General features: G+C 65.5%; 53 protein-coding genes and 1 pseudogene (2 of these 54 cut by a window edge). 22 read left to right on the forward strand and 32 right to left on the reverse strand.

Going from position 1 to position 55691, the window contains the following annotated elements:
* Positions 1-10: the 3' end of a hypothetical protein gene (locus R4823_RS01695; RefSeq protein WP_243724512.1), read on the forward strand. 164 nt of this gene lie to the left of the window's left edge; the window shows 10 of its 174 coding nt (coding positions 165-174); its start codon lies off the left edge, out of view; it ends in the stop codon at positions 8-10.
* A 19-nt stretch (positions 11-29) separates the two neighbouring features.
* Here the strand turns inward: R4823_RS01695 and R4823_RS01700 are convergent, their stop codons facing one another.
* Positions 30-497: a nucleoside deaminase gene (locus R4823_RS01700; protein ID WP_087838472.1), complete on the reverse strand. Its 468-nt coding sequence runs from the start codon at positions 495-497 to the stop codon at positions 30-32.
* Between the two features lie 119 nt (positions 498-616).
* Between R4823_RS01700 and cynR the strand changes: the two genes are divergently transcribed.
* The 3 genes from cynR to R4823_RS01715 all read left to right on the forward strand — a co-directional run bounded on the left by cynR (position 617) and on the right by R4823_RS01715 (position 2642).
* Entirely contained in the window at positions 617-1519 is a 903-nt protein-coding gene (gene cynR / locus R4823_RS01705; RefSeq protein WP_087838471.1) for a transcriptional regulator CynR, read from the forward strand.
* Positions 1520-1609: 90 nt separating this feature from the next.
* Positions 1610-2206: a PadR family transcriptional regulator gene (locus R4823_RS01710; protein WP_087838470.1), complete on the forward strand. Its 597-nt coding sequence runs from the start codon at positions 1610-1612 to the stop codon at positions 2204-2206.
* Position 2207: 1 nt separating this feature from the next.
* Positions 2208-2642, forward strand: coding sequence for a Fur family transcriptional regulator (locus R4823_RS01715; RefSeq protein ID WP_338617138.1), 435 nt, complete (start codon positions 2208-2210; stop codon positions 2640-2642).
* A gap of 3 nt (positions 2643-2645) precedes the next feature.
* Here R4823_RS01715 and R4823_RS01720 read toward each other — a convergent pair whose 3' ends face one another.
* A complete protein-coding gene (locus tag R4823_RS01720; RefSeq protein WP_338617140.1) occupies positions 2646-3569 on the reverse strand; it encodes a tripartite tricarboxylate transporter substrate binding protein in 924 nt (307 codons plus the stop codon).
* A gap of 165 nt (positions 3570-3734) precedes the next feature.
* Between R4823_RS01720 and R4823_RS01725 the strand changes: the two genes are divergently transcribed.
* Positions 3735-4646 (forward strand): LysR family transcriptional regulator, encoded by a 912-nt coding sequence (locus R4823_RS01725; protein WP_132979760.1) that lies wholly within the window; start codon positions 3735-3737, stop codon positions 4644-4646.
* Between the two features lie 10 nt (positions 4647-4656).
* Here R4823_RS01725 and R4823_RS01730 read toward each other — a convergent pair whose 3' ends face one another.
* The 5 genes from R4823_RS01730 to R4823_RS01750 all read right to left on the reverse strand — a co-directional run bounded on the left by R4823_RS01730 (position 4657) and on the right by R4823_RS01750 (position 10547).
* On the reverse strand, positions 4657-5622 hold the full coding sequence (locus R4823_RS01730) for a tripartite tricarboxylate transporter substrate binding protein (protein WP_338617143.1): 966 nt from the start codon (positions 5620-5622) through the stop codon (positions 4657-4659).
* Between the two features lie 35 nt (positions 5623-5657).
* Positions 5658-7361 (reverse strand): thiamine pyrophosphate-requiring protein, encoded by a 1704-nt coding sequence (locus tag R4823_RS01735; protein WP_338617145.1) that lies wholly within the window; start codon positions 7359-7361, stop codon positions 5658-5660.
* Between the two features lie 34 nt (positions 7362-7395).
* Positions 7396-8391, reverse strand: coding sequence for a protocatechuate 3,4-dioxygenase (locus R4823_RS01740; RefSeq protein WP_207958628.1), 996 nt, complete (start codon positions 8389-8391; stop codon positions 7396-7398).
* 114 nt (positions 8392-8505) lie between these two features.
* On the reverse strand, positions 8506-8952 hold the full coding sequence (locus R4823_RS01745; protein ID WP_132979763.1) for a MarR family transcriptional regulator: 447 nt from the start codon (positions 8950-8952) through the stop codon (positions 8506-8508).
* A complete protein-coding gene (locus tag R4823_RS01750) occupies positions 8949-10547 on the reverse strand; it encodes an MDR family MFS transporter (protein WP_279814325.1) in 1599 nt (532 codons plus the stop codon). Before R4823_RS01750 ends, R4823_RS01745 begins: the two co-directional genes overlap by 4 nt.
* 147 nt (positions 10548-10694) lie before the next feature.
* Between R4823_RS01750 and R4823_RS01755 the strand changes: the two genes are divergently transcribed.
* The 3 genes from R4823_RS01755 to R4823_RS01765 all read left to right on the forward strand — a co-directional run bounded on the left by R4823_RS01755 (position 10695) and on the right by R4823_RS01765 (position 12916).
* Positions 10695-11483 carry an EcsC family protein gene (locus R4823_RS01755; RefSeq protein ID WP_087838466.1) on the forward strand — a complete coding sequence of 263 codons (789 nt, stop codon included), beginning with the start codon at positions 10695-10697 and terminating at the stop codon, positions 11481-11483.
* Between the two features lie 136 nt (positions 11484-11619).
* Positions 11620-12234, forward strand: coding sequence for a DUF937 domain-containing protein (locus tag R4823_RS01760; RefSeq protein ID WP_338617147.1), 615 nt, complete (start codon positions 11620-11622; stop codon positions 12232-12234).
* Position 12235: 1 nt separating this feature from the next.
* A complete protein-coding gene (locus R4823_RS01765; RefSeq protein ID WP_338617148.1) occupies positions 12236-12916 on the forward strand; it encodes an isochorismatase family cysteine hydrolase in 681 nt (226 codons plus the stop codon).
* On the opposite strand, the gene R4823_RS01770 is transcribed toward R4823_RS01765, so the two are convergent.
* Positions 12888-13667, reverse strand: coding sequence for a phosphatase PAP2 family protein (locus R4823_RS01770; protein ID WP_176400706.1), 780 nt, complete (start codon positions 13665-13667; stop codon positions 12888-12890). The two genes, R4823_RS01765 and R4823_RS01770, sit on opposite strands and share 29 nt — an antisense overlap.
* A gap of 139 nt (positions 13668-13806) precedes the next feature.
* On the opposite strand from R4823_RS01770, the gene R4823_RS01775 reads away from it, so the two are divergent.
* The gene (locus R4823_RS01775; RefSeq protein WP_338617149.1) at positions 13807-14463 is read left to right on the forward strand and encodes a tripartite tricarboxylate transporter substrate binding protein; all 657 of its coding nucleotides are present in this window, start codon (positions 13807-13809) and stop codon (positions 14461-14463) included.
* Positions 14464-14552: 89 nt separating this feature from the next.
* Here R4823_RS01775 and R4823_RS01780 read toward each other — a convergent pair whose 3' ends face one another.
* Both R4823_RS01780 and R4823_RS01785 read right to left on the reverse strand, forming a co-directional pair.
* Positions 14553-15863, reverse strand: coding sequence for a hypothetical protein (locus R4823_RS01780; RefSeq protein WP_279814350.1), 1311 nt, complete (start codon positions 15861-15863; stop codon positions 14553-14555).
* Positions 15856-16362, reverse strand: a complete 507-nt coding sequence (locus R4823_RS01785) for a hypothetical protein (RefSeq protein ID WP_087838460.1) — start codon at positions 16360-16362, stop codon at positions 15856-15858. The genes R4823_RS01780 and R4823_RS01785 overlap by 8 nt, the downstream gene beginning before the upstream one ends.
* 224 nt (positions 16363-16586) lie before the next feature.
* Between R4823_RS01785 and R4823_RS01790 the strand changes: the two genes are divergently transcribed.
* Both R4823_RS01790 and R4823_RS01795 read left to right on the forward strand, forming a co-directional pair.
* On the forward strand, positions 16587-17615 hold the full coding sequence (locus R4823_RS01790) for a porin (protein WP_338617151.1): 1029 nt from the start codon (positions 16587-16589) through the stop codon (positions 17613-17615).
* Between the two features lie 77 nt (positions 17616-17692).
* Complete coding sequence (locus R4823_RS01795) at positions 17693-18622, forward strand: DUF808 domain-containing protein (RefSeq protein ID WP_087838458.1); 930 nt, start codon at positions 17693-17695, stop codon at positions 18620-18622.
* A 1-nt stretch (position 18623) separates the two neighbouring features.
* Here R4823_RS01795 and R4823_RS01800 read toward each other — a convergent pair whose 3' ends face one another.
* Positions 18624-19679, reverse strand: a complete 1056-nt coding sequence (locus tag R4823_RS01800; RefSeq protein WP_087838457.1) for a DUF5924 family protein — start codon at positions 19677-19679, stop codon at positions 18624-18626.
* Positions 19680-19831: 152 nt separating this feature from the next.
* On the opposite strand from R4823_RS01800, the gene R4823_RS01805 reads away from it, so the two are divergent.
* The gene (locus tag R4823_RS01805; protein ID WP_338617153.1) at positions 19832-22330 is read left to right on the forward strand and encodes a membrane-bound PQQ-dependent dehydrogenase, glucose/quinate/shikimate family; all 2499 of its coding nucleotides are present in this window, start codon (positions 19832-19834) and stop codon (positions 22328-22330) included.
* 11 nt (positions 22331-22341) lie between these two features.
* Here the strand turns inward: R4823_RS01805 and R4823_RS01810 are convergent, their stop codons facing one another.
* Entirely contained in the window at positions 22342-22764 is a 423-nt protein-coding gene (locus R4823_RS01810; RefSeq protein WP_087838455.1) for a VOC family protein, read from the reverse strand.
* A gap of 100 nt (positions 22765-22864) precedes the next feature.
* Here R4823_RS01810 and R4823_RS01815 point away from each other — a divergent pair, with 100 nt between their 5' ends.
* Positions 22865-23509 (forward strand): TetR/AcrR family transcriptional regulator, encoded by a 645-nt coding sequence (locus tag R4823_RS01815; protein WP_132979775.1) that lies wholly within the window; start codon positions 22865-22867, stop codon positions 23507-23509.
* A 10-nt stretch (positions 23510-23519) separates the two neighbouring features.
* Here R4823_RS01815 and R4823_RS01820 read toward each other — a convergent pair whose 3' ends face one another.
* Both R4823_RS01820 and sigJ read right to left on the reverse strand, forming a co-directional pair.
* The gene (locus tag R4823_RS01820; protein WP_132979776.1) at positions 23520-24002 is read right to left on the reverse strand and encodes an LEA type 2 family protein; all 483 of its coding nucleotides are present in this window, start codon (positions 24000-24002) and stop codon (positions 23520-23522) included.
* 98 nt (positions 24003-24100) lie between these two features.
* Complete coding sequence (sigJ, locus tag R4823_RS01825) at positions 24101-24985, reverse strand: RNA polymerase sigma factor SigJ (protein ID WP_338617154.1); 885 nt, start codon at positions 24983-24985, stop codon at positions 24101-24103.
* A gap of 223 nt (positions 24986-25208) precedes the next feature.
* On the opposite strand from sigJ, the gene R4823_RS01830 reads away from it, so the two are divergent.
* A complete protein-coding gene (locus R4823_RS01830) occupies positions 25209-26417 on the forward strand; it encodes an FAD-dependent monooxygenase (protein WP_338617155.1) in 1209 nt (402 codons plus the stop codon).
* 11 nt (positions 26418-26428) lie between these two features.
* Positions 26429-27928 (forward strand): aldehyde dehydrogenase, encoded by a 1500-nt coding sequence (locus tag R4823_RS01835; RefSeq protein WP_338617156.1) that lies wholly within the window; start codon positions 26429-26431, stop codon positions 27926-27928.
* Positions 27929-28101: 173 nt separating this feature from the next.
* Here the strand turns inward: R4823_RS01835 and R4823_RS01840 are convergent, their stop codons facing one another.
* From R4823_RS01840 to R4823_RS01910, 15 genes and pseudogenes are all read right to left on the reverse strand, one after another.
* Positions 28102-28818 (reverse strand): Fic family protein, encoded by a 717-nt coding sequence (locus R4823_RS01840; RefSeq protein ID WP_207958632.1) that lies wholly within the window; start codon positions 28816-28818, stop codon positions 28102-28104.
* Positions 28815-29621, reverse strand: coding sequence for an ATP-binding protein (locus R4823_RS01845; RefSeq protein ID WP_338617158.1), 807 nt, complete (start codon positions 29619-29621; stop codon positions 28815-28817). The genes R4823_RS01840 and R4823_RS01845 overlap by 4 nt, the downstream gene beginning before the upstream one ends.
* 9 nt (positions 29622-29630) lie before the next feature.
* On the reverse strand, positions 29631-30488 hold the full coding sequence (locus tag R4823_RS01850; protein WP_132979777.1) for a hypothetical protein: 858 nt from the start codon (positions 30486-30488) through the stop codon (positions 29631-29633).
* Positions 30485-32275, reverse strand: a complete 1791-nt coding sequence (locus R4823_RS01855) for an AAA family ATPase (protein WP_338617161.1) — start codon at positions 32273-32275, stop codon at positions 30485-30487. Before R4823_RS01855 ends, R4823_RS01850 begins: the two co-directional genes overlap by 4 nt.
* A 1-nt stretch (position 32276) precedes the next feature.
* Positions 32277-34250: a restriction endonuclease subunit S gene (locus tag R4823_RS01860; protein ID WP_132979780.1), complete on the reverse strand. Its 1974-nt coding sequence runs from the start codon at positions 34248-34250 to the stop codon at positions 32277-32279.
* Positions 34250-36028 carry an N-6 DNA methylase gene (locus R4823_RS01865; protein ID WP_132979781.1) on the reverse strand — a complete coding sequence of 593 codons (1779 nt, stop codon included), beginning with the start codon at positions 36026-36028 and terminating at the stop codon, positions 34250-34252. The genes R4823_RS01860 and R4823_RS01865 overlap by 1 nt, the downstream gene beginning before the upstream one ends.
* 35 nt (positions 36029-36063) lie before the next feature.
* Positions 36064-38520 (reverse strand): DEAD/DEAH box helicase family protein, encoded by a 2457-nt coding sequence (locus R4823_RS01870; RefSeq protein ID WP_132979782.1) that lies wholly within the window; start codon positions 38518-38520, stop codon positions 36064-36066.
* 9 nt (positions 38521-38529) lie between these two features.
* A complete protein-coding gene (locus R4823_RS01875; RefSeq protein WP_132979783.1) occupies positions 38530-38748 on the reverse strand; it encodes a helix-turn-helix domain-containing protein in 219 nt (72 codons plus the stop codon).
* 549 nt (positions 38749-39297) lie between these two features.
* A pseudogene (locus R4823_RS01880) lies at positions 39298-39540 on the reverse strand (S26 family signal peptidase); the annotation flags it as partial.
* Positions 39541-39585: 45 nt separating this feature from the next.
* A complete protein-coding gene (locus R4823_RS01885) occupies positions 39586-42099 on the reverse strand; it encodes a S8 family peptidase (protein WP_338617164.1) in 2514 nt (837 codons plus the stop codon).
* Positions 42077-43108 carry an ATP-binding protein gene (locus R4823_RS01890; protein ID WP_132979784.1) on the reverse strand — a complete coding sequence of 344 codons (1032 nt, stop codon included), beginning with the start codon at positions 43106-43108 and terminating at the stop codon, positions 42077-42079. The genes R4823_RS01885 and R4823_RS01890 overlap by 23 nt, the downstream gene beginning before the upstream one ends.
* A complete protein-coding gene (locus R4823_RS01895; protein WP_132979785.1) occupies positions 43101-43418 on the reverse strand; it encodes a helix-turn-helix transcriptional regulator in 318 nt (105 codons plus the stop codon). Before R4823_RS01895 ends, R4823_RS01890 begins: the two co-directional genes overlap by 8 nt.
* Before the next feature lie 244 nt (positions 43419-43662).
* Complete coding sequence (locus R4823_RS01900; protein WP_132979786.1) at positions 43663-44880, reverse strand: site-specific integrase; 1218 nt, start codon at positions 44878-44880, stop codon at positions 43663-43665.
* A gap of 302 nt (positions 44881-45182) precedes the next feature.
* Positions 45183-45941 carry an aspartate/glutamate racemase family protein gene (locus R4823_RS01905; protein ID WP_087838450.1) on the reverse strand — a complete coding sequence of 253 codons (759 nt, stop codon included), beginning with the start codon at positions 45939-45941 and terminating at the stop codon, positions 45183-45185.
* Between the two features lie 7 nt (positions 45942-45948).
* On the reverse strand, positions 45949-46959 hold the full coding sequence (locus tag R4823_RS01910) for a tripartite tricarboxylate transporter substrate binding protein (RefSeq protein ID WP_087838449.1): 1011 nt from the start codon (positions 46957-46959) through the stop codon (positions 45949-45951).
* A gap of 110 nt (positions 46960-47069) precedes the next feature.
* Between R4823_RS01910 and R4823_RS01915 the strand changes: the two genes are divergently transcribed.
* The 6 genes from R4823_RS01915 (at position 47070) to R4823_RS01940 (ending at position 51899) form a co-directional block, all read left to right on the forward strand.
* Positions 47070-47855, forward strand: coding sequence for a GntR family transcriptional regulator (locus tag R4823_RS01915; protein ID WP_338617168.1), 786 nt, complete (start codon positions 47070-47072; stop codon positions 47853-47855).
* Positions 47856-47979: 124 nt separating this feature from the next.
* Positions 47980-49257 carry a 3-isopropylmalate dehydratase large subunit gene (locus R4823_RS01920; protein WP_338617169.1) on the forward strand — a complete coding sequence of 426 codons (1278 nt, stop codon included), beginning with the start codon at positions 47980-47982 and terminating at the stop codon, positions 49255-49257.
* A complete protein-coding gene (locus R4823_RS01925; RefSeq protein ID WP_338617170.1) occupies positions 49254-49784 on the forward strand; it encodes a 3-isopropylmalate dehydratase in 531 nt (176 codons plus the stop codon). The genes R4823_RS01920 and R4823_RS01925 overlap by 4 nt, the downstream gene beginning before the upstream one ends.
* Positions 49781-50401, forward strand: a complete 621-nt coding sequence (locus R4823_RS01930) for an isochorismatase family cysteine hydrolase (protein ID WP_087838445.1) — start codon at positions 49781-49783, stop codon at positions 50399-50401. Before R4823_RS01925 ends, R4823_RS01930 begins: the two co-directional genes overlap by 4 nt.
* 13 nt (positions 50402-50414) lie before the next feature.
* Entirely contained in the window at positions 50415-51278 is an 864-nt protein-coding gene (locus R4823_RS01935) for an isocitrate lyase/phosphoenolpyruvate mutase family protein (RefSeq protein WP_087838444.1), read from the forward strand.
* Between the two features lie 114 nt (positions 51279-51392).
* Positions 51393-51899, forward strand: a complete 507-nt coding sequence (locus R4823_RS01940; protein ID WP_087838500.1) for a PRC-barrel domain-containing protein — start codon at positions 51393-51395, stop codon at positions 51897-51899.
* Positions 51900-51918: 19 nt separating this feature from the next.
* On the opposite strand, the gene R4823_RS01945 is transcribed toward R4823_RS01940, so the two are convergent.
* From R4823_RS01945 to R4823_RS01955, 3 genes are all read right to left on the reverse strand, one after another.
* Positions 51919-53523, reverse strand: a complete 1605-nt coding sequence (locus R4823_RS01945; protein WP_338617173.1) for a hypothetical protein — start codon at positions 53521-53523, stop codon at positions 51919-51921.
* 175 nt (positions 53524-53698) lie between these two features.
* Positions 53699-54751, reverse strand: coding sequence for an adenosine deaminase (locus R4823_RS01950; RefSeq protein ID WP_132979792.1), 1053 nt, complete (start codon positions 54749-54751; stop codon positions 53699-53701).
* An 11-nt stretch (positions 54752-54762) separates the two neighbouring features.
* Positions 54763-55119, reverse strand: a complete 357-nt coding sequence (locus R4823_RS01955) for a nucleotide pyrophosphohydrolase (protein WP_254914580.1) — start codon at positions 55117-55119, stop codon at positions 54763-54765.
* Between the two features lie 121 nt (positions 55120-55240).
* On the opposite strand from R4823_RS01955, the gene R4823_RS01960 reads away from it, so the two are divergent.
* Positions 55241-55691, forward strand: the 5' portion of a protein-coding gene (locus tag R4823_RS01960) for an AraC family transcriptional regulator (protein ID WP_087838440.1). The gene runs 413 nt beyond the window's last position; the window shows 451 of its 864 coding nt (coding positions 1-451); the start codon lies at positions 55241-55243; the stop codon falls past the right edge of the window.

Consider the following 55691-nt stretch of genomic DNA (forward strand, 5'->3'; position numbering starts at 1 on the left):
CCAGGCCTGACGGCCCGGCGCGATATCCGTCAGGCGCGCTCGCTGATCGCGGCGCGCCACGATTCATACAACTGCGGCGCGGGCGAGATCGGATAGTGGACGATGTGGATGGACTGCTCGGACAGGGGCAGGGCCAACTCGCGGTACACGGGCGCGGACGACAGTCCATAGGGTTCGGCGTCGTCGTTCGAGTAGGCGTAGAAGACCTCGCGCATGCCGGTCATGTGGATCGCCGCCAGACACATCGGGCAAGGCTGCGCGCTGGCATACACCACGCACCCGTCCAGCCGCGGCGAGCCCAGCGCGCGGCAGGCCGCGCGGATGGCCGACAGCTCGGCATGGGCGGTGGGGTCGGCGCACGACAGTATCTGGTTGACGCCGGTGCCGATGACCGAACCGTTCCTGACGATGACCGCGCCGAAGGGACGGCCGCCGCATTCCGCGTTCTTGCGGGCGAGATCGACCGCCATGCGCAGGAAATGCTCGGGCATGTTCATGTTGTTGTCTCCCTATGAGGACGGACCGGTGGCAGGACATCGATCTTACGTGACGCCACCAATAAGGTAAAAGACGGATTTATTATCTTTTCGATAATTTCCTCTTATAAGGTCCGTCCATGCTGCTCCGCCCCATCCATTACTTCCTGGCCGTGGCCGAGCACCGCAGCTTCACGCGTGCCGCCGCGGCGCTGCATGTCTCGCAGCCGGCGCTGTCGCAGCAGATACGGCAGCTGGAAGAGATGCTGGAGGCGCAACTGTTCGACCGCACGGGGCGCGCGACGCGCCTCACGGATGCGGGCCACGTCTATTTCAAGCATGCCCGCAAGGCCCTGCAGGACCTGGAAGAAGGCCGGCGCGCGATCCACGACGTGGGCGACCTGAGCCGGGGATCGCTGCGCCTGGCGGTCACGCCCACCTTCGCCTCGTATCTGGTCGGGCCGCTGGTCGAGCGCTTCCACGCCCGCCACCCCAACGTCTCGCTGATCCTGCGCGAGATGCCGCAGGAGCGCATCGAGGCGTTGTTGGCGGACGACGAGTACGACGTGGGCATAGGATTCGAGGAAGTGCGCTCGCCCGAGATCGCATCGCAGCGGCTGCTGGTGGAGACGCTGGCGCTGGTGGTCGGCAGCCGGCATCCCCTGGCCGGAAGGCGGCGGATGGCGCTGAAGGCGCTGGACGCCGAATCCCTGGTGCTGTTGACCGCCGAGTTCGCGACGCGCGAGCAGATCGACCGCTATTGCCGCCGGCACGGCCTGCGTCCCCGTGTCCTGATGGAGGCCAACTCGCTGGGCGCGGTCATCGAGATCGTGCGGCGCACTTCGCTGTCGACCTTGCTGCCGGCCACCATCGCCAGCGGCCGGGACGGCCTCGCCTCCATAGCGCTCACGCCGTCGCTGCTGGAAAGAACCGCGGTGCTGATGCAAAGGCGCGGCGCCTACCAGACGGCGGCGGCGCGCGAATTCGTCCGGCTCGCGCTGGAACACGGTGATGAAGGCGGGGGCGGGCGCAAGCGTGGCTAGACGGCCTCATGGGGGCTTGCATATCGAAAAGAACGCCTATACGATACACACAAACGATATATCGTTTAACTGTATCGAAGGAGTATTCTCATGTTTCACCCTCATAGAATGTGGGCCGCCTGGCCCGCGTGGATGGCGGGCCGGGGCGGCCATCGCGGCCGCGACCCGTTCGACATGGATGGCCGCGGCCGCGGTGGTTTCGGCGATGGCGGCCGCGGTTTCGGCCGGGCCGGACGCGTCTTCGGGCCGGGCGACCTGAGGCTGGTGCTGCTGGCGCTGATCGCCGAACGTCCCAGCTCGGGCTATGAATTGATCAAGGAACTCGAACAGCGCTTCGGCGGCGTCTACGCGCCCAGCCCCGGCTCGGTCTACCCGACCCTGACGCTGCTGGAAGAGCAGGGACACATCCGCGCCGCCGGCATGGAAGGCGCCAAGCGGTCGTTCGAGATCACCGGAGAAGGCCGCGCCTTCCTGCAGGAAAACCGGCCCATGGTCGACGCGGTGCTGAACCGCATGAACATCACCGCCCAGTCGATGTCCGGCCGCGCCATGCCGGGCTCGGTGCACCAGGCCATGCACACGCTGCGCGCGGCGCTGGCCTTCCATTCGCGCGGCTGGGACGAGGCCGAGACGCGGCGCGTGCTGGACGTCCTGGAGAAGGCCGCCCGGGACATCAGCGGGGGTTAGGATGAAGCCCACCCTGGCGCCACGAAGCCCGGTCGCGTCACGGCCGCCTGCGCTGGCCGGGATGCGGGCCACCAAGGGCCGGCAGGCGGTGCTTGCCGCGCTGGACGAGGCCTCCGACCACCCCACGGCGGAAGACCTGCTGATGCGCGCCCGCAAGACGGATCCGGCCCTGAGCCTGTCTTCCGTCTATCGCATCCTGAAGGAATTCCACGTTCGCGGCATGGTCCGCCGCCACGTGTTCACCCAGGGGCGGGCCGTCTGGGAACTGGCGCAGCGCGCCCTGCACGCGCACTTGATCGATGTCCATACGGGCGAGATCGTCGAGCTGCCCGGGGCCGATCTGGTGCGCATGTACGAGGCGGCGGCTGAGACGCTCGGCTACCGCCTGCGGGATGTCAGGCTGGAACTGTACGGCGAGCGCATCGACCGCGGCTAGGGCCTATTCCGGCCGTATCTGCATTTTTCGAAGCACCTCGCCCCACATCCGGTGTTCGGCGGCGGCCTTGCGGCGCAGGTCGTCGACGGTGCCCGGCGTGGGCACGACGCCGTGGCGAGCCAGGGCGCCACCCACCTCGGCCTGGCCGATGGCCTCGTTCAGCAGGGCGTTGTAGCGCGCCAGCGCATCGGGCGGCGTGCCGCGCGGCGCCCACAAGGCAAACCAGGGTTCGACGTCGAACCCCGCCAGCCCCTGGTCGTGCAGCGAGGAAATGTCCGGGTACAGCGGAAAGGGCGTCCTGCTGGTGGCGCCCAGGATGCGCAGGTCGCCGCTACGCGCGTGGTCGGCGGCGATCTGTATGGGCACGATCATGGTACGGATTTCGCCGCGCAGCAGGTCCGCCATCGCCCCGGCCGAACCCTTGTAGAACACGGGGCTCAACCGGATGCCCGCCATGGCCTGGATCATGGCCATGCACAGATGATGATGGGTGGCCAGGCCCGGCGCCGCGTATTCCATGCCGGGGTGCTCGGCGGCGTAGGCCAGGAAGTCGCGCACGTTTTCGACCGGTACGCTCCGGTGCACCACCAGCGCGTGGTTGCCGTAGCCTTCGATGCCGACCGGTTCCAGGTCGGCCAGCACGTCGAACGGCAGGTTCTTGTAGAAGTAGGGCAGCGCCAGGGTGTTCGAGACGTTGTTCAGCAGCGTGAGGCCGTCGGGGGCGGACTTGGCCGCCGCGTCCATGCCGAGCATGCCCGAGGCGCCTTCGCGGTTCTCCACCAGGAAGGGGCGGCCCGCTAGCAATGCCAGCCCGGGCGCGATGGCGCGGGCCAGCAGGTCGTTGGTGGTGCCCGCGGTTTGCGGGACCAGGATCCTGGCGGGCCGGCCGGTGCCGGCGCCTTCGGCCGTCGATGCGTGCGATGCCATGGCTTGTGCGCCTGTCGAGTCATGCCCCGTCGTCGATGCGGCATCCGCGTCGGCCGGAGGGATCGTCACGTTCGCGGCTGGGGGCGGTTGCTATTATAGTGGTCGCCTATGCCCGGCACGGCGGCACCAGGATCCGCCCAAGGAACCCCATCGCAGGCACAGCCCATGCCCATGAGCCTCAGGCAGTTGAGAATCTTCGTTGCCGTTGCCAAGACTGGCAGCACCATGGGCGCGGCCTCGGAAATCGCCCTGTCCCAGTCGGCCGTCAGCGCGGCGCTGAGCGAGCTCGAAGGCCTGCTGCATACGCGTCTGTTCGACCGGGTGGGCAAGCGCCTGATCCTGAACGACAACGGTCGCGCCCTGCTGGCCGAGGCCACGGCGCTGCTGGACAACGCCCAGCAGATCGAACGCGGTTTCTTCGACAAGCGCGGGCACGCGGCGGCCACCCTCAAGCTCGGATGCAGCACCACCATCGGCAACTACGTTCTGCCGGGGTTGCTGGCGCGCTACCGGCTGCGCGCGCCGCATACGCCCATCGAGGTCACTATCGCCAACACCGCGCAGGTGTCGGCGGCCGTGGCGGCCTTCGACGTCGACATGGGTCTGATCGAAGGGCCGTGCCAGGATGCCGACATCCAGCCGATCCCCTGGCTGCTGGACGAAATGGTGATCGTATGTTCTGCACGGCATCCGCTGGCGTCCGAGTGGCACACGCGCCGCATCACCCGCGAGCAGTTGCGCGAATCGCGCTGGTTGTTGCGCGAGCGCGGTTCGGGCAGCAGGTTGGCGGTGGAGCAGGCGCTGCTGCCCTATCTGCACCAGCTCAACATGGACATCGAGCTGGGCAGCACGGAAGCGATCAAGTACGCGGCCGCCGAAGGGCTGTGGCTGGCCTGCCTGTCGCGCTGCGCGGTGAAGGACATGGTGGCCGCCGGCCAGTTGAGCATACTGGACACCGATCTGCCGCCGCTCACGCGCCGCTTCTATCTCATCCACCACAAGAAGAAATTCCTGTCGGATAACCTCAAGGATTTTCTCGAACACTGTCGCGGCGACCCGGTCATTCAGGGCGCGTGAACGGGCTGTTTCAATCGACGCGCACGCCGGCGTCCTTGACTACCTTCTTCCACTTGGGCGACTCGGAGGCGATCAGCGCGGCGAATGCCTCGGGCGTGCTGCCCACCGCTTCTACCCCTTGCTCGGCCAGCTTCTTCTTTACATCCGGAGCCTGGACGACCTTGGCCAATGCGGTGCTCAGCCTGTGGACGATCCCGGGCGGCGTGCCCGCGGTCGTCATGATGCCGAACCAGGGGGTGACGTCGAAGCCGGGCACGCCCGACTCCGCTACCGTGGGCACGTCGGGCAGCATGGGGGAGCGCTGGGCCGCCGGCATCGCGAGCGCCTTGAGCTTGCCGGCCCGGATGTGGGGCAGGGCCACGGCCATCTGCAGGAACATCAGCGAAACCTGCCCGCCCAGCAGATCGGTCGTGGCGGGGCCCACGCCCTTGTAGGGCACGTGCAGCAGGTCCACGCCCAGGTCGGATTCCAGCATTTCCATGGCCAGGTGCGCGCCGCTGCCGTTGCCCGGCGATGCATAGGCGATCTTGCCCGGCGTCTTGCGGGCGGCGTCGAGCAGTTCGCGGAAGTTGCCGACCGGCAGGGACGGGTGGGCCACCAGCACCATGGGCGACCACACCAATTGGCTGACGGGTGCGAAATCGCGGTCGGGGTCATAGGGCAGCTTGTCGTAGAGCGCGCTGCGCAGGGTGACGTCGCGGCCGGTGACGAAGAGGGTGTAGCCGTCGGGCGCAGCGCGCGCGACGAAGTTCTCGGCTATGGTGCTGCCGCCGCCGCCCTTGTTCTCGACGATGACCTGCCAGCCTTCGTTTTCGCCCAGCTTCTGGCTGGCCAGGCGCGCCAGGATGTCGGTGAAGCCGCCGGGCGGATGCGGGACGATGAGGCGTATCGGCTGGTTCGGGTAGGCCGGTGCCTGCGCCAGCGCAGGAGCCGCGCATCCGGCGATCAGCATGGCGATCAGGGATCTCGTGAACATGGTGCTCTCCTCCTCGTCTTGTATGAAGGCGGCCTTCAATGGGTCGCCGAAAGGGACGTACGGACCTCCACCAGCGCCTGCCGGCGTTCGTTGCGGATGACGTCGATCGCGCGTTCGAGCGCGCCGGCAAGCCGGGCGCCGTCCTCCACTACTTCCACGTGGGCGCGGCTGGCGGCCGCCACCATCGAATAGGACGGCGACGGTTCGAGCGACGTGAGCGGCATGACCGCTGCCCGCGCCGCATGACCGTCCCCATGTACGCCCAGCGTGGATCGGCGCACGGCGTTCCACATGCCGTTGTTCTTGACGATGGTCAGGATGGGCAGCGCCTGCGCCTCGGCGATCTGGTGGCAGGCGACGGGGTTGGCGAACACGTAGGAGCCGTCGCCCACGCACGCCACCACGAGCCGGTCGCGGTCGGCGAGCTGCGCGCCCAGGGCGGCAGGCATGCCCCAGCCCAGCGCGCCGGAATAAGGCGTGAAGAAATAGCGGTTGGGGCCCTTGAGGTCCATGTAGTCCGGCACGGTGCCGAGTTCGCTGAAGCAGAGGCCGTCGTCGCCAAGCACGTCGGACACGCAGGCGGAAATGTAGGCGCCCGAGACGGGCTTGCCGCCGCCGCGCAAGGCCTCCTCGCGCGCGTGCCGCCGGCGCTGTTCGGACAGTTGCGCGTAGTGCGCGCGGCGCCGCTCGACATCGCCCGTCGGTGGCGGCAGGGCCGCCAACAGGGCATCCAGCCCGGCGGCGGTATCGCAGCAGATCGCGAGATCGGTCTGGAAACTGCGCACGGGCTGCCGTCCCACCAGCGGATCGGGGCCCAGGTGCGCGATCCGCTTGCCGGGGCCCGGACGATGCAGCCGCTCCACCCAGGGCGTGGACGCGTCGACGACCAGGATGACGTCGGCCGCCTCGAGCTGGTCGCCAGCCGAATGGCCCAGCATCATGGGATGGGACGAGGGCATGACGTTGCGTACCGGCATGATCTCGATAACGGGAATGGCGTGGGCCTGAGCCAGCCGGGCCAGTGATGTCCCCACCTTGCCGGCCGGATCACCGCGTTCGGCCACGATCAGCGGATGGCGGGCCCGCGCCAGCCATTGCGCGAGTTCGTCGATGGCGGCCGGATCCGGGTAAGAGGCCGAGGGACGGGCTACCGGGAACGGTTCGAAGCGCACGCCCGGCGGCAGGGGGGCGAGCAGCGGTTCGCGCGGGAAGCCCAGGAAAACCGGTCCGCGCGGTTCCGCCATTGCCAGCGCGGCCGCCCGTGACACCAATCCGCATGCCTGTTCGGGATAACGCAGCTCGTATTCCCACTTGACCAGTTCGCGCACCATGGCGTGCTGGTCGTACAGCTCCTGCCCGTACTGCACGGGGGTCAGCCGCGCGCCGTCGCGTCCATGCTCGGTCAGCGGCGTGCGCCCGGCCAGCAGGAACACCGGCACGTTATCGCTGTGGGCGTTCAGCAGGCCGCACAGCGCATTGGCCATGCCCACGTTCACGTGGACCATCACGGCCTGCATGCGGCCGCTGGCCAGGTAATGGCCGTGCGCCATTCCCATGGCCACGGTCTCGTGCATGCAGGTGATGGGCTCGGGCATGGCGTCGCCCAGCCGGGGGTTGGCCAGAGCCTCGATGATGGGGGCGAAGTCGTTGCCGGCATTGGCGAACAGGTAGTCGATGCCGCTGGCCTTCAAGGCCATCAGCAGGGCTTCGGCCGCCGTCGTGTTCTGCTCGATCCGCATGCTGGCTCCTGTCGGGTGGGGATGGCCCGTGGTGTCAATCCTGTTTCCAGACCGCGAAGGCCATGCCGCATCCCGTTCCCGCGGGGGTCCGATAACAGGGTTCGTAGGCCTGCCAGGCGAAGCGCAGGTGTTCGGCCGCGCCCGCCGTGGTGATCCAGTTACGGATTTCGGACGAGCCCGAGTTCAGGCGAGCCGGATCGATGCTGGTCAGCGCGGCCGCGTCTTTCTCGGCACAAGCGCGCAACACCAGGCGGTCCAGATCCTCGTCCACCGTGAAATGGCTCAATCCTCCCGAGGCGACGATGCCGACGCGGGCCGGCGTGTCCCAGCTTTCGACCGCGCGCGCGATGGCACGGCCCAGTTCATAGCACCGGCGCGGCCGGGGCTGGTTGGGCGGGTAATAAGTGTTCAGCGAAACCGGCAGCATGGGGATAGGCCGCGCCGGCATCAGGCGCCGGTGCACGAAACCGAAGGCGTGTCCCTCGCCATGGGCCTTGGCCAGGTGGCGAGACGTGCTGACGTCGAAGTTCTCGTCCATCAGCGAGCCGATGAGATGCCGGCCCAATTCGTGTGCGACGGGATACTCGCGCGGCGTTTCGTCTTCGTGGTATTGGGACCGCGCGCGGCGCCAGAATGGCGGCGCATCCGCCGGCATGGACAGCGGCCGGTTGGCGATCGTCTGCCCCCAGTAGACCAGGATGGCGGGCAGGTTCTCTTCGCCGTATTGTTCGTTCTGATCGTCGCCGATCACGATCAGCGCGTCCAGCGCCGCGGCGTCGATCGTGCCGGCCAGGTGGCGGATGTGGGCGTCGCAGGCGGCGGCCTTGCGCGTCAGCTCGTCCGGCTCGAGCGCCCGGGCCAGGCTGTCGCCGCGGCGCGCCAGCAGCGTCTCGTAGCTGACCGGGCGTCCGTCCAGGTCCAGCAGCTTGCGGCCGCCCAGGTCGATCGCGCCATGCTTGGCGTAGTCCTCGGCGGGACTGTTGAGCATGGGGCTGTGTGAGGATCCGATACCCAGAACGATTCTTGCCATGGCCTGCGCCGCGCCTTGCTTGAGGAAGATTCGGCCAGTGTAGGGAGGCGCATCGGCATGGGATAACGGATTCTTTGTATAGGCCTTAGCAAAAAAGCAGATAGATCGGCGAAGCTAGTTGCCCGCCGGGCCCGTGGCGGCCTGCCTGAAGTTGCCCTCCAGCGCTTCCAGCGTCCGCAACAGCGCATCGAGCTCTTTCTCCGACAGGCCCTGGAGCACTTCGTCCAGAAAAGCGGCTCGCCGGGGCATGGCCTCGTCCACCACCTCCTGTCCGGCCGCCGTCAGGCTGACGTTGGTCTGGCGGTTGTCCTGGGCATCCACCTGACGGGCGATCCAGCCGAGCTGTTCCAGGGCATGGAGCAATCGAGTCAGCGATGCGGGGTCCAGCCGGCAGCGCTCGGCCAGGAGCTTCTGCGGGCAGGTGCCGTGCTCGGCCAGCGTCAGCAGGATGCGCCAGCGCGGCAGGGCGTGGCCGATGCGGCCGCTGAAGCCGGCCTGCATGGCGCGGTAGGTCTGGCCCAGGCGCTGGATGACCTGCAGACCGCGTTGCTCGCGATTCACGGCGCCTCCTCGGGGGCGGGCCGCTTGCCCCGCTCGGGGCGCACGATCTGGATGGACGGTACGCGCCTTACCAGCCACAGTCCGACCAGGGCGATCAGCACCGCCAGGATCTGGCCGTTGTGGATGCCCGAGACCAGGGCCTGGCGCACGTGTTCGAGCAGTTCGGTGGCGTGGCCGCCATGCTGGGCGAATTGTTCGGCCAGCGTGCGCTGGGCCTGCGGGTCCACCAGGACCTGGGGATTGTGCAGCTGCGGCAGCCACTGCAGCGCGTTCTCCGATTGCAGCACGTCGGTGACGCGCCACAGGTAGCTGTGCGAGACGATGGTGCCGACGATGGCCGTGCCCAGCATGCCGCCCACCATGCGGGTCGATTGCAGCGTGGCGGTGGCGATGCCCAGGTGGGTCCGGTCCGCGGTGTGCTGGGCGAAGATCGTTAGGTTGGGCATGGTGAAGCCTATGCCTATCCCGGCCAGGAACATGTAGAACGCGAAGAGCGCGTGCGGCGTGTCGTGGTGGGTGGTGACGACCCCCAGGCAGGCCAGCGCCAGCGTGGCGAAGCCCGCATACAGCATGCGGTTGGGCTTGTCGATGTGGCTGATGATGCGGCCGTTCAGGATGCTGCCCACGGTGATGCAGGCCGCCATGGGGGTGATGAGCAGGCCCGCTTCCTGGGGCGACAGCCCGAAGCCGCCCTGCAGCAGCAGCGGCGCGTAGAACATCAGCGCGAAGATGATGAAGCCGACCAGTGTCGCCAGCACGAACAGCACCGCCAGCGCCGGGTTGCGGAACATGTCGATGGGCAGCAGCGGCTGCGGGCAGCGCTGTTCCCAGAAATACAGGCCGGCGAAGGCGGCCAGGCTGCCGGCCCCCAGGAGCAGTACCGTGGTCGAGGCGGCGCCCTTGGGCAGCAGCTCCACGACCATCTGCAGGCAGCCGAGCGCCAGCGCGATCAGCAGCGCGCCGGGCCAGTCCAGTTGTATCTTGCCGGCCGTGTGATGGCGGATGCGCGGCAGGAAGCGCGCGACGAACAGGATGCCCAGCAGCCCGACCGGCAGGTTGACGTAGAACACCGAGCGCCAGCCGTACTGCTCGGTCATCACCCCGCCCAGCGAAGGGCCGATGGCGTTGGCGATGCCGAAGGCAGAGCTGACGATGATCTGCCAGCGCAGGCGCACGCGGGGCTCGGGGAACAGGTCGGGAATGCACGCGAACGCGCAGCCCACCAGCATGCCGCCGCCTATGCCTTGCAGGCCGCGCGCCACGACCAGCCACAGCATGCTGGTGGCGGCCCCGCACAGCACCGAGGCCAGCGTGAAGACGAAGATGGCCGCGATCACGAACGGCTTGCGGCCGTAGTAGTCGCCCAGCCGGCCGAAGATGGGCACGGTGATGACGGACGGCAGCAGGTAGGCGGTGGCCACCCACGCATACAGGTCGAATCCCCGCAGCTCGGCCACGATGGTGGGCAAGGCGGTACCCACCACGGTCTGGTCGATGGCGACCATCATCATGACGAAGCACATGCCGAGGACGGCCATCAGCGATTGCCTGAAGGGCAGGACCTGGCCTTCGGAATGCTGGGGAAGCGTGGACATGGGAGGATGCCAGAATCATTGATCGATCAATGATTGTAGTCCTCCCGGCGCGCAGGGACCGCGCCCGTACCTTTTTGTTTAACATGGGCCAGAACCCGCCGCCCTCGTACCGGTCCCATGCAACCGGACGTCTTTCGAGGACTTTCCATGCCGCTTTCCGAATCCGATCTGCAGGAACTGGCGCGGGCCAGGCACCTGCTGGAGCACCCGGGCATCGCCGCGCGCATCGCGGGGATCGCCGGCAAGCCCATCGAGCGTACGCTGGCCGCGCTGCCGGACCGGGTGTCGTCGATGATCGACGAACTCGCCCGCCGTTCCATCAGCAAGGCCCTGGACGTGGCGGTCAAGACCATGGATCCGACCCGGCCGGCGGCGGCCGCCGACTGGTGGCACAAGCTGGCGGCCGGGGCCTCGGGGGCCGCGGGCGGCGCCTTCGGCATGGCGGGGCTGGCCGTGGAGCTGCCGATCTCGACCACCATCATGCTGCGCTCCATCGCCGACATCGCCCGCAGCCAGGGCGAGGACCTGAAGACGCCCGAAGCGCGGCTGGAGTGCCTGCACGTGCTGGCGCTGGGCGGTTCCTCGAAGGCCGACGACGCGACCGACGCCGGCTACTTCGCCTCCCGCGCCGCGCTGGCGCAGGCCATCGCCTCGGCCAGCCAGTACCTCGCGCAGCATGGCACGGCCAAGGGCAGCGCGCCGGTGCTGGTCCGGCTGATCTCCGAGATCGCCTCGCGCTTCTCGATCGCGGTGTCCGAGAAGGCGCTGGCGCAGGCGGTGCCGATGATAGGCGCCATCGGCGGCGGGGCGATCAACGCGCTGTTCATCGATCATTTCCAGGACATGGGGCGGGGCCACTTCACCGTGCGGCGATTGGAGCGCGTCCATGGGACCGAGGCCGTGCGCGAGGCGTACCTGGCGCTGCCGCGGCGTTGACCCTTGTGCGGGCGTCGGGCGGAAACAATCGGCCCCGCCAGACGTATCAGTCTGTTAACGCCATGCGCGCTCATGCATGGCGAGCTACGATGGCCCCTGGGCCGGCACTGCGCCGGCGTCTTCAGCGAGAATCGCCATGAACGCCTCTTCTTCCCTGTCAGACGAACTGATGTCCCAGCTGCAAGGCGCCCCCTTGCAGCAGCTCGCGCAGCAACTGGGCACGGACACCGCCCAGACCCAGCAGGCCGTGGGCGCCGCGCTGCCCCTGCTGCTGGGCGCGATGGGCAACAACGCGGCCCAGCCGCAGGGCGCGCAGGCGCTGTTCGGCGCGCTGCAGGACCACGGCGGGGGCGGCGGCCTGGAGGGCATGCTGGGGTCGCTCCTGGGGGGCGGCAACGCGGGTGCCCAATCGGACGGGGGCGCCATCCTGGGCCACATCTTCGGCGCCGACCGGCAGCGCGCCGAGGCCGGGCTGGGCGAGGCCACCGGCCTGGGCGGCGGCAACGCCGCCAACCTGCTGAAAATGCTCGCTCCCATCGTGATGGCCTTCCTGGCGCAGCGCGTGCAGTCGGGCGGCATGTCGGCCGACAGCCTGGGCAACACGCTGGGCCAGGAGCGCGATGCCGCGCGCCAGCAGGGCGGCCTGGGCGGCGGCCTGCTGGGATCCTTGCTCGACCAGAACGGCGACGGGCAGGTGGGCCTGGACGATCTGGTCAAGATCGGCGGCAGCCTGTTGGGAGGCCGTCGCTAGCATGCACACGCTACCGATACGCCAGCATATCGTCGATCGCGTCATCGCCCGGCGCGGGCGCGTGCACTTGCACGACCGGCTCGACCCGACCAGGACCGCCCTCGTCGTCATCGACATGCAGCCTACCTTCGTCGCCCCCGGCAGCCCCGCCGAAGTCCCCGAATCCCGGTCCATCGTCGACAACATCAACGCCCTGGCCCGCATCGTGCGGCGCCGGGGCGGACTGGTCGCGTGGGTCACCCACGCGAACCTGCCGGTGGGGCAGGGATCGGACTGGTCCGGCTTCTACGACCATTTCGTGGCCGCCGACGTGCGCGCCCGCACCATCGAGGCGAACGCGCCGCGCCCGGCTTCCGAGTCGCTGTGGCAGGGCATGGCGCCCGCGTCCGGCGACGTTCATCTGGCCAAGAACCGCTACAGCGCCCTGGCCCACGGTTCGTCCGGGCTGGAGCGGGTGCTGCGCAGCGCGGGAATCACCCATCTGCTGATCGCCGGCACCAAGACCAACATCTGCTGCGAGTCCACCGGCCGCGATGCCATGATGCTGGACTTCTTCCCCATCATGGTGGCGGATTGCCTGGCGGCGCTGTCCGACGAGGAACACCGGGCGGCGCTGGAGACCTTCGTGCAGAACTTCGGCGACGTGCGCGAGGTCAGCGAGATCGAAGGCCTGATGGCCTGAGTACGCGCGAACGGTCCGTCCGCTCGCGCACGGCCACGCATGCCATCAGCCAGGCCGCGGTGACGGCGAAGGCGGCGATGACGTCGCTCAGGTAGTGCACCTGCAGCATCACGCGGCTGTAGCCGACGCTGGCGATCAGGCCGGCCGCGAACATGGCCATGGCCTGGCGCCACGCCGGCGGCGCCAGGCCAGCCAGCAAATAGGCCAGCATGCCGTACACCGCCATCGCGCCGGTGGCGTGCCCGCTGGGGAAGCTCCAGCCCAGTTCCTGCGTGAACCCGTGCAGGTGTTCGGGGCGGACCCGCTGGAAGGTGCTCTTGAGCAGCACGTTCAGCCCCGCCGCGCCCAGCGTGCCCGCCAGCCAGAGCACCGCGTCGCGCCAGCGGCGGCGCCACAGCAGCACGGCCAGCACGAGGGTGCCCAGTCCCAGCAGGAAGTCCCGGTCGCCGGCCACGGTCAGCATGGACAGGAACCGCAGCCAGGCGGGCGAGGCGCGTTCGGCCAGGGTCTCGGCCAGCACCTTGTCGAAGGCCACCAGCCGTGACTCGGTCACGACGTTGGCGGCGATGAATCCGAACACGGCGACGCCGCCCGCGATCAACCCCGCCATCACGCGCGACCGGCGCGCCGGCGAGGTCCGGCTCGCGTCCAGCAGCCTCCCTACCCACAGGCCGAGCGCGCACGCGCCGGCCAGCCAGGCGAGAAAGGCAAGGCCGGCGTGGCGGCCGGCGATCAGTTCCAGGGTCGTCATCGTTCGGTCTCGTGTCCGCGCGGCATCATCACCTGCCGGCAATGGCCGCATTGCCTCGCGCCTATGGCGGGAGAGGCGCCCGCCTTCTACAGTGCAGCGATCGGGCGACCACGATACATGACAACAACGGAGACGGCACATGATCCGAGCGTTCTGGCACGGCCTGATGGCGGCCATCCTCCTGGCGCCGTTCGCCCCGGCGGCGGCAGGCTACCCGGAACGGCCGATACGGCTCATCGTTCCCTTCGTGGCGGGCGGTTCGATCGACCGCGTGGCGCGCCTGCTGGCCGAGCGCATCCAGGCCCGGGTGGGGCAGCCGGTCATCGTCGACAACCGGACCGGCGCGACCGGCAACATCGGCACCCAGGCCGTCGTGGCGGCCCCGCCGGACGGCTACACGTTGCTGATGCAGACCTCGGCGCTGGCAATCACCCCATGGCTGTCCAGGCTGCCGTTCGACGTGGAGCGCGACCTCGTGCCCGTGACCCGCATCGCGCGTACCCCCTATGCCCTGGTCGTCAGGACCTCCCTGCCGGTGGAGTCGTTCGAGGCCTTCGTGGCCTACGCGGCCGCCCAGCCCATGGCCCGCCGCTATCCGGGCACGGAGGTCGAAGGTTTCCAGTTGCTGTTCGCCGCCAGGGGGACGCCGCCGGACGTCGTGGACCGCATCCACGCCGAGTTCGCCCGCGTGCTGCGGGATCCCGACGTGGCGAAACAGCTCCGGGGCATGGGCTTCGTGCCGGTAGACGACCCGCGGCCGGCTTCGCCAAGGACTACGCCCGCTTCGGCCAGTTGATCAAGGAGCGCGGCATCCGCGCCGAATGATCCGCCCGGCCCAAGGCCCATTCCCGGCCTGTGCGAGCCTCCTTTTAGCGTGAACAGGCCCTAGTGGACGGTTGCCGTCCAGGCCGAGCCGGATCGGGCCACGGCGACGCGCAGGAGGACGATGGGCGAGGTATCCCCCGCTTCGCCGCGCGGCGGGCCCGCATCCACCTGGACGGTGCGCATCACGCCGTGGGCCGCGGTGGCGATCTGCAGCATCGCCTTCCTGCCGGCGGGCGCCGCGTAGTTGTTCAAGCCCACGCTGAATATGCCGGCTTGCAGGCGCTGCGGATCGCAGGTCGCGTGATAGTGTTCCGGCCCATGGCCCGCCGTGTTGTCCAGGTCTAGGGAGCCGCTGGCGCCCACGCGCGCGCCGTAGTGCACGTGGGCGCCGCCAGGTTCCAGCACGTGCAGGTCGATGTCGCCGTCGCCGTCCCAGGCCAGCGTGGCGGTGAAGAATCCCGGGCTTGCCCGGGGTTCGGCGGCCTTTAGCGCCAGCAGGCGATCGGCCATCAGCGCGCCGGCGGCGGACCGGCCGTTGCGGTCGGCGTCCAGGTAGGTCTCGATCAACTGATGGCCGGAAGGGTCCCGGGTCGACGGCGGGATCCAGAGATTGGGCGGCGGCGGGGTGCCCGGTACCACGCCGCGCAGGGCAGCGATGACCATGTCGTTGCCCGACAGCAGGTGGGGACCGCTGGCGCGGGCCGATGCGGGCGCGATGTGGACCACCGCGAGCGCCGCCGGATCGGGCTGTGCGCGATAGGCGCCGTTCAGGAAGAAGTTGCCCTGCGAATGCCCCACCAGCAGGACGCCGCGTCCCAGGGCGTGCAGCGCGCGCAAGCGCAGCCGGTGGGCGGCGTAGTCGATTCCGGTGGGCGGGGCGGCGGCGAACGAAGTGGCATGCGCAAGCAGCCGCGCGTTGCGTGCCTCGGTCAGCGCGACGGCGAGGTCGCGGGCGCGCGGCAGCACGGCCGCTATCCGGCGCCAGCCTTCCAGGCGGCCATCGACGATTTCCCAAAACAGCTCCCAGCGCTGGCGCACGGCATCGTCCAGTTCCGCGGCCCGCTGCGCGAAGACTTCGACCAGGTCTTCGATGCCCTCGCGCGTCCCGCGTTGCAAGCCGCTGGCGTTGTAGAACACCTCGGCGCCGATGGCGAGCGTCGCGCGTGCGGGGTGTGCGCGCAGCGCTTCGTCCAGCGCCCCGAGCAGGGCCCGCGCGCCGCTGGCTGCGGTATCGGGCGTATTCCAGACGCCGTTGAAGAAGGCCAGGGTGTGGGTATGGGCCGGACACAGATCCGCCGCGTACGCACCTGGCGCCAGCATGCCAGCCATCGCCAGCAGCGTCCGTGTCCATCGGCGCAGCATCCTATTCATCGCAGCCGTCCCCGGCGGGTAGCGACAGGATGGCGCCGTCCAGCGCCGCGGAATAATCGAGATAGGCAAGGACCCGGGCCTTGGTGTTGGCGGACATCTTGCGCATATCGGCCACCGCGTCGGCGCCCTCGGTGCCGGAGCCGCTGCGCGCCATCACGCATGACACGGCCAGGGTGGTGCGCCACGCGGCCTCTTGCGCGGCGACGGAGTCGCCGCGGACCAGCAAGGCGTCGCGGAACGCGCGGGCCAGTTGCCTGAGCGCGTCCTGCCGCGCCGGCGCTCCGCCCTGGCGCGCGATCCAGGCGTCGATGTCGTCGCGTACGCCATTGCCGTCGGCGTCGGGCCCGCCCAGGTCCTCGGAGCGATCCAGGACGGGAAGCGCGCCCTGGCGTTCCAGGTCTTCGATGGACCGCGCCTGTAACGGAGCGGGGTCTTCCCCGCCGCAGGCGGCAAGCAGGGACAGGAGGGACACGAGCATCCCCAGGTGGCGCGGTGTCATGGCGTTTCCCAAGCGTGGCGTCCTTCGCCTGCATGGCGAGGGCGTCCCGGCCGGCGCGGCGCGGGCGAGGTGCCATTAGGCCGGGATCCGGGCGTGTCCGGGGCGCGCGTGCGCATGGTCGTCCGTGGGGGCTTGTGCGTAGGCCCGGCGGCGGGCGCCTTTGCCAAGCGGCGCCGATCGCGCCACACTTGCGCCGGGTCTTGTTTTTCCAGACATGCCAGAACATGAGAAGATCGCATCGCACCTGGCTGGCCATACTGTCCGCGTCGCTGGTGCCGGCAACCGCGGCACACGCCCAGTCGTCCCTCACCCTGTACGGCGTGGTCGACGCCGGCATCTACCGCCTGGCGCGCGGCGCCACCTCCATCGGCAACATCCAGCGCAGTTATTGGGGCATCAAGGGTTCGGAGGACCTGGGCAGCGGCTATGCCGCCATGTTCCACCTCCAGTCGCGCTTCGAGATCGACACCGGCCGCCTGGAGGCCAGCGGCGGCGCGCCCCTGTTCTACGGCGAATCCACCGTGGGCGTGAAGGGGCCCTTCGGCCAGCTGCGGCTGGGACGGGCGATGACTCCCATGTGGGCGCTCGATTGGCAGTTCGACCCCTGGTACAACTTCGATCGCGTGGCTTCCATCGCCTGGCAGATCTACCATCCGGCGTACCGGACCGACCCTTATCGCAACGGGCCGGCGGGCGACTACAACCGCGCGAACAACGGCGTGTTCTACGACTCGCCGGTCGCGCGCGGCTGGTCGGTGCACCTGGCGGCCAACGGCGAGCGCAGCAAGGTGCCCGATGCCAACGGCACGGTCGAAAGCAAGCGGGGGCTGGCGGCCGGAATCAACTACGACGACGGCTCGGCGACCTTGCTGGTTTCCGCCGAACGCAACAGCGTGAACGACAAGACCTATTTCGTCGGGCTGGCCTACGGCTCGGGCCCGACGCGGGTGATGGCCTCCGCCAGCCTGACCGAGCTGACGACCGCCAGCCAGGTGTTCCTGGGCGAGACCCGCCGGCGCCGCACCAGCGCCATGCTGGCCGCGACCCACCGCATCGGCGCGGCCACGCTCAAGGTCGGCGTGGGCCGGGACTTCCAGGGCTACGGCCGCAGCGGCGCGACCGACTATGTCAGCGCCGGCGTGTCGTATGCGCTGTCCAGGCGTACGCAGGTCTACGCCGGGGTGGGCCACGGGCGGCCATCCAACGACGGCAGCCGGACCAACGTGGGCATGGGCGTGAACCACAGTTTTTGAAGATCGCGCTGTCGCCACGCGTTACAGACGTTGCGCCTCGGCGCCTCTACCATGGCAGCGACGTTCGAGGAGCCACGATGGCAGGAAGCAGCTTTTTCGCCTTGCTCGACGATATCGCGTCGGTCCTGGACGACATCTCGTTGATGACCAAGGTTGCCGCCAAGAAGACGGCGGGCGTGCTGGGCGACGATCTCGCGCTGAACGCCCAGCAGGTGACCGGCGTGTCGGTGAACCGCGAATTGCCGGTCGTGTGGGCCGTGGCCAAGGGCTCGCTGCGCAACAAGGCCATCCTGGTGCCGGCGGCGCTGATCATCAGCGCCTTCGCGCCATGGGCGATCCTGCCGCTGCTGATGGTGGGCGGCGCCTTCCTGTGCTTCGAGGGCGCCGAGAAGCTGGCGGCGAAATTCCTGCCCGCGCATGACAAGGCGGCCCGGCACGACGAACGGCGCAAGGCCCTGGAGGACCCCGGCGTGGACATGGTGGCCTTCGAGCGGGACAAGATCCGCGGCGCCGTGCGGACCGATTTCATCCTGTCCGCCGAGATCGTCGCGATCGCGCTGGGGACCGTGGCCGGGGCGGACTTCGGCACGCAGGTGGCCGTGCTGGTGGGCATCGCGCTGTTGATGACGATCGGGGTCTACGGCATCGTGGCCGGCGTGGTGAAGCTGGACGATGCCGGGGCGTATCTGGGGGCGAGGCGGTCCGCGGTGGCGCGCGCGGTGGGAAGGAGCATCGTCGGCGCCGCGCCGTTCCTGATGCGCGGCCTGTCGGTCGTCGGCACGGTGGCCATGTTCGCAGTGGGCGGCTCCATCCTGACGCATGGGCTCGAAGCCGTGCACGGCGGCATCGAACGCCTGGCGCATGGGGCGGCCAGCCTGCCCGTGATCGGCGCGGTGGCGGCGGCTGTGCTGCCCGTGCTGCTCAATATCGCGTTCGGCGTGCTGGCCGGCGCGGCGATCGTGTTCGTGGTCGAACTGGCCCGCAGGCTGCTGCGCAGGCAGGGGTAGGCTAGGGCGCCGCGGCCGGTTCCTGGTCGCCTTCCACGCGAAAGCGCAGCGTGCCTATCATCTGGCCGGTGTCCGTCACCACCTTGACCTGCCAGCGGCCGCCGGAGTCGGCGGGAAAATTCTGCTTGTGGGTCCAGGCCCGGTAGCCTTCCTTGCGGCCGCCGCGGATGTCCAGCGCGATGCGGTCGACCTCGCGTCCGTCGTGCAGCCAGACGTGGTAGATGTGTTCCTCCAGGCCCAGCGGGGCATTGATCGCGGTATAGGCATAGATGCCCTGATCGCGCATCTGGGCGGGCGTCACGGCGCGCAGGCGTTCGCCCGCTTTCATGTTGAGGCTGTCCATGCTGGTCGAGATGGCGACCTCGGTCAGCCACAACGTGGCAGGCGGTACCCACAGGCGCAGCAGCCATCCCACCGAGCCGAGCGCCAGCATCAGTCCCACGACCGCCCACCTGCGCCAGCGGGCATCCAGCGAAACCAGCTCGGCCAGCGTGGGGAAGGACAGCAGCACCGCCACGCCCAGCGCCAGCTTGTAGCTATTGCCCGTCGGGATGTGCAGGACCAGTGGCAGCGCGGTCAGCAGCACGACGAACAGCGTGAAGGTGTGGTAGGTCAGGAACACCCACCTGCGGGTCGACAGCCACCGGAAGTACAGCGGATCGACCAGCGCTATCAGCGCCGCGGCGCCAACGAGCCCGGTGAACAGCGCCTGGCCGCTGTTCCAGGTGGTGGCGGTGTACAGGAAGGGCAGCACGAAGAACAGGCCTTCCTGGTGGATCATCTGCGTGCCGTAGCGCAGCACCGGTATGGGTATGGTCCACCCGAAGCGCTGTGCGATGCGCCGTCGCAGCGCGCGCTCGAGCATCAGCCAGATCCAGCTCAGCAGCATGACTGCGGCAATGACGCGGGCAAAGGACTCGTGGCGCTCGACGGTGAAAAAGCTGACCACCCCGGAAGCGAAGCCGAAGGCCGCGATGGTGCCGGGGTAGCGCTGGGCCAGCGCGAGGAGGCGAAGAGGGATGGTTTTCCAGATAGGCACGACAGGCCGGCCGGGCATGCAAAAAGTGCCGGGCGCCGCACCTGCGGGAAGCGGGCCTTGAGCAGACCGGTGCGTGAATCTTAGCACCGGGCGGGACGGGGCCGGCATGGCGCGGCTGGGCATGAAACTTGTTGACGCGCCCCCCTCTGTCCAGCCCCGAGGAGGCTCCCATGCCAGCTCCACCGCGTTACGGACTCCTGATCGCCACCGGCGCCGTGCTCGTCCTGCTCGGGATTGCGCTGATGGTGGGAGGAGCGTGGCTGATCTATCTGGGCGGATCCTGGTACTACCTCGTGGCGGGGATCGTGATGGCGGTCTGCGGGGTCCGCCTGGCCGCGGGCCATGTGTCGGCGATCTGGCTCTACGCCGCGCTGGTGCTGGGCACGCTGGCCTGGGCGCTGTGGGAGTCGGGGCTGGACTGGTGGCCGTTGGCCGCGCGCGGCGACGTGCTGTTCGTGCTGGGCCTGTTCCTGTTGACGCCCTGGATACGTCGCAGGCTGGAGCCCCCGAGCCTGGAGACCGGGGCGCTGCTGTCGCCGTCGGGACCGCTGTTGCGTGCCCGCGCGGGGCTGGCGGTGGCGCTGGGGTCGTTTCTGGCGGTCGGCGTCGTCTCCTGGTTCGTCGACCTGCATCAATTGCGCGGCAGCTTCACGGAAGAAGCGCCCGCCGCCGCGCCGGGACCGGTGGCGGGCGAGGAATGGACCGCCTATGGCGGAACCGGCCGCGGGCAGCGCTATTCCGCGCTGGGGCAGATCACGCCCGCCAACGTCGGGCGCCTGGAGCAGGCCTGGGTATTCCGCACCGGCGACGTCCGGGGCAGGGAAGGCGATCCCGAGGAGACGACCTTCCAGGCCACGCCGCTCAAGATCGGCAATCGGCTCTTCCTTTGCACGCCTCACCAGTCGGTTATCGCGCTGGACGCGACCACCGGTCGCGAACTGTGGCGATACGACCCGCACGTGCAGGACAGGCTGGCGCTGCAACACCTGACCTGCCGGGGCCTGTCCTACTATCCCGGCGATGCCGCGCAGCCGGATTCCGCTCCGGCCGCCGCCGCGCCCTCGCCCCCGGCGCCGGCGAACGGACCGGCTCCCACCGCCGGCCAACCGGTGGCCGCGAACGATGGCAGGACCTCCGCCCGCTGTCCGGCCAAATTGTTCATGCCGACGGCGGACGGCCGCGTCATCGCGCTCGATCCCGACAGCGGCGGCGTCTGCACCGACTTCGGCGGCGGCACCGGGCAGATCGACCTGTGGCGCAACATGCCCAACGTCCGCCCGGGCTCCTATTACTCCACCTCGCCCGTGGTGGTCGCGCGCGGACTCATCATCGTGGGCGGCACGGTGCTGGACAACGTCTCGGTGAACGAGGCCTCGGGCGTGATCCGCGCATTCGACATACGCACGGGCCGGCTCGTGTGGAACTGGGATTCGGGCAACCCCGAGGACACCGAGCCCATTGCCGAAGGGCGTACCTATACGGCCAATTCTCCCAACAGCTGGTCCATCTCCAGCGTGGACGAGGAGCTGGGCATGGTCTACGTGCCGCTGGGCAACCAGCCGCCCGACCAATGGGGCGGCAACCGCAGCGAGGGCGCGGAGAAATTCTCGTCGTCGGTGGTGGCGCTGGACCTGGAGACGGGCCGCGTGCGCTGGTCGTTCCAGACCGTGCACCACGACTTGTGGGACTACGACGTGCCGGCGCAGCCCACGCTCATCGACCTGACGATGGGGAGCGCGACCGTCCCGGCCCTGGTCCAGCCGACCAAGCAGGGCGAACTCTACGTGCTGGACCGCCGCACGGGGCGTCCGTTGCTGCCCGTTACCGAGAAGCTGGCGCCCCAGGGCGCCGCGCGGGGAGACCGGGCCGCGCCCACGCAACCGGTATCGGCGCTGTCCTACGACCCGCCGCCCTTGACCGGCGCCAGCATGTGGGGGGCGACGATGTTCGACCAGCTCGCCTGCCGCATCAGGTTCCATCAACTGCGCTACGAGGGCCGGTACACGCCGCCGTCCACGCAGGGCTCGCTGATCTATCCGGGCAACTTCGGCGTCTTCAACTGGGGCGGGATCGCCGTCGATCCGCGGCGCCAGATCGCCTTCACGACACCCACCTATCTTGCGTTCGTCTCGCAACTGGTCTCGCGCAAGAACGACAAGAGCCTGTACGTGCAGGGCTCGGAGCGGCCCAATGACAGCCTGCCTGCCCTGAACGAGAACTTCGGCGCGCCGTTCGCCGTCAAGCTGAGCGCCTTCACGTCGCCGCTGGGCCTGCCGTGCCAGGCGCCGCCCTGGGGTTACGTGGCCGGAGCCGACCTGCGTACCGGTGAAATCGTCTGGCGACACAAGAACGGCACCGTGCGCGACAGCTCGCCCTTGCCGTTGCCTTTCCGGATGGGCGTGCCCAACCTGGGCGGTCCCATCATGACGGCAGGAGGCGTGGCCTTCCTGTCGGGAACGCTGGACAACTACGTGCGCGCCTATGACGTGCGCGACGGCAGGCAACTGTGGGAGGCCCGCCTGCCTGCGGGCGGCCAGGCCACGCCCATGACCTACGCGGGTGCCGACGGCCGCCAGTACCTGCTGGTGGTGGCCGGCGGCCACGGTTCACTGGGCACCAAGGCGGGAGACTACGTGATCGCCTACGCCTTGCCCGGAGACGGGAGGTAGCGGGGCCGGCCTCAGGGCGCGACCTGCACCATCCAGGTCACGCCGAAGCGGTCCGTCACCATGCCGAAGCGCGACGAGAAGAAGGTGGGCGTCATCGGCGCGATCACGGTCCCGCCGTCGCCCAGGGCCGCGAACTTGCGTTCGGCATCGGCGTCGTCGGCCACGCTGAGCGCCAGCGAGACACCCTTGAATTCGGCCGGGCCCTTGCACATGCCGTCCGATCCCATCACGACGGCATCGCCGATCTGCAGCGACATGTGCATGATCTTGTCTTCCGACCCGGGCGGCGGCGCGCAGTTCTCGTTGTCGCCCGAGGCCGGAGGGCCGTCCTTGAAACGCAGCATCATCGTGACCTGGGCGCCGAGCGCCTTGGCGTAGAACTCGGCCGCTTCCTCGGCCCGGCCTTCGAAGAACAGATAGGGCTGGATGTGCATGACGGTCTCCTCGTCTGACTGCTGGATGAAGGGGATGGGTTTGTGGACGCTGTACACATAAGTTATCAGAGATAATGTACAGTGTCCACATGGAGTTCCCATGACCAGCGCCGTCACCCCGCCCGCCTCGCGCAGCACCTACCGCCACGGCGACCTGCGCCGCGCCCTGCTGGAAGCGGGCATCGAGCTTGCCCGCCAGGGCGGCCCGTCGGCGATCGTGCTGCGCGAAGCCACCCGCCGCGCCGGCGTCGTTCCGAACGCCGCCTACCGCCATTTCGCCAGCCGGGAAGACCTGCTGCTGGCGGTGCGGGCCGCGGCGCTGTCCGCGCTGGCGACCGCCATGGAAGCCGAGCTCGACAAGCTGGACGGCGACAGCCCGCCCGCCGACTACGCCCGCGCCAGCCTGCGCGCGGTGGGCGCGGGCTACCTGAGCTTCGCCAGCAAGGAGCCCGGCCTGTTCCGCACCGCGTTCGCCCCGGCCGACGGGCCGCTGAACGTACCCCCGGCCGACAAGGCCGGTCGGGGCGGACTGGATCCGTTCCAGTTGCTCAGCGCCGCCTTGGATCGCATGGCGGCGGCGGGCCTGCTCACGCCGGAGCGGCGCCACGCCGCCGAATACCTCGCGTGGTCGTCCGTCCATGGGCTGGCCATGCTGGTGATAGACGGGCCGTTGCGCGGCTTCAGTCCCGCGCAGGTCGAAGCGGTGGGGCAGCGGCTGCTGGAGATGGTGGAGAAGGGGTTGTAGGAGACTCGCTTCAGTAACCGGGCAGGCTCAGGCTGCCCGTGTCCGAAAAGCGCGTCGTGCCGAACATGCCGCCCGACAGCTTGCCGCGGACCACATAGGGAATGTTGTCCAGGCTGGAGCCATCGGCCAGGCCCAGTGCCTGCCGGATGGCGCTGAGCGCGGACACCGATACCGGTACCGTCAGCACGGTCTCGCCGAAGCGGGGCACGCTGCCGCGTTCGTTGCTGACGCCCGTCGCGAAGCGTTTGCCGTTCAACTCCAGTTCCAGCGCGGCGCCGTCGTAGTCCACCGCGGAGTCGTTGGGGTTCTGGACCCGCAGCTTGACCGCCATCCGCATCTCCAGCCCCTGGCCTTGCAGGGGTTCGATGCCGGCGACCTGCACGTTGAGCGGATCGCGGCCGGGCAGGCTGGCGCAGCCGGCCAGCGCCACCGCCAGCAGGCCGGCCAGGGCGGCCCGGCGCGGCGACGAAAATCCGGGGGAAGGAAGATGCATGATCGTGCCCATGAAAGCTGCGCAGCCTTCATCTTAGGAACGTGGCGCGAGGTCCGCAAAACTTGTTACCTCTTGCCGCAAGGCCTGCAAGAGCCGCCTCACAGGCCCTGGAAACGGGCGAGCTTGTCCGGGTTGCGCATCAGGTAAATATTGGACACCGCGCCGTTTTCGCCGTAGGCGAAGGTCAACGCGCCGATGATCACGCCGTTCTCGCGCAGCAGCACGCCCCTGGCGCCGCTGATGTCGGCCACGATCCAGTCCATGCCCCGCCAGAACCGTATCAGGCCGCGTTCGACGAAGCGCATCACCGACATCTTGCCCATCAGTTCCTGCTGCAGCGTGGTGGCCTTGCCGCCGCCGTCCGACGAGAAGCGGACATCGTCCGACAGCAGGGCAGCCAGCGGCCCCGTGCCATGGCCATTGATGGCGTCCTGGAAGGCCGACAGCAACTGTTCCTGGCGTTCGGCCGGCGTGGCGTGGCGGACCTTGCTGGACTCGACCGCCTCGCGCGCCCGCGAGACCAGCTTGCGGCAGGCGCTTTCCTGCATGCCCAGCGTGGCGGCGATGTCCGGATAGGGGGTGTCGAAGATCTCGTGCAGCAGGTACGCGGCGCGCTCCTTGGGCGTGAGCCGCTCCAGCACCAGCAGGAAGGCCGTGGTCAGCGACGAGGCCAGTTCCAGCCGCGACTCCGGCGTGTCGTCCTCGCGGGTATGGATGGGCTCGGGCAGCCACGAACCCACGTAGTCCACCCGCGTCCGGTGCGCCGCGCGCAGCATGTCCACGCACAGGTTGGTGCAGATGCTGGTCAGCCACGCCGCGGGATTCGCGATCGCGCCGCGATCCGCGTGCATCCACTTGATGAAGGTCTCCTGCACGGCATCCTCGGCATCCGCCCGCGTGCCCAGCATGCGGTAGGCCAGCCCGAACAGGAACCGCCGCCGTGCTTCGAAGATCTCCGTCCCATCACCCGTCATCATGTCCATGATTCATTCCCGAGCGGACCCATCAGTGCATCGATACCTGGAGCCGGCTCCAGAGGTTGATATCGCCGCGATCTCCTTGTGACGAACGAGCCCGCCGGTTTGTGACGTCCCGTGCGACACCGTCCGGAACGCCGGATCGGATGGTTTAATTGTCCTATTGACAGGTCAATAGAATAAATGTGAAATGGCTCGAAAAGCGTCGATAACCGAAACGAGGTAGCGTGTGAGCACCGGGACCCCCGAGCAGGTCATTATTGTAGGCGGCGGCCCCGTGGGCCTGGTCGCGGCGATGCGGCTGGGCCATTACGGCATTCCGGTCGTGGTCGTAGAAGCCGAGGAACAGGTGTCGCGCGCCTTGAAGGCCTCGACCTTCCACCCCCCGACGCTGGAGATGCTGGACGAGTACGGTATCACGCCCGGGTTGATCGAAGCCGGGCTGGTCGCCCCCACCTGGCAGGTGCGCATGCACGAGACGGGCGAATTCGCCGAATTCGACCTGTCGGTGCTCAAGGACGAGACCCCGCATCCCTATCGCCTGCAGACCGAACAATGGAAACTGTCCGAGCTGCTGCTGGCCCACATCCGGGAAAAGCTGCCGGCGGTGCGGGTGCTGATGGGGCACCCGTGCGTGGAGGTGTCGCAGGACGCGGACTCGGTGCGCGTCACGGTGGAGCGGCCCGGCGGCGAGCGCCAGGAACTGACGGGGCGCTACCTGATCGCGGCCGACGGCGCCCGCAGCATGGTGCGGGCCGCGCTGGACCTGAGCTTCGAGGGACTGACCTTTCCCGAGACCACGGTGCTGGCCACCACCCGCTTTCCGTTCCACGAGCACATTCCCACGCTGTCCTACATCAACTATTGCTGGGCCTCGACCGGCACCTTCAGCCTGCTGCGGCTTCCCGGCCTCTGGCGGGTCAGCCTGTACCCGTGGGAAGGCGAGTCGATCGACGACGCCCTCCAGCCCGAGTCCATCCAGAAGAAACTGCAACACGTCCTGCCGCGCGAACAGGCCTACGAGGTGATGGAGATCCGGCCCTACCGCATCCACCAGCGGGTCGTGAACACCTATGTCAACGGCCGCATCGTGCTGGCCGGCGACGCCGCCCACATCAACAGCCCCAGCGGCGGCATGGGCATGAACGGCGGCATCCACGACGCCTTCAACCTTACCGACAAGCTGCGCCGCATCTATGCGGGCGAAAGCGATGCGCTGCTGGGGCAATACGAGCGCCAGCGCCGCCCGATCGCGATCAAGCACGTATTGCAGCAGTCCGGCCGTAACCGCGCCCGCATGCAGGAGCGCGGGGAGGCGCAACGCCGCGCGACGCTGGAGGACTTGAAGCGCAAGGCGGACGATCCGCGCCTGGCCCGCGAGTACCTGCTCGAAACCTCGATGATCCTGAGCCTGCGCGAAGCGGCCGCGATCGGATAGCACGGAACGACATGAAGCAACCCGCGCCGGCCGAATTCCCCATCCGCGAGCAAGTAACGAGTTTCATCGACGGCCGCTGCACGCGTTCGGCCGGATACGAGCTGCCGGTGATCTTCCCCGGCGACGCGCGGCGCATCTCGACCCTGGTCGAGGCGCCGGCGGACGAGGTCGATGCCGCGGTGCGGTCTGCCCGGGCCGCTTTCGAGGACGGGCGCTGGCGTAGGCTGCCGGTCGAGGCCCGGCAGGCCGTGATGCGCAGGGTGGCCGACCTGGTCGACCTGCATCGCGACGAACTGGCCTACCTGGAGTGCATGAACTCCGGCATTCCCATGCGCCACCTGCAAAAGGGCCAGATTCCCCGTACCGCCTACAACTTCCGCTTTTTCGCGGAGTTCCTGGGCCAGCATGCCGAGAAGCTGCACGGCCAGACGGACGGGTACCTGACGCTGGTGCTGCGCGAGCCGGTGGGCGTGGCGGCGCTGATCGGCCCGTGGAACGCGCCGCTGGCCCTGACGTCGATGAAGATCGCCGGCGCCATCGCGTTCGGCAACAGCTGCGTCTGCAAGCCGTCCGAGGTCACGCCGCTGGCGGTCGCGCGCTTCATGGAACTGCTGGTGGAAGCAGGCGTGCCGCCGGGCGTCGTCAACCTGGTCAACGGCCGGGGCGGCGTCACGGGCGAAGCCCTGGTGGCGCATCCGCAGGTGGACCTGGTGTCGTTCACGGGCGGCACGCAGACGGCACGGCGGATCTCGGCCAGCGCCGGCGAAGGGCTCAAGCCCCTGTCGCTGGAACTGGGCGGCAAGTCGGCCAACATCGTCTTCGAATCGGCCGACCTGAACCGCGCGTTGGACGGCGCGCTGGTCGGCATTTTCTCGAACAACGGCCAGCAGTGCCTGGCCGGTTCGCGCATCCTGGTACAGCGGGCGGTGCTGGACCGCTTCGTCGACGCCTTCGCGCAGCGCGCCCGCCGGCTGCGCATAGGCAGCCCGCTGGACCCGGCCACCGAGATCGGGCCGCTGGCGTTCCAGGCGCACCGGCAACGAGTGGCCGGCTACGTGGACATCGCCCGCGCCGATGGCGCGCAGCTGCTGTGCGGCGGCGCGACGGTCGAGGAACTGGAACCGGGCTTCTATTTCCAGCCGACGGCGGTATTGGCGCGGGACAACACGGCGCGTGTCTGCCGCGAGGAGATCTTCGGACCCTTCGCGACCATCGTCCCGTTCGATACGCAGGACGAGGCCTACGCCATCGCGAACGACAGCGAGTTCGGCCTGGTGTCGTATGTATGGAGCGACCACCAGCCCACGGTGATGCGCGCGCTGTCGGAGATCCGGGCCGGCATGGTGTGGGTCAACACGCCCATGACGCGTGACCTGCGCGCGCCCTTCGGCGGCATCAAGGCATCGGGCTACGGCCGGGAGGGCGGCGAGTCCAGCATGAAGTTCTATACCTTCGAGAAGACGGTCATGCTGCCCACGGTGCCGCCGTCCATCCCACGCCTGGGGACATGAAAAATGTCCGCTGTCAAGCTTTCCAGGCCATGGGCTCGGCTTGAAAAGCTTCGGTATGACAGGACGTTATGTTTGCGCCTTGTAGGGGCATCCCTTGGCGGGATTGGAGCAAGGGTCACGTGGGAGCCGTCGCGTTCAAGTCATGGCGTTCCTGGGCGCATGACGGCCCGGGCCTAGCCCGAACTGTCATCGGGCCGCGGCGCCAGCCAGCGCCGTCCTGCATCCGTCAGCCGGTATCGCTGTTTGCTGCTGCGCGGCTTGTCGGGCAGGGTCATTTCGACCAGTTCTGATGCAAGGGCCGGGAGCAGGTAGGCCTTGCGGAAATAATCCTCGTGCTTGAGCGCCAACCCCTCCTGCAACTGCTGCCGGGACATCTCTCCGGCCAGAACACGCAGCAGGCGCTCGACTTCCCCGGTGACTTCCAGGGTCGGAACAAGCGCCAGCGGATGCCTCGGCAGCCGGATCACGAACGAAAGCCGGTCGTCATCCGTCTCGAACAGCGGCGCGGGCGAGCCGTTGGCCGCCATTTCCTTCAGGATTTTCGGAATGCCGGTGGAGCGTCCCTCGGTCATGTCCAGCGCCTTCAGGAACTCGCCGATGCGACGGTTGTGGTATCGCCGGCTGACCGCACGGCCTGCATTCAGGTCTTCCATCCTGATCGACCGATCCGGGCCTGGGAAGCTGAGGACGGTTAGTTCATCGTTGCTGATGCGCACCTCGATGGGCTCGCGCTCCTCGTAGGAACGGTGATAGACCGCGTTGACCACGGCCTCTTCGATGGCGGCGAACGGGAAATTCCAGACCCGCGTGGCTTCGGCACGGTCAGGATGCTTGATGACCGTCTCGCACAGAAAGTTGCGCTGGATGTAGCCCAGCGCCTCGCGCGTCATCCGTGCCAGCGGCCCCTTGAAGATTTTCTCGTCGAAACGGTCGCCGCCCGCGCCCTTCTGGGAACCAGACCACGTCGATCTGCACACCGGGGAAGAACCGCTCCGGCGTTTCGTTGAAAAACAGCAGCCCCACGTTCTTGGGCCAAGGCGATTCGGTTAGGGCCACCCGCTACATTCATCTGCCGTCCCAACGCCTCGGTAGAGAGCACCGGCGTGTCCGCCGCCAGCGCACTGCCAATTTCCTCCAAGAAACCTTGCATCAAGGGCTTGGACAGATCATCGACACGCGCGAACTGGTTGAAGCGGTCGTCGAATGGAACCTTGGCCGCCAGGCTCAGCAATTCCTGTTCGGTGTCGCCCTTGGCCTCGACCGTGCTGCTGTAGCGGCGGATGTAATAGCGCCAGGTTTTCTTGCTTGCCGTGACAGCTTCCGGCGCTTTGTAGGGACGCGTCTGCCCGCCCGGCGCTTGCAGCACGATCAGGTTGCGACCCTCGACCACTTCGATGCTCAACACCGGGAAATACGGCGGTTGGATCAACTGGCAGTGCGCCAGCAGTTCGCGCTGGATTTTGTCGAGCGGGTTGTCGGGCAGGCCGACCGGCGGAAAGATGGGCTGGCCGTTGGTATCGCAGTCCTGCCCGATCACCACGTAGCCACCGCCCAAATTCTCGAAGTCGTTGGCGAAGGCGCATAGGGTGCGGATGATCGCGTCCGGGTTCCTGCCGGCCTTGTACTCGATGCGCTCGCCCTCGACCGTGCGTTGGCGCAGCAGGTCGTTGAGGTTGAGGGGGAGTTTGTTCATATCAACCGCTCACCCGACCAGTCTAGAAAGTTGTGGATCATTGCGCACCAGCAGGCACCAGCGAGCGACCGCTGACAGCTCTGCGGCAGGATTCGTCATCTTGCGCACCTTCGTGCGAACCTCGGCTAGTTTTGCCTTGGCTGCTGGGTTATTGCCTGCGCCACATCGGGCCTTGGCTTTTGTAAAGTCGTCGATCAACCTATCCACTTGTTGCCATACCTTGCGGCGCGCTTCTGCCAACGGAGCATGCTCATTGAGTTTGAGCCGCTTAACTGTTTCGATGACACGCTCTTGTTCCCACGCGGAGGAACCTGGAATGGGAATAACCTTGCCCTCTTCGTCGAAAGCAATTAGCGCAACGTCATCATCATCAATCGGGTCGAGCAGATAGCGTGTTTCCGATTCCTCACAGCGAGCGGCGGCGGTGGAGCACAAAGAGCCGTCCTTGAGCGGAAACCATCCGCCTTTTTTGCGGTTACCGACATTGCCGCAGACACGGAAGTTCATGTAGTCGAAGGCCAGCCACCAATAGCCATCCCGCAGGCTGGCATCCAGTGCCTTGGCTTCTTTCTTGGGACGAAAGTGTTCAACGTCATAGTGCGAGTACAACTCACGCACTTCCGAAAACCAGCATTTCCCCGCCGACAGAGCCAACAGCCATTCCTTCAAAGCGCCCCAGTGCGCACTATTCGCATCAATCAGTGCGTTGCGCTCGTCGCGCTTACCAGCTGTGTCCAACGCAGCCAAATCCTCCACCAATTGGGCGGATTTCGCCATCCAGGCATCCCACTGCGCTTGAGTCCACGGTGTCCAGTGTGGGATATCGGTATCGGTCGGCAACTTGTTTTCCAGATCAATGAAGATCACCGGCTATCCTCCTCGCGCAAGATTTCGTCGATGATGGAATCGGCAATCGCATCCTGCTCGGCCCGTTCCTGTGGCGTAAGGGTTGGCTTGCGGAAGCGGCGGTGCTGCGCCATTTTGCGTACAAAGAGCGCGTAATCCGGGTCGCGGAAATCAGCGGTCGAAAACCCTAGATCAGCCAATTCAGCAGACAAACGACTCAGCTCCGCATCCTCCTCCACCGTGCGTGGAGATTTCACGAATAGTTCATTGCGCCGGAATAAGCGTCTCTCGGTTTCGATGTCCAGCGTGGATGACAAGCCAAACAATTCACTTTTCAGCAGCCCGGTCACACCCATGCCTTGTGGGTGTTCATCGGGCACATCGACGACCGTACGAGCACCATCGCGGCGCAGGATGTGCACCTGCTCGCGCTTGAGGCTACCCACCATCATCGGGTCGTGGGTGGTGATCAGGATTTGCGATTGTCCGGCGGTGGAATCAAAGGCACCGCTATCAAACGCAGTACTGTCGAACCCACCGGCATGGACATCGCCCAACACGCCTTCGATGTCATCGAAATAGCGCAGCTTCCAGATCGGGTTAAGGTGGGTGTCTGGTTCGTCGAGCAGGAACAGGCAGTGATCTTCGCGAGTGATGCGCATCAGGCCCAGCACGGTGAGCATTTGCAGTTCGCCTTCCGACAAATGCGTAAAGCTCACCTTGCCGCCGTGTTCATCGCGCTTCTTGACCGTGATGCGCACCTCGTCAATCAGGTCGCCGATGTAAGCGCCTTCGGCATAGCGGAAAAAGCTGTCGGTGCTGCCGACGAGTTCGCCCAGCTGCTTGAGCTTGTCCTGATTTGGCACGAACAGATACAACTGCTTCTGTTTTTCGGTGCGGCCACGGAAATCGATCTGTTTGGTCGCCTCCTGCTCAATAGGCGCCCAGGATACTTGCCAGAGTTTGTCGAGAAACTCGCTGACAACATTCCCACGCGCATACCAGAAGCGTGGATCGCCCTCGTTCAGCTCCTGCTCGTCGAACTTGCCGCTTCGGCGCTTCTCGCGTAGACGGTGTGGTTCCTTCAGCACGAACAGCGCGGATTCCAGCGACTCGATATGCAGGTTCTTCAACACCTTCTGGAATACCGGGTCGTCGGACAGCAAACAGGCCAGCAGCACCAGTTGGCTATGCCCGCCACGGCAGTAAAACAAGCGACGCAAGCGATCGTCGCCCGCTTGCTTTAGTCGCGCCTCGCGGCGGCGTTTGGCTTCTTCCACCGCGCGAATATCCGACTCCGATCCGGTAAAGTTTTCCAACAGATGTTCGGGTAACACCTCGTCGGTGGTGATTTCCTGGCGCTGGTTGAAGCGGCGCTGATGCTCTTGAAACAGCGCCTCGATGCGTTCGTTGCGACCCGAGTAATAGGCAAAAATGTGCGCCGGCAGCAGTTCGCGGTTCTTCAGCAAGTAGCCCTGCGATTCGATCTTGTCGTCCACCCATACATAGGGGCGCTTCTGCTTGGAGGTATCCGCCTCAATGTGCACCGTATGGTCACGGATGCTGTATTCCAGTGTGTAATCGAAGGCCGCTTCGCGATCCAGATCCACGTCGCGAAAGATGGTTATCAGCGCCTCGATCAGATTCGATTTTCCGGTGCCGTTTTGCCCGATCAGCGCGTGGCTGCGAATGGGCTTGCGCGGCGTATCGGCTGCTGCGCCAGCAGTGGGCGGCAAGTGCGAGTCGAAGGCAATGTCGAGATCACGCAGGTTGCGAAAAACGGGGATGCGGACGCGCAGGAGTTGCATATCAGACGCTCACCGTATCGACTGGCTTCTCGCGCACTTCAGCGGGCGCGGGTTCCTGAATCCAGCCATGTGCCACTTCGATTTTCAGTTGAGCGTAAAAAGCATCAATCTCGCCGCCGTAGCGCTGCCACAAGTCCTTTGCGCTCATTTCGCCGCGGTGACGGACCAGAATGGTTGCCAGCGGAGCTTGCGCTTTGATGTCGGGGGTGGTGCCCAAGCGCAGCGGGGCAATCAACTCGGTTTGCGGGGCTTTCATGGGTTCCTCTTCTTGTTCGATGGCGATGCCGGTGAGACTGGCAACCGCGCTAGCAGCAAGATTGGTCGCTATGCGCTGTTTTCGGGAAAGTTGATCTGCGTAGTGATCACACATGCGGAAAAGCCCATCGACGATTGCAACAATTCGATCTTGTTCTGCCTTGGGTGGAACCGGAAGCACTAGATTTTCGACATCACCAACATTTATGTGCTTCACCGTCATGCCGATGGCCGATGCCTGCAATCGTTTTTGAAAGCTCGGGCTTTGAATTACGTAAATGAGGAATCTGTTGCTAAACAACTCGGTAAAAAGCCTGATGAGCATGAGCCGCTGGCCAAGGCAGACAACATGCCCATTAGGAACTATTGCAGCCTCACCCATCGGGGCTTCGCGCGTGAAAAATATGTCCCCAGCCTGCGGAGTTAATCGTCGCGAACGAGCAAGATAGCTTTCCCTAGAAACCTTTTTTGTGGCATCAAGCCGCATTTCACCATTGCGAATGTCAGTAGTGCGAATAAGGTGAATTCCGCTGTCAGAGTAGGCCGGTGTCTTGTGGTCACAGTCAATAATGACTTGTGAAACCTCAAGCAGTGACGCCCATGCCCAGTGCTCGGGCAATCGATCTTCTGGAATATTTACTTGCTGAATACGGAGCTTTTTCAGCATCGCTAAAGCTTCTTTCTTCTCCTGTCCCTCTGATTCCCGTGACCATTCAATGCGCTTCGCTGCGATGGCGTCGAGCAAGTCGGCACCCGTAGCAGCATGGCGATGCTCAACGTTCAGTAATTCGCCACTCACTGCTAAGTCAAGGACCAAGCCCTTGAACGTCGCCACATCCTCCTGTGCATGAAACAGTCCCCCGAAATTGTCGGCTAGGCGCGCCCAATTAGTTTGCAGTTCATGCGGGCTTTGGCTGTTAGCGACGGCTTGCAGGGTGAACTGGCGCAACGCGTTTTGCAGTTTGCGGCGGGCTTTCTGTTGCGCTTCCAGCTTGTCGCAAAGGGCCATCAGCTCATCGACTTTGGCGACGATGCGGGTTTGTTCTTTGACTGGCGGCAACACAGCGGGCAACGCCAATAACTGATCCTGCTTGATACCAGAAACTGTTGTTCCAGTGCCTGTTACCTGACGAGTTCGATAAAGAATCAAGAAGAAATCGGCGTTTACTTCCTTCGGCAATTCCAATGCCTTCAGGTCTTGGTTGATTGCAATTGCAACACGGTTAATTGCAACCTTGCCAAGACCCATACGCGTGCAAACGATTACTCGGCCAGGTGGAATCAGGTTTGAAGAGCTGTTCTCTAGCCCTTCTTTCGTGATGTGGTCTTCTGTGCCATCCAGGAACTTCAGCTCCTTCAAATCCTTCACGCTCGCCCAAGGAATACCTCCCCCCCAATAAGCGGGGTTATTTTTGGACGGTGTTCCACCACCAGTTACAGTCAATGCCAAGTCGCCCAAGCGGCAAACAGCCCAGTGGGGCGGAGCTTTGACAACCTCACGCGAAATAGAAGATTGCTTTGAAATGACTTTTTTCTTTTCCCTGTGACCTTGTTTCTGCCTTGCAATAGAGTCGAGTAAAGGTGCTGCATCAACAGGTGATTCCGTAACTGTCAGATCGCCTGATACAGCAAGATGCAGCACCAACTCCCGCAACCTCTCTACGCCCCCCGGCGCATTGGCAATATGCCCGAACTCCGCCAAAAACTGCTGCGCATCCATCAGGCATCCTCACTCACGAAGTGATGCGCCAGCGCGGCAGCTAATTCGCTCTTGAGCTGGTTTTCGGTCTCTTCAATCTCGCCCAGCAGTTTTTTGTATTTCTCCAGCAGCACGTCGGGATCGTGGGTTTCTTCTTCCGGAGCGTTCGGGTTTTTCAGGTCGAGGTTGAAGATAGGCCAGTAGAGGCGATCGCCTGCCGCTTGCGCATCGCGTGCTTGCAGGCGCAGTGGTTCGGCTTTGGCACGTAGCTCAGCAATCTGGGCGTCGATCTTTTCGCGGTAGGTGGCGTCGGTGCTACCGACCAGGCTGGTGCGCAAGTCGCGGGCCTCGGCCTCCAGTGCAGCAGCCTGGTTGTTCAGTTCTTCGGCGCGTTGCCAATGCGGTTGTGCAGCGGCTTCAGCCTGTTCACGCCTGGTCTTGAAATCCACCTTCCAGGCGAATTCGTTTTCCACGCGGTCGGCAAAGTCGTTTGCCTCATCTCCCCACCAGTCTTGCTCAGGCTTGAATTCCTCCAGCCGGATGGGCTTGGTTTTGGAGTAGCTCTTGTAGCCCGGTGGGTAGGGGTGCTCGTAGAACCAAATGGTGTCGGTGTGGAAGTGCTCGGTACCGTCATCCACCGTGCTGCCCTTGGTAAAGAACAGCAAGTTGGTCTTGATGGTGGTGTACGGCGCGAACACACCCTTGGGCAGACGGATGATGGTGTGCAGCTTGCAGTCGCGCAGCAGCAGTTTTTTGAGCGTGCCTTTGATGCCGTCGCCAAACAGAAAGCCATCGGGCAGCACCACGGCGGCGCGACCGTTTTCTTTCAGCAACTTCTTGATGATAAGTGCCATGAACATGTCGGCGGTTTCGCGGGTGCGCAGGTCGGCCGGGTAGTCACTGCCGACGCCATCGTCCTCATAACCGCCAAACGGCGGGTTGGTGATGATGCAATCGACCTTGTCGTTGGCGCTCCATTCGTTCCAGCCGATGCCCAAAGTATTCTTGTGCTCGATCTGGCTAGGCACGTCGATGCCGTGCAACAGCATGTTGGTGGTGCACAGCAAGTGGGGCAGCTGCTTCTTCTCGATGCCGTGGATCAGGTCTTCAATGGCACGCTTGTCTTCGGCGCTGGACTTGGTGGTGAGCTGGTTGCGAAAGTGGTCGATAGCAGCAGTCAAGAAGCCGCCAGTGCCACAGGCCGGGTCCATCACGGTTTCGCGCTTGTCCAGGCGTGGGTTGACGCGATCAGCCATGAAAGCGGTGATGGCGCGCGGGGTGTAGAACTCGCCCGCATTGCCCGCGCCGCGCAGGTCGTTGAGCATTTGCTCGTAGACATCACCCAGATTGGCGCGGGTTTTGAAGTCGTGGAAGTTGATGGCTTCTTCCAGCTTTTCGATCACAGCCAGCATTTGCGGGCCGGACTTCATGTAGTTGTTGGCATCACGAAAGACCTCGCGGATGACCTTGTGCTGAGGGCTGCGGTCAGCGTCGATCTGGTCTTTGAGTGCGGGGAACAGGTCGTTATTGACGAAGCTGATCAACTCGCTGCCTGCAATCTGCGGCTTTTTCTTGCCATCGGCATCGGCTTTGTATGCCGCCCAGTTGCGCCAGCGGAAGCGCTCAGGCAGCGGGGACTGGTAGTCGGTATTGTCGTCTTCCCATTCTTCTTCGCGTTGGTCGAATACCTTGAGGAAGAGCATCCAGGTGAGCTGGCCGAGGCGTTGGGCGTCACCGTCAACGCCATCATCCTTGCGCATGATGTCCTGAATGGATTTGATGGTGCTGCTGAGATTCATCTTGTCGTTCTCGATGTGCGTGGCCTGAGGCGCGATCAGGCTTGTTTCAATTCGTTCTGGTCGTAGAGCGCGTGCTCAAGTTCTTGCACGGCTTGGGTGTATTGCTCGACGCTGCCGAAAATGCCGCGCCGGATCTGGGTTTTGCTGCCGAACTGGTCAAACGGCGGCAACTCCAGCACCTTGGCGTCTTCGATGTCTTGCACGCCGTGGTCGGCGAATTTGTCGAGCAGGGCATCGAGCACGGCGCGGGCCTGTTCGCCGTATTTGCCGAACACGTCACGCTTTTTGACGTTGTTGGCGCGTTCGCGGCGGGTGAGGGGTTTTTGGTCGAAAGCTACGTGGACCACGAGATCGAATACATCTAGTTCGCTGCCGTTGGCCACGGCCTGCTGCAGGATTTCGAGCGGTACGCCGTGATCTGCAAGTTCTTCCAAGATGGCCTGTTTGCGCTCGGCACTATTCCAGCGGCGGAGGAAGTCGGTCATGCTGCCGAATTCGGCCTGCAACGTTTTCTTGATGTCGTCTTTCAGCAGGACGCGGTAGTCCTCGGTAATGAGCTTGCCATCGGCGTCCAGATACTGGGAGCGCTCGACCGCCACGCGCACGTTGACGTCGTCGATCACGTATTTGACGCGGCCTTCACCAACACCTCCGCCACCTCCCTTATCGCCACCCGGTGGCGTGTCGTCACCACCGGTTGGGTCCGAGCCATAAGGTGGCGGTTCGGGTTCGCTAATGCCTGGCGGGTTGGCGCCTTCTGGCAGCTCGGTGTCGGGCGGTACCACAGGCTCGTCAGGCTTGGGCTCGTAAATCACCACGGGTTCGCCATCGAAGTCAGGATCGGCGAACAGGCGCGTGGCACCCTTGAAATCCATGATGGTGAAGTACAGCTTCTGGTAGTCCTCACGCAGACGGGTGCCACGACCGATGATCTGCTTGAACTCGGTCATCGAGTTGATGTTCTGGTCCAGCACAATGAGCTTGCAAGTCTTTGCATCCACGCCGGTGGTGAGCAGCTTGGACGTGGTGGCGATGACCGGATAGAGTTCGTCGTTGTCGATGAAGTAGGAGAGCTGAGCCTTGCCTTCGCTGTCGTCACCTGTGATGCGCATGACATAGCGGCGGTTGCTCGCAGCGGCTGGAATGAGCTTGACCAGCTCTTGGCGCATGCGTTCGGCGTGATCCTGATCGTCACAAAAAACGATGGTTTTGGCCATTGGGTCGGTTGCCCTGAGGTATTCCCATACCTTGCTGGCGACGAGCTTGGTGCGTTTTTCCAGCACCAGATTGCGGTCGAAATCCTTGGTGTTGTACTGGCGCTGTTCCACCGTTTGGCCCAACTTGTCGACCTTGCCCTTCTCTGGGGTGTAGCCCACGGCATCGACATCGGTGGCGATGCGGATCACCTTATAGGGTGCGAGGAAGCCGTCTTCGATGCCTTGCTTCAGTGAGTAGGTGTAGACCGGGTCGCCAAAGTAGGTGCTGTTGCTGACGTCCTTGGTTTCCTTCGGCGTAGCGGTCAGGCCCAGGTGCGTGGCACTGCTGAAATAGTCGAGCACGTCGTGCCAGGCGGAATCATCGGCGGCACTGCCTCGATGGCATTCGTCGATCACTACCAAGTCGAAAAAATCCGCAGGGAACTGGCGGTAGATCTGCTTCCACTCCTCACGACCCGTCACTGCCTGATAGAGCGCCAGATAGATTTCGTAGTTCTTCTTCACCTCTCGGTTGGTGACCTTGTGCATCACCTCGCCGAATGGCGCGAAATCTTGCTGCATGGTCTGATCAACAAGGATGTTGCGGTCGGCCAGGAAAAGGATGCGTTTTTTAGCCTTGGCCTTCCATAAGCGCCAGATGATCTGGAAAGCGGTGTAGGTTTTGCCAGTGCCGGTGGCCATGACCAGAAGTACGCGCTGCTGCCCTTTGGCGATTGCTTCAATGGCGCGGTTGATGGCGACGCGCTGGTAGTAGCGCGGCTCTTTGCCACTGCCGTCGGAATAGAACGGCTGTTCAACCAGTTTTACGGCGGAGGCTTCGGCCAAGCCTTTCCACTGCTGGTACAGCGGCCACAAGTCGTTCAGCGCGGGAAACTCGGTGAGCGAGAGCTCGCGCTCAATGGGCTGTGTCAAACCCGTGCGGTCATGCAGCAGAAAGCCATCGCCGTTGCTACTGATGGCGAATGGGGCGTCGAGCATTTCGGCGTAGGCCAGCGCCTGTTGCATCCCGTGGCCGACCGAGAACTTGGCTTGTTTGGCTTCTACGACGGCAATGGGAACGTTGGGGCGGCCGTAAAGTACGAAGTCAGCCCGCTTGGGGCCACCTTTGGCATCGGGATTCTTGATACGAGACGCCAGCTTGCCACGCACCATCACGCGGCCATCGGTGAGGCTCACCTCTTCACGGAACTGGTGCTGTTGCCACCCCGCCTGCTGAATAGCCGGTGTGATGAACTTAGTGCAGATGTCGCGCTCGCTGAGCTGGTATTTGTCCATTGGCCCCTCTTAACTGCGGCGCGAGGTTGCTGATTTTTCGTATTGTGCGGCACCTTCATCCGCCCCTCCGGCGCGCACCCATTCGTCCACCTCCGACACCTGGAACTTCCACAGCCTGCCCACGCGGTGCGCGGGCAGGCTCTTGCGGTCGATCCAGCGGTAGATGGAATCGCGCGTCACCCCCAAGTGTTCGGCGATCTGTTCAACGGATACCCAAGGCTCGGTCACGGCTGCTCCAGCGACAATGAAGTGGCGGCACAAAGTCGCATTAAGTCGTAAAGACGCAATCTAGCATGTAAATATGGAGCTGGCCACGGAGTGCTTGGCTTCCGTCCCGAATAGCTTGCTGTCCGTGACAGGCACGCACTTTTGCCAATGTCCAAGCGGCATTTCGTGCCATCGCAGCACGATGCCCCGGCTTGAGCGTGCCGCGCCAACCCCATGTGCAGACCCGCTTTCCTCGCGGCGAAGTGCCGCGACCTTTTATCTTGCCTTCCGCCTTTGCCCTTCGCTGTCACTCCGGGCGTCGGCGGCCCGGCGGCGCTGCTGCACCAGCAGCCAGCCCGCCGACAAACGCGTCAATGGCCGCAGGCTGGGCGCGTTAGAGGCAAAACGCCTGCACGTTGGACGGCTGCGTCGAAAGCAGCGCGAAGTGCGGTGCCCAATGCGTAGAATTGGCACCCACACTGCATGCGCGACGACATGGCAACGGCCAGCAGGACGACACGCCCAATGGCACGACAAGATGCACAGCAACGTGCAGTGGGTCTGCGACCATCATGGGCGGGACTCCAGCCAGAACGGATGCGCCATGCCGATCATGGCGGATGTGCTGACCGGCCCGGAATACCGGCAGTCGAACGACGCCGGGTTGGTCACACTCAAGAGGAACAGTTCGCCGGTTCGAGGCGACGGCATTGCTGCCAGGATTGCAGCGGGCAGCACGGCGGCCGAAGCTAGACCGTCGATGCGATCAGTGATACACGCCTCATACGGAACAATGGAACCCTCGCGCTTGAGAGCGGCACGCTCCGATGGCGGAACGCCGGGACATCGGGACGCGCATTACGTATCCACAGCGATGGCATTAGCCGCAGGGATTTTTTGGGCGACAGCAGCGTAAAGATCAACGTCTGTCTGCTGCGTCTGAATGGACACCACAAGGCTATACCTTGCTGGCAGGCCGTAGCGTTCCAACGCAGGCCGCGTCCGCCACCACCCTGCCGAAGGATAGACAGCAATGAAGCCACGGCTGGCCAATTCCGCCGCCGTGCCTTTCCAGACATCCTGGTGCAGCGAACCACGATGCCGTTGCCGTTCACCCAGCAGCCAGTTGGGATCGGAGGGATTCACAGGATCGCCCTCATCTTCGCGCTGGGCCGCAGCATTCACCCGAGCGACAAAGCTCTCGGTGGACGCATCCAGCGGACGCTGCACATCGAACCGCAGGCGATGCGATGGGTAGTGATACTTCGATGCAGCGCCACGCGCCGACGGATTGGGCTCAATGAAATAGGAGAGCGTGACACGCATTTCCACGGGCGTGTCCTGCAACGCCTCCAATTCATCCTTCGGCCACGGCAAGGAATGCAGATTCATGTCGCGCGTCACAATGCCCTTGCCCTGAACCTTCGCATACGGATGCACCTGATCTTCAACCAGCAAGGTCAGCGAATCCCCTGCGCTCCAGAGCGCCCGATTCAAGTTCGGAGCTCCCCATCCGCAGTGACGGATCAGGTGAACATAGTCATCCTTGTTCGGCACCGCGGGCAAGAACATCCCTCGCATGGTCTCGCTCCATTGCGCCGAATGCACCAACAACGCACGCACGGTTTCCGGTCGGAGGTGCGGATAGGCCGCCATGATCTGCGCCGCCATCCCCGCACACAATGCCGAAGCTGCGCTGGTGGCGTTGCTGGTGGTGAACAGGCGATCCAGCGGCTGGTTGTGGGTCGTCAACAAGTTCAGGCTGGCCATGCCGACCGCACCAAGGTCGTCCTTAGCCGCATTGCCACCTTCCAGCACCACTTCAGGTTTCAACGGCCATGCCCGATCCCACGTTCTGGTCGTTGTCGTGAAGGGGCTGAGGCCACCGGCTTCGGCGACGGGATTCAAGGAGGGATGGTCTTCAGTGTCGATCTTGTCGGTGCAAGCCCCCACCGTGATGGCATTCCATGCCTGGCCGGGGTCATGGACAAGATTGGTGGCGAGGCTATCGGGATACCCGGCCCACGCATTGGGATCGCGCGTGTTACCTGCGGACAGCACGAACAGACGCGGACTGTCACCCGCCCCGTCGGAATCTGCGGCAAGACCATCGACAGCAGCAGACCAGGACGAAGGACGGCCGCGATCACGGTAGTCCGAAGCCGTCACTGCTGATGCAAACACGCGCGCCCGATTCGGGGCGGAAATTTCAGGGCGTGCGACACCTTCGGTAAAAAGATAGGCATGGTGACGTGCGTCGCCTTCATTGGCACCTTCCGCAGGCACCAGCTTGACCGATTCCAACCGATGCGGAACGCTGATCGAGTCAGCAGATGAAAGGGTATCTGTGAGGTCGCCATAGGCCGCCAGGCCGGCCAGACCAGTGCCGTGATCCGCCTCGTCATCCACGCCCCATGCCGGCTCCACCGTATGCAGGTCTCCCGCATCCATCAGAGGCTCCAGCAGCGGATGCGCGCGCGTCACGCCGGAGTCCAATAGACATACGCGGGGAGCTGCATCATCTGACGGCGGCAACTGGGCACGACGCAGCAAATCGTCCGCCCATTCCCGTTGCTCCTCCACGTCCATGCCATCGAAGAATTCGGCGGTTTCCTTGGCATAGCGAAGTTCGGCAACACAATTCAGCGTCATCACCGACCGAGAAAGCTGCTGCTGCGATCCGTACATCAGCAGTACCGTGCGCTCGGGAAAGTTGACCTGTTTGTCGCTGACGACACATTCTGCCAAGCGGGCGAGCTTCTTGAAATCTTCCACGACGACCTGCCGTTGCCCTTGACCTCGAACAGGCAGCCATACCTCCCACCAAAAGGAAGTCGTCAAATCAGCAGGCAAGAGGTCGGGATCATCAGTCCACAAGGCCCGGACTGATGCTGCCCGAATGGAGTCGATGGCATCCAGCAACTTCCGGTGGTCACGCGCCTGACCGCGACTGTCTTTCTTCTCCACCAGATAGTCGGAGACGTATTTCTCAAAGTGCGCGAGCGCCCCGTCAGGGACAAAGACATTGGCGAAGGTCTGGCTGCCCTCGTGACGAACGCTAAGAAGCTCGATCTTCTTGGTCTCGTTCGCCAGGCTCTCGAACGCCAGTTCGACGTCCGGCTGGCTGGAGAACTGGATTTGCAAACCCAGCCCGCTTTCCAGTTGCAGGTCTCGCTGGGCTTGCACAGCCTCCGCTGCTGCGGGCTTCAAGTTTTCGATCTGACCGCGAAGGGACGCACCGTGCTGCTGCCGGGGCAGGGCTGGCACCTCGCGCGTCGATCTGCCACCAGCAGAGTGCGCTTTGAACTCCACGGCTTGGGATGTGTCTCGAAGAATGAAATGCGGGCGTTTAGCTTGCGGTTGATCCGGCATGGTTCGGCGCGACCTTCTTGTTGTTCATTCTGAGGCTGAATTTGCGGCGCTCGTCGAAAGCGCGTGTTAGCACGTCTGCCTTCACGCGCTCCTCGTCGTGCATCACGGCCTCCTTGATGGATTCATCCACAGCGCGTCTGATCTCCGCATAGCTCAACCCTTCCGCCCTGGCTGTGATGGCTTTGAGTGGAAAGGGCTTGGGCGCGAACTTCCCAAGCCGAGACTGGATCAGCTTGGTGGCCTGCGGCGCGCTCGGAAGCCGATACTCGATTACGTCGTCGAACCGGCGAAAAAGTGCGTAGTCAAGGATCTCTACATGGTTCGTCGCTGCGACGATCAAACTATGGGACTGGTCGCTTTCGATCATTTGCAGAAAGCTGTTCAATACCCGCCGAATCTCACCCACGTCATTGGCCAGTCCTCTTTGCGAGCCGATAGCATCGAACTCGTCAAAAAAGTAAACGCCCCGCACATCACTGATGGCATCGAATATTTGACGCAACTTGGCGGCAGTCTCTCCCATGAACTTGGTTATCAAAGCATCCAGTCGAACACAAAATAGCGGGATACCAAGCTCACCAGCCAGCACTGAGGCTGTCATCGTTTTGCCAGTACCCGGCGGGCCAACCAGCAACAATTTACGTCTCGGCGACAAACCATGCTCGCGGATACGTGAGTGGTGCTTTTGCTCCTTCATGATGCGGCCAAGCTGTTCAGCCATCTCCGCATCGAGCACCATGTCAGAAAGTCGATTCTTCGGATAGGAAACCGTCAGCAGACTCGCCAGTTCACCACGCGGGCGGACCAACGGCACCAGTTTGCCCTCGGGGCCACCCGGCGAGACACGGGCTTTCGCCGCGTCGATCATGTCGCGCAGTTCTTCGGCGAGCTTGCCGTGGCCCACCTTCGCTTCACGGGCCGCAACCTGCATGGCGACAGAATAGAAGTGCTGGTCATCCCGTTCGATATGGGATTTCACCAACGCTTTGAGTTGTTCGGCATTAGCCATAGTGACCTCCCACCTGCGCTGTCTTGTTGGTCGATGTTCCCAGCGACGCCAGCGCAGACTGCATCAACTGATCGGCGACGTTCTCGTCGATCCCCCCCAGTTCATTCTGGTCGGCAGCCAGAACGAACAGCAGGCCGACAGGCACACGCAACGCCTCGGCAATTTTTGTGACCGTCGAAAGTGTCGGATCACGCTTGTTGTTCTCGAGCATCGACAGATACGACACAGAGCAGTTGGCCCTGTTCGCAATGGCGCTTTGAGATACACCCCGTTGCGTTCGGCACAGTCGAATAGCTTGCCCAACATTCATGGCGCTTGTTTCTCTCGGGTTGCGACGAGCGTGAACATCTCAAAATTTTACCACCAGTGAACATCGTTGGCGAGGCTGGATCCGTTACGCCAGCGGTTGGGTTGAAGCTGGCGAGCGCAAGTTGGGGAGAGTAGCGGCAAGGTTGGTGATGGATTCCAATGGGCGCAAGCCTACGACCCATCATGTAAGACCTGATACACACTCCGGCCTAGAGCCGGGGCTTTTGTTTCCGGGCCCGGAAATCTCACGCCGTGGCCGTTTCCTCTCTGGCCTGCTGGCCGGGCTGCCTGCCCGCTACCACCGTCTTGCGCCGATTCGCCACCAGTTCGGCCGCCTTGCGCACCGGGTCATCCTCAGTGTGGACGTAGCGCATGAACATCGCCACGGTCTTGTGCGCGGTCAATGCCATACCGACCTTGACCGGGATGCCCGAATTGGCAATGTCGGTTGCGGAGCGGTGGCGGATGCCATGCGTGCCGACGTGCGCTGCACCTGCGGCCTTGAGCGCACGGCTCCAGCCGTTGTAATACTCGCCCGTGGTCAGGTGCTGGCCGGGATGACTCGGGGATGGCAGCACATAAGGACAATCGTCCTGGCGTGGTGCTGTCGAAAGCAGCCGATAGGCTTCCTCGCTCATGGGCTTGGACATGCCGCCGGTCTTGCTGTCCGGCCAGACGACGCGCCGATTTTCGAAGTCCATCCAAGCCCATTGGAGCGTGACGATCTCACCACGACGACCAGCAAACTCGAATTGCAGGCGGATCGCCAGCGGGATGACGTAATTCTCCAGCCCCTCGGCTTCGATCCTGTCGAGTTGCCGGAACAGCTTGCCCATGTCCTCGTCGCTGATGAGGTGGGTAGCCTTGCCATTCGGGAACATCGGAACGTGACGGCACGGGTTGGTGCCATCTGGCCGATAGCCCCACACCTCGGCCAGATTGAACATGCGGCGCATGACGCTGAATGTCCGGTTCGCGTCGGCGGGCTTGTGGGCCATCTTCTTCATCATTGCGGCCACGTCCGGGCGCTTCACGTCTTGAACCTTCATGCGGCCCAGCATCGGGATGATGTTGCGGTCGATGACGCTCTGATAGCCTTCCTGCGTGCTGGGCTTGTTGCGTACCTTGGAGTAGTCTTCCAAGAACTTCACGCACAACTCCTTAACCGTGGGAGCGGAGCGAGCTGCGGCCTTTGCCGCGCTAGGGTCGCCGCCCCGGCGCACCTCGGCCAGCCATTCCTGCGCCAGCGAGCGGGCCTGTTCGACGGTCAACTCCCCGTACTGGCCTAAGGAGGGCTTGCGGCGCTCGCCCGCATTCGTGCGGTACTGGAGCATGAACACCTTGCGGCCCGCTGGGGTAATCTTGCACAGGAAGCCGGGCACCAGCGTATCCCGCAGTTCGACGGTCTGCGCCTGAGGCTGTGCCGCATCGACTGCGGACTTGGTGAGCTTGATCTTTGCCATGATGACTCCTCGGAATGGCCCGATTCCCGGGAGTCTCATAGGAGCCTTTGGCGGGGAAACCGGGTCAGGTTTCGGAAAGCACCGGCATATGGTGAACGCGCCTAATCCATTGATAAACCTGCTGTATCTAGCTTTGGCGTAGTCCAGCGAAATGCGGTACTGGAGTCATGGTGAAATGAAAAATGGCCCCCACGCTTGCCGCTTCGCGGCGGCGCTGCCCCCCAAGGGGGTGTTTTTCATCTTGGGGCGGCCCGGCGATGAAAAAACGGCGCTTTCCGGTGGAAGCGCCGTTTCGTGGTGGTTCAGGGCTGTTGCCGCGCGAGGCGCTCGCGCCAGTGGTCGCCACGCAGCCAGGGTTCCAGCGGCGCGGGCTGGCCATCCACGGCCGAGACGCCCATCCAGGCCAGACACAGCATGCACGACAGCACCGGCACGCGCGACCGGGCGTTCGCCGCCAGCAGCGGGGTCAGGGTGGGCATGCCCGTGCCCAGCATCAGGATGGCGTCGGTGTCGTCGCGGGCCAGGTCATCGAGCAGCGCGCCGGCGGTGTCCGCTTTCATCGAATAGATGGGATGGAACTGCGTGTGGTCCATGGCGGCCGACGCCACGCGCACGACCGTGAACCCCTGGGATTCCCAATAGGCCTTGCTGGCGGCGGTCAGCCCGGCGGGGTAGGGCGAGGCCAGCGCGATCCGGCGGGCGCCCAATTGCTTCAATGAAGCGACCACCGCGGTGGCCGCCGTGAAGGCCGGGACGCCGCGCTCGCGCTCGATGCCCGCCAGTACCCGTTCCTCGCGTTCGCGGCCCACCAGGTAGGAGGCGCCGGTGCAGCCCACCGCGACTGCCTTGATGGGCGCGTTGGCGAACTGGTCGCAGGCGGTGTCCAGCCTGTCCACGTAGTCGACCAGCCGCGCCTCGATCGTGGACTTGTCGCTCATCAGCCGGGCATTGATGTGGGCGTAGCCGGCCGGCAGCAAGATGAAGTATTCGGGCTCGACCGTGGTGTTGGCCTGCGGGGTTAGCAGGCCGATGAGCCCCCGGGGTGCGTATTCGACGGCCATGCGGGCATCAATCCAGCTTGATGTTGGCGGCCTTGATGATGGGCGCCCACTTGCGGTCTTCGTCGTGCAGGAATTTCACGAACTCGGCCTGCGGCGCGCCGACGGGGGTAAGTCCCAAGTCCGACAGCTTGGCGCGGATGTCGGCGTTGGCCATGACCTTGCCCAGCGCGGCTTGCAGCCGGTCGACGACCGCGGCTGGCGTGCCGGCGGGCGCCGAGACGCCGAACCAGGCCTCGCCCACCGTGCCCGGCACGATTTCGTCCATGGTGGGCACGTCCGGGAAGGCGGCGACGCGCTTGGGGCCGCTGACGGCCAGGATGCGCACGTTGCCCGCCTTGGCCTGGGTCGAGGCGACCGACATGTTGTTGAAGATGGCGTCGAGCTGTCCGCCCAGCAGGTCGTTCATGGCGGGCCCGGTGCCCTTGTAGGGTACGTGGGTCATGTCCAGGCGGGCCTTCTGCTTCAGCATTTCGCCGGTCAGGAAGCCGGCCGAGCCTACGCCCGCCGAACCGTAGTTGTACTTGCCGCCGGCCTGGCGGGCCAGCTCGACGAATTCCTTGAAGTTCTTCGCCGGGTGGCTGGTGCGCACGATGAGGCCATTGGGAAAGGTCCCCAGCAGCATGATGTGCGTGAAGTCGCGGAACGGATCGTAGGGAATCTTCTGGCCGAGCAACGGCCCGGTGGTGATGGCCGCGCCGTTGGTGATGACCAGCGTGTAGCCGTCGGCCGGCGCCTTGGCGCCGAGGTCGGTCCCGAGGATGGAGCCGGCGCCGCCCTTGTTGTCGACGATGACGGACTGGCCGACCTGTTCGGCCAGTGCGCTGGCGACGAGGCGGCCGATGACGTCGGTCGAGCCGCCCGGGCTGAATGGCACGATCAGCTTGATGGGGCGGTCCGGATAGGTTTGCGCGTGGACCGTGATCGAAGCCGCGGCCAGGCCCAGGGCCAGAAATGCACGGCGGCAGATATTCAGCGCGCGGGGGTGGGCGCGGTGTTCCCCTGTACTATGATGGCGCATGGCAGGACCTGAAAGAATATGGACAACGCATGTGGATATTCCGCCAGGTTTCGCTATCGAGTCAAGCTAAATTGTTCTATTGGACAGACAATAAGACAGAACCCCAGTCTATGCAGCAAACCTTGCCCCTGCCGAAGTACCACAGCGTATACCTGGTGTTGAAAGAAAGGCTGCGCGATGGCCTGTACGACCAGCGCGTGCCCGGCGAGCTGGAACTGATGGAAGAGTTCGGCGTCTCGCGGGCGACCGTTCGCAAGGCCCTGGAGAACCTGACCCAGGAAGGATTGATCGAGCGATCGGCCGGCCGGGGGACGCGGCGTTTGCAGCCTCCGGACCAGGCGGGGCAGCAAGCCTCGTCCACCCACCGGATGGCGGGGCTGCTGGACAACATCATCGCCGCCAGCCTGGACACCACGGTCAAGGTCATCGAGCACGAATACGTGTCCGCCACCGAGCCGGTGGCGCAGATGCTGCAGATCGAACCGCGTGCGCAGGTGCTGCGGGCGGTGCGCGTGCGCAGCACCAAGGCGGGCCCCGTCTCCTGCATCACCACCTGGGTGCCGCGCGAGTTCGCGGGCAACCTCGGCCGCCGGCAACTGGGCCGCAAGGCCATGCTGGTGCTGATCGAGGAGTCGGGCGTGGAGATCGGCCGGGCCCGGCAAAGCATTTCCGCGCGCCAGGCCGATGCCACCGTCGCGGGCCTGCTCGGCATGCCGCTGGGATCGGCCCTGCTGTCGGTCAGCCGGGTGGTCTACGACGTGAACGATCGGCCCGTGCTCTGGCTGCAGGGCCTGTACTGCCCCGACCGCTACGAGTACGAGATGGAGCTGTCGCGGGTGGGCGACATCGACGCCAAGGTCTGGGTCAGCAAGGATTTCAACGCCTACATGCGCTAAGGCGCCGCGCCGGGTATCCGGCGCGCCACAAATAAGAACACAAGAACCCGAATCAAATGTACTATTGTTAGGACAATAGATTGGAAGGGCCCGGCCGGGACCTTCGAGGATATCGGGTGACAGCTTGATTACATCGCCGGATGAAGGCCGGACGCTGGCGCAGAAGCTGATCGCGCGCGCGTCGGGGCGCGCCAGCGTGCGCGTGGGCGAGATCGTGACCTGCAAGGTCGATCTCGCGATGTTCCATGATTCTTCGGGACCGAGGCGCCTCAAGCCCATGCTGGAAGAGCTGGGCGCGGGCATCTGGGACAAGTCGCGCGTGGTGCTGGTGATGGACCACTACGTGCCCGAGCGCGACGAGGATTCCCGCAGGATCGTCCGCATCGCGCGCGAATGGGCTCGCGAGCAGGATCTGCCCCACGTCTACGACAGCCAGGGCATCTGCCACGTCGTGGTGCCGCAGGGCGGCCATATCCTGCCCGGCATGTTCTGCGTGGGCGGGGATTCGCATTCGCCGACGGGCGGCGCGTTCGGCGCCTACATGTTCGGCATAGGCTCGACCGAGATGCTGGGCGTGGTCGTGACGGGCGAGATCTGGCTGCGCGTGCCGGACACCCTGCGCATGCACTGGTCCGGCACCCTGTCCGGGGGCGTCACCGCCAAGGACATGATGCTGCACATGCTGGGCCGCTTCGGGATGAACGGCGGCGCCTACCAGGCCGTGGAGTTCTGCGGGCCGGCGGTACGGGCGCTCGGCATGCAGGAACGCATGACGCTGTCGAACATGAGCGCCGAGCTGGGCGCCCAGGCCGGCCTGATCGCACCCGACGAGATCACGGCCGAATGGCTGTCCGCCATCGGCGCCAGGGTGCCCGACCTGGGGGAATGGCATACGGACGAAGGGGCCGCCTGCACCCGCTACGACTTCGATGCCAGCGCGCTGTCGCCCATGGTGGCCGCGCCGCACAGCCCCGCGAATTCGCGGCCGGTGGACGATTATCACGGCGTTCCGGTCCACGTCGCCTATGTCGGCGCCTGCACGGGTGCCAAGCTCGATGACCTGCGCGCCGCCGCATCGGTGCTCAAGGGACACCGCGTCGCGCCGGGCGTGCGGCTGATCGTCGCCCCGGCCAGCCTGCGCGACCAGGATGCCGCGCGCGACGAAGGCGTGCTGCAGGTCCTGATGGATGCCGGCGCGGAACTCTTTCCCACATCCTGCGGCGCCTGCTCGGGCTATGGCAGTCCCATGGGCGACGACGTCACGGTCATCTCGACCACCGCGCGCAACTTCAAGGGGCGCATGGGCTCGCCCACCGCCCAGGTGTACCTGGGGTCGCCCTATACCGTGGCCGCCTCGGCATTGCGCGGCGTCATCAGCGATCCCCGGGAGGTACTGGCATGAGCGGGACCACGCACCGCGTCTGGAAGCTGGGGCCGGACATCGATACCGACCTGCTGGCGCCCGGCTACGTCATGAAGCACGGCATCGATGTCATCGCCACGCACTGCCTGGAGTCGGTCCGGCCCGAGTTCGCCGCCACGGTGCGGCCGGGCGACGTCGTGGCGGCGGGACCGGGTTTCGGCATCGGATCCTCGCGCGAACAGGCGGCGGCGGCGCTGGTACGCCTGGGCGTGGCGGCGGTGATCGCGCCGTCCTATGGCGGGCTGTTCTTCCGCAACGCCTTCAACGTCGGGCTGATGCTGCTGACCTGCCCGCAGGCGGAGTCGCTGGACGAGGCCGAGCGGATCGAGATCCGGTTTCGCGCGACGCCGCAAGTGGTGACGCGGGACGGCAGGGTGCTCGAGTGCGAGGCCATTCCGGATTTCCTGGTAGACATGGCCCGCAGCGGCGGACTGCTGAACCAACTGCGCAAGCGTCTGGCCGGGAATGGTCCCGCCACTTCTTCCACCGGACATCGACCGTCATGACCAACGCATCCTTTCCCGCCGACCCGGCGCGCACCGCGCTGCTGATCGTCGACCTGCAGAACGACTTCCTCGCGCCCGACGGCGCCTACGCGCGGGGCGGGGCCGTCAGCGCCGCCGCGGCCGCGCTGCCGCCGCGCGTGGCGGCAGCGGCGCGGGCCCTGAAAGCGGCCGGCGGCATGGTGGTTGCCAGCCAGTTCACGCTGTGGCCGGACGGCCGGGGCGAACCGATGATCGCCCCGCACCTGGCGGCGCTCCGGCCGTTCCTGCGCAAGGGCGATTTCGCGCCCGGCAGCCGTGGGCAAGCCAATGTGGCCGAGCTGGACGGCCTGGTCGACGTGTCGGTCTGCAAGGTGGCGTACTCCGCCTTCTTCAACACGCAGCTGGACTGGGTGCTGCGCCATGCCGGCATCGATACGGTCGCGGTGTGCGGCATCGTGACCAACGGCGGCGTGGCCAGCACGGTCCGCGACGCCCACATGCGCGAATACCATGTCGCCGTGCTGGCGGACGGCTGCGCCGCCTTCCGCGAGGAAGTGCATGCCACGGCGCTGGCCGACATGGCGGGCATCGCCGACGTAACCGACTGCCGCAGCTTCGAGCGCGGCCTGGCCGCCTGAAGGAGAGCCCGCCATGTCCCATGATTTGCGCGGCCGCCTGGCCCGTCCCGGCATCGTGCTCGCCCCGGGCGTCTACGATGCCTTCAGCGCCCTGATCGCCGAGCAGGCCGGCTTCGAGGCCCTGTACCTGTCGGGCGCATCCATCGCCTATACCCGCCTGGGGCGTTCGGACGTCGGCCTGACCACCTACACCGAAGTCGCCGATACCCTGGCGCGCATCACCGAGCGGGTGTCGCTGCCCGTGATCGTCGACGCCGATACCGGGTTCGGCAACGCGCTGAACGCGATGCGCACGGTGCGCGGACTGGAGCGCGCCGGCGCCGCGATGATACAGCTCGAGGACCAGACCTTTCCCAAGCGCTGTGGCCACCTGGACGGCAAGTCCGTGGTGCCGGTCGCCGAGATGGCCGGCAAGCTCAAGGCCGCGCTGGATGCGCGGGACTCCTCGTCCACCCTGATCCTGGCGCGTACCGATGCGGTCGCCGTCGAAGGACTGGAGGCGGCCCTGGACCGGGCCGAACGATACCTGGAGACCGGCGTGGACGCGCTGTTCATCGAGGCCCTGAGGACTCCGGAGCAGATGGACACGGCCTGCCGCCGCTTCAAAGGCCGGGCGCCGCTGCTGGCCAACATGGTGGAGGGCGGCAAGACCCCTATCCAGAGCGCGGCGGAACTCGAGCGGCACGGCTTCGGCATCGCGATCTTCCCGGGCGGCACCGCGCGCGCGGTCGCCCACGTGCTGCAGGGCTACTACGGCAGCCTGCGCGAGCACGGCACGACGGCTCCCTGGCGCGACCGCATGCTGGATTTCGACGAACTGAACGCGCTGATCGGCACGCCGGAATTGATGCGGCTGGGAAGCTCGTATTCCGCCTGAGCTCGACAAGGTGCCCTGCCATGTGGGTACGTTCCTTGCTGATCCACGGCGCTTCCGCAGTTTCGTCACCGGGCGTGGGCGTGGAAGCCGCCGACGTCCATGAAGGAGATCAACATGGCACAGATCGACAGCACTTCCGCGCCCCAGCAGGGCGGCGCCGGCATCGTGGGCAAGGGCAGCGCCACGGCCGACGGGCCGGGTCCGCACATCATGGCCGCCTCGACCCTGGACGGCAACAAGGTCTACAGCGCCGATGACGTGCACGTCGGATCGATCAAGGACATCATGCTGGACGTGTCGACCGGCCGTATCGCCTACGCGGTGCTGTCGAGCGGCGGCTTCCTGGGCATGGGCGACAAGCTCCTGGCCATCCCGTGGAACGCGCTGACGCTGGATACCGACCGCAAGGTGTTCATCCTGGGCGTGTCGGCCGACGTGGTGAAGCAGGCCGAAGGCTTCGACAAGGACCGCTGGCCAAGCTTCGCCGACGCGGGCTGGGCCACCGAGCTGCACGGCCGCTACGGGACCGAACCCTATTGGCACCAGCGCCAGGGAGAACGCGTCACCCTCGACCAGCCGGTGGTCAACGCCCCGCGCACGGGCTTCTCGGAAGGCCTGTAGGCGGGGCGGACAGCGGCGGCTATGCGCCCAGCGCGCAGAGCTTCTCGCGCAGCGGACCACCGGTGCGCTTGAAGTGGCGCAGGGTGGCGGACGGATTCCAGTCGTCGCCGTCGATGCTGTAGCTCTCGTCGAAGGGCCTGGGATTGGTCGTCTGGCCGTATATCGGTGTCGTGTACGGAGCGATGACCGTCAGGTGCATGGTGCCGTCGGGGCCGAAGGCCAGGCCCTCGGCTTCGGTGCGGTTGGGCTCGTCGTAGTGCATCAGCTCGATGACGGCGCCGCTGACGGGATCGACCTTGTAGATGCGCTTGCGCTTGAGGTCGGTGCCCGTCACGCCGTCCTTGGTATCGCTGGAGGCGTACAGCATGCCGTGATAGACCTTGGCGCCCTGCACCCGCTTGCCGTTGAATGAAGTCTGCAGGGGCACCGAGCGGACCAGCTTGAAGGTCGCCAGGTCGAAGACGTTCAGCTTGTCGGCCGCCGAGGTGCTCCAGGTCACCGTGTAGAGCTGCTTGCGGGGGCCGTCCACGGCCACCCAGGGCACGCCGTCGGCGTGCTCGGCAAGCGGCAGCGCATGCTTCTCGCCGGTGTATTGCAGGGTCTTGGCGTCGAACACGGCGATGTAGGACTGCTGCGACGAGTCGTCCTCGTCTTCGATGGGGGCATAGAGCTTGCCGTCCAGGATGTCGATGTCGCCGATGTGGCCCATGTGCGGTCCGTCGGCGCTGGCGCCGTATTCGGACTGGATGTCGGCGGGCAGCGCCAGCGGACGGTTCAGGGTGGGCTGATAGACGGCGCTGGTGCGCTGCAGGCCGTAGCGCCACGAGAAGACCGGCGTGTCGCCGTCGAAGGCCATGCCCTGGCTCTTGAGCGTGGCCGGGATGCGCGCGGCCTGCTCGTCGGTCAGGTACGAGAAGCCCGTCAGCGCCCGGGCATCCATGGCCAGCTCGGCCAGCACGCGGTCCAGGTAGTTCTGCAATACCGTCATGTCGTTCACGAACGAGGTGCGCGTGGCCAGCGATTCGGTCCAGGTCTCCTGGTCCAGCGCTGCGTTGGCCGCACGCAGGGCATCGGTGATCGACACGCTGCGGCCCACGAGCCGGGTTTCCAGCGCGAGCAGTTCCTGTTCGCTCAGCGCCGCCAGCTTGACCCCGGAGGCCGGCTGCGCGACCGGGGCGAGGGTGATGCCGTTCGAGGAATCCTGGTCGCTGTCCAGGGCCAGCAGCAGGCTCAGCAGCCTGCCCAGTTCGGGCGAGCTCTGGCAGTCGCGGCTGGACAGCAGATCGAACACGGTGATGGTATGCCGGGGCGATAGCGACGCCAGTTCCACCCCGCCGGCCTCGAGGGTCAGGGTGGCGCCGCCGGCTACCGAGAAGGCGCCGTTGGCGACGGCGATCTCCTTGCCGTCCGCCTTGACGGTCAGGCCGGCAAGACCGGGCCAGCCGGCCAGGGTGACGTCCATGGAGGCGGCGGGCGGGGTGGCGGGAGGCGTGGTCGGGGGTGTCGTTCCCGGGGACCCGTCTCCATCGCCGCCACAGGCGGCCAGCGACAGGACGAGCGAGGCGAGCAGGGATGCGGCGACAGGGCGGGAGGTTGCCTGCCGGTCGAAGCAGCGTGTCTTCATGGGCATGTCAGGTTGGGTGGCGTGCTGCGAAGGCGGGCCGAATGGCGGCGCCGGACAGCCGGCGCCATCCGCGGCGCCATGCGTCGCGGGTAGTGCCGGCGACGCGCATTGTTGGCCGCCTGTGTGACGGCTTCATGGCACCGGGGCGGTATCCCCCGGATGGCGTGAACAGGTCCTAGCGGGCGTCGGGGACGCCGGCGAACGTGGCGTCCAGCTGTTGCCGCCAGCGCTGCTTGTCCGTCTCGGGCGCGAAGCTCGCGTCAAGGCTGTTGCGGGCCAGCCGGTATGCTTCGCGCGCGCCCAGTTCGGGCAAGGCCTCGAAGCAGGCCAGGTAGTTCCGGTTCACGTAGCCGCCGAAATAGGCGGGGTCGTCCGAGTTCACCGTCACGCACAGCCCGGCCTCCAGCAACCGCGCCAGCGTGTGCCGTTCCATGCTGGGATAGACCTTCAGCATGACGTTGGACAGCGGACAGACGGTCAGCGGAATCCGGTGCTCGGCCAGATGGGCCACCAGTCGCGGATCGTCCAGGCAGCGCACGCCGTGATCGATGCGTTCGGCCTTCAGGTCGTGCAGGGCGCTCCAGATGTAGGATGCCGGGCCCTCCTCGCCGGCGTGGGCGACCGCATGCCATCCCAGTTCGCGGCAACGCCGGAACACTTCGGTGAATTTCCCGGGCGGGTTGCCGACCTCGCCGCTGTCCAGTCCCACGCCCAGAATGCGGTCCCGGTACGGCAGCGCCGCCGCCAGGGTCTCGAAGGCCGACTCCTGGGGCAGGTGGCGCAGGAAGCACATGATCAGCTCGCTGCCTACGCCCAGCGTGTCGCGGGCGTCGCGCCGCGCGCGCTCCAGCCCCGCGATGACGGTGCCGAACTCCACGCCGCGCACCGTATGCGTCTGTGGATCGAAGAAGATCTCGGCATGCACGACGTTGTCCGCGGCGGCGCGCCGGAAGTAGGCCATGCCCATGTCGTAGAAATCTTCCTCGCGTTGCAGCACGGCGGCGCCGGCGTAGTAGAGATCGAGGAAGCTTTGCAGGTCCTGGAACGCATAGGCCCGGCGCAGGCTGTCGATGTCGGGATAGGGCAGCTCGAGGCCGTTGCGCCGCGCCAGCGCGAAGATCAGTTCGGGCTCGAGGGTGCCTTCGATGTGCACGTGCAGCTCGGCCTTGGGCATGGCCTGCAGCAGCGTCGCGAGATGAGGCTGGGCTGCGGTCCGGGACGGAGTCATGGCGGTCGCCTTCAGGTCTCGTCGCTTTCGTTGTACTTGCGGGCGCTGCCATAGAACGCCCGGGGAGGATACTTGATCGCATTCTTCACCATCTTGCGCTCCACCGCCTGGCCGATGTCGATATCCAGCTTGTCCGCCAGCGCGATCAGATAGAGCTGCACGTCGGCGATCTCGTCGGCCGCCTCGGACAGCTTGATGGGATTGAGTTCCTTCGATTCTTCCTCGGTCATCCATTGGAAGATGGAGACGAGCTCGCCCGCTTCGCCGCTCAGCGCCATGGCGAGATTCTTGGGGGAATGGAACTGGTCCCAGTTGCGTTCTTCGGTGAAGCGCCGGACGGTGCGCCTGATCTTGTCGAAGTCGGACACGTTGATACCTCGGGGGGCGGGACGCTTATATTCTAGCCCTCGCCGCCGGCCGGTCCGCCGGGCGCCAAAACCGCAAAATCCGCAATACGTCCCCCCGTACAGTCGGTACCCGGAGGTACTCATGAAATCGCAGACACGCAGCCACTACGAACGGCGCCTGGAACCTGTCCTGGCCTGGCTGGCCGCGCATCCGGACCACGATGCCGACCTGTATCACCTGGCCGGGCTGGCCTGCCTGTCGCCGTATCACTTCCACCGGGTCTATCGCGCCATGCTGGGCGAGACCGTGGCGGCCACGGTGCAGCGGGTCAGGCTGTTGCGGGCATCGGCGGAGCTGCACCGGGGTGGCCGCACGCTGGACCAGGTCGCGCGGCGGGCGGGCTACGGCTCGACCGCCGCGTTCAGCCGGGCGTTCCGCACGGCGTTCGGCATGCCGCCCGGGCGATATCGCGAGGACCGTTCTTCCGACGTCATCTATCGCAGCAAGGAGCTCACCATGTATCCCGTGCAGATCGCAAGCTTTCCCGGCGCCTCCCTGGCGGCCCTTTCGCATACCGGCGACTATCTTCGGA

The organism is Pigmentiphaga sp. CHJ604, from assembly GCF_036972535.1.
Taxonomy (GTDB): domain Bacteria; phylum Pseudomonadota; class Gammaproteobacteria; order Burkholderiales; family Burkholderiaceae_B; genus Pigmentiphaga; species Pigmentiphaga daeguensis.

Bases quoted from the DNA above. Each gene is read 5' to 3' on its own strand.
- R4823_RS01925 (WP_338617170.1), top strand. From the start codon at position 49,254: ATGAGCGGGACCACGCACCGCGTCTGGAAGCTGGGGCCGGACATCGAT.
- R4823_RS01905 (WP_087838450.1), bottom strand. From the start codon at position 45,941: ATGGCCGTCGAATACGCACCCCGGGGGCTCATCGGCCTGCTAACCCCG.
- R4823_RS01720 (WP_338617140.1), bottom strand. From the start codon at position 3,569: ATGGCATCGCACGCATCGACGGCCGAAGGCGCCGGCACCGGCCGGCCC.
- R4823_RS01795 (WP_087838458.1), top strand. From the start codon at position 17,693: ATGGCAGGAAGCAGCTTTTTCGCCTTGCTCGACGATATCGCGTCGGTC.
- R4823_RS01800 (WP_087838457.1), bottom strand. From the start codon at position 19,679: ATGCCCGGCCGGCCTGTCGTGCCTATCTGGAAAACCATCCCTCTTCGC.
- R4823_RS01950 (WP_132979792.1), bottom strand. From the start codon at position 54,751: ATGACTCCGTCCCGGACCGCAGCCCAGCCTCATCTCGCGACGCTGCTG.
- R4823_RS01715 (WP_338617138.1), top strand. From the start codon at position 2,208: ATGAAGCCCACCCTGGCGCCACGAAGCCCGGTCGCGTCACGGCCGCCT.
- R4823_RS01775 (WP_338617149.1), top strand. From the start codon at position 13,807: ATGATCCGAGCGTTCTGGCACGGCCTGATGGCGGCCATCCTCCTGGCG.
- sigJ (WP_338617154.1), bottom strand. From the start codon at position 24,985: ATGGACATGATGACGGGTGATGGGACGGAGATCTTCGAAGCACGGCGG.
- R4823_RS01815 (WP_132979775.1), top strand. From the start codon at position 22,865: ATGACCAGCGCCGTCACCCCGCCCGCCTCGCGCAGCACCTACCGCCAC.
- R4823_RS01820 (WP_132979776.1), bottom strand. From the start codon at position 24,002: ATGCATCTTCCTTCCCCCGGATTTTCGTCGCCGCGCCGGGCCGCCCTG.
- R4823_RS01890 (WP_132979784.1), bottom strand. From the start codon at position 43,108: ATGGCTAATGCCGAACAACTCAAAGCGTTGGTGAAATCCCATATCGAA.
- R4823_RS01900 (WP_132979786.1), bottom strand. From the start codon at position 44,880: ATGGCAAAGATCAAGCTCACCAAGTCCGCAGTCGATGCGGCACAGCCT.
- R4823_RS01855 (WP_338617161.1), bottom strand. From the start codon at position 32,275: ATGCAACTCCTGCGCGTCCGCATCCCCGTTTTTCGCAACCTGCGTGAT.
- R4823_RS01755 (WP_087838466.1), top strand. From the start codon at position 10,695: ATGCCGCTTTCCGAATCCGATCTGCAGGAACTGGCGCGGGCCAGGCAC.
- R4823_RS01935 (WP_087838444.1), top strand. From the start codon at position 50,415: ATGTCCCATGATTTGCGCGGCCGCCTGGCCCGTCCCGGCATCGTGCTC.
- R4823_RS01805 (WP_338617153.1), top strand. From the start codon at position 19,832: ATGCCAGCTCCACCGCGTTACGGACTCCTGATCGCCACCGGCGCCGTG.
- R4823_RS01740 (WP_207958628.1), bottom strand. From the start codon at position 8,391: ATGGCAAGAATCGTTCTGGGTATCGGATCCTCACACAGCCCCATGCTC.
- R4823_RS01840 (WP_207958632.1), bottom strand. From the start codon at position 28,818: ATGACGCGCGAGGCGCTGGGCTACATCCAGCGCAACTTTCTGTGCGAG.
- R4823_RS01810 (WP_087838455.1), bottom strand. From the start codon at position 22,764: ATGCACATCCAGCCCTATCTGTTCTTCGAAGGCCGGGCCGAGGAAGCG.
- R4823_RS01895 (WP_132979785.1), bottom strand. From the start codon at position 43,418: ATGAATGTTGGGCAAGCTATTCGACTGTGCCGAACGCAACGGGGTGTA.
- R4823_RS01730 (WP_338617143.1), bottom strand. From the start codon at position 5,622: ATGTTCACGAGATCCCTGATCGCCATGCTGATCGCCGGATGCGCGGCT.
- R4823_RS01700 (WP_087838472.1), bottom strand. From the start codon at position 497: ATGAACATGCCCGAGCATTTCCTGCGCATGGCGGTCGATCTCGCCCGC.
- cynR (WP_087838471.1), top strand. From the start codon at position 617: ATGCTGCTCCGCCCCATCCATTACTTCCTGGCCGTGGCCGAGCACCGC.
- R4823_RS01735 (WP_338617145.1), bottom strand. From the start codon at position 7,361: ATGCGGATCGAGCAGAACACGACGGCGGCCGAAGCCCTGCTGATGGCC.
- R4823_RS01930 (WP_087838445.1), top strand. From the start codon at position 49,781: ATGACCAACGCATCCTTTCCCGCCGACCCGGCGCGCACCGCGCTGCTG.
- R4823_RS01780 (WP_279814350.1), bottom strand. From the start codon at position 15,863: ATGAATAGGATGCTGCGCCGATGGACACGGACGCTGCTGGCGATGGCT.
- R4823_RS01940 (WP_087838500.1), top strand. From the start codon at position 51,393: ATGGCACAGATCGACAGCACTTCCGCGCCCCAGCAGGGCGGCGCCGGC.
- R4823_RS01910 (WP_087838449.1), bottom strand. From the start codon at position 46,959: ATGCGCCATCATAGTACAGGGGAACACCGCGCCCACCCCCGCGCGCTG.
- R4823_RS01750 (WP_279814325.1), bottom strand. From the start codon at position 10,547: ATGTCCACGCTTCCCCAGCATTCCGAAGGCCAGGTCCTGCCCTTCAGG.
- R4823_RS01790 (WP_338617151.1), top strand. From the start codon at position 16,587: ATGAGAAGATCGCATCGCACCTGGCTGGCCATACTGTCCGCGTCGCTG.
- R4823_RS01945 (WP_338617173.1), bottom strand. From the start codon at position 53,523: ATGAAGACACGCTGCTTCGACCGGCAGGCAACCTCCCGCCCTGTCGCC.
- R4823_RS01860 (WP_132979780.1), bottom strand. From the start codon at position 34,250: ATGGATGCGCAGCAGTTTTTGGCGGAGTTCGGGCATATTGCCAATGCG.
- R4823_RS01760 (WP_338617147.1), top strand. From the start codon at position 11,620: ATGAACGCCTCTTCTTCCCTGTCAGACGAACTGATGTCCCAGCTGCAA.
- R4823_RS01725 (WP_132979760.1), top strand. From the start codon at position 3,735: ATGCCCATGAGCCTCAGGCAGTTGAGAATCTTCGTTGCCGTTGCCAAG.
- R4823_RS01710 (WP_087838470.1), top strand. From the start codon at position 1,610: ATGTTTCACCCTCATAGAATGTGGGCCGCCTGGCCCGCGTGGATGGCG.
- R4823_RS01915 (WP_338617168.1), top strand. From the start codon at position 47,070: ATGCAGCAAACCTTGCCCCTGCCGAAGTACCACAGCGTATACCTGGTG.
- R4823_RS01835 (WP_338617156.1), top strand. From the start codon at position 26,429: ATGAAGCAACCCGCGCCGGCCGAATTCCCCATCCGCGAGCAAGTAACG.
- R4823_RS01885 (WP_338617164.1), bottom strand. From the start codon at position 42,099: ATGCCGGATCAACCGCAAGCTAAACGCCCGCATTTCATTCTTCGAGAC.
- R4823_RS01845 (WP_338617158.1), bottom strand. From the start codon at position 29,621: ATGAACAAACTCCCCCTCAACCTCAACGACCTGCTGCGCCAACGCACG.
- R4823_RS01870 (WP_132979782.1), bottom strand. From the start codon at position 38,520: ATGGACAAATACCAGCTCAGCGAGCGCGACATCTGCACTAAGTTCATC.
- R4823_RS01785 (WP_087838460.1), bottom strand. From the start codon at position 16,362: ATGACACCGCGCCACCTGGGGATGCTCGTGTCCCTCCTGTCCCTGCTT.
- R4823_RS01865 (WP_132979781.1), bottom strand. From the start codon at position 36,028: ATGAATCTCAGCAGCACCATCAAATCCATTCAGGACATCATGCGCAAG.
- R4823_RS01765 (WP_338617148.1), top strand. From the start codon at position 12,236: ATGCACACGCTACCGATACGCCAGCATATCGTCGATCGCGTCATCGCC.
- R4823_RS01770 (WP_176400706.1), bottom strand. From the start codon at position 13,667: ATGACGACCCTGGAACTGATCGCCGGCCGCCACGCCGGCCTTGCCTTT.